The 57,671-nt window shown below is 44.4% G+C and carries 55 protein-coding genes and 2 pseudogenes (2 of these 57 running past the window's edge); 11 read left to right on the top strand and 46 right to left on the bottom strand.

Annotation, left to right across the window (positions count from 1 at the left end; all coding sequences use genetic code 11):
• The 3 genes in view from whiA to murB are tightly spaced (at most 38 nt apart) and all read right to left on the bottom strand, a layout consistent with a single transcriptional unit that may run on beyond the window.
• Positions 1-487, bottom strand: partial view of a DNA-binding protein WhiA gene (gene whiA / locus AC0QUU_RS03940; RefSeq protein WP_474544727.1) — the 5' portion only. The gene continues 473 nt to the left of window position 1, outside the view; only the first 487 of its 960 coding nucleotides appear in the window; it begins with the start codon at positions 485-487; its stop codon lies off the left edge, out of view.
• A gap of 38 nt (positions 488-525) precedes the next feature.
• Entirely contained in the window at positions 526-1,404 is an 879-nt protein-coding gene (rapZ, locus tag AC0QUU_RS03935; protein ID WP_474544726.1) for an RNase adapter RapZ, read from the bottom strand.
• A gap of 3 nt (positions 1,405-1,407) precedes the next feature.
• Positions 1,408-2,313 (bottom strand): UDP-N-acetylmuramate dehydrogenase, encoded by a 906-nt coding sequence (gene murB, locus AC0QUU_RS03930; protein WP_474544724.1) that lies wholly within the window; start codon positions 2,311-2,313, stop codon positions 1,408-1,410.
• Positions 2,314-2,562: 249 nt separating this feature from the next.
• On the opposite strand from murB, the gene AC0QUU_RS03925 reads away from it, so the two are divergent.
• Positions 2,563-3,918 (top strand): HlyC/CorC family transporter, encoded by a 1,356-nt coding sequence (locus AC0QUU_RS03925; protein ID WP_474545515.1) that lies wholly within the window; start codon positions 2,563-2,565, stop codon positions 3,916-3,918.
• Positions 3,919-4,088: 170 nt separating this feature from the next.
• Positions 4,089-4,877 carry an N-acetylmuramoyl-L-alanine amidase gene (locus AC0QUU_RS03920; protein ID WP_474544722.1) on the top strand — a complete coding sequence of 263 codons (789 nt, stop codon included), beginning with the start codon at positions 4,089-4,091 and terminating at the stop codon, positions 4,875-4,877.
• Between the two features lie 979 nt (positions 4,878-5,856).
• Here AC0QUU_RS03920 and AC0QUU_RS03915 read toward each other — a convergent pair.
• The 4 genes from AC0QUU_RS03915 to AC0QUU_RS03900 all read right to left on the bottom strand — a co-directional run bounded on the left by AC0QUU_RS03915 (position 5,857) and on the right by AC0QUU_RS03900 (position 9,820).
• Entirely contained in the window at positions 5,857-7,008 is a 1,152-nt protein-coding gene (locus AC0QUU_RS03915) for an IS91 family transposase (protein WP_474544721.1), read from the bottom strand.
• Positions 7,001-7,852, bottom strand: coding sequence for a tyrosine-type recombinase/integrase (locus tag AC0QUU_RS03910; protein WP_474544720.1), 852 nt, complete (start codon positions 7,850-7,852; stop codon positions 7,001-7,003). Before AC0QUU_RS03910 ends, AC0QUU_RS03915 begins: the two co-directional genes overlap by 8 nt.
• A gap of 267 nt (positions 7,853-8,119) precedes the next feature.
• Entirely contained in the window at positions 8,120-9,463 is a 1,344-nt protein-coding gene (gene glmM, locus AC0QUU_RS03905; protein WP_474544719.1) for a phosphoglucosamine mutase, read from the bottom strand.
• Positions 9,464-9,553: 90 nt separating this feature from the next.
• Positions 9,554-9,820, bottom strand: a complete 267-nt coding sequence (locus AC0QUU_RS03900) for a hypothetical protein (RefSeq protein ID WP_474544717.1) — start codon at positions 9,818-9,820, stop codon at positions 9,554-9,556.
• Here AC0QUU_RS03900 and AC0QUU_RS03895 point away from each other — a divergent pair.
• Positions 9,807-10,601: an HAD family hydrolase gene (locus AC0QUU_RS03895; RefSeq protein ID WP_474544716.1), complete on the top strand. Its 795-nt coding sequence runs from the start codon at positions 9,807-9,809 to the stop codon at positions 10,599-10,601. The two genes, AC0QUU_RS03900 and AC0QUU_RS03895, sit on opposite strands and share 14 nt — an antisense overlap.
• A 71-nt stretch (positions 10,602-10,672) precedes the next feature.
• On the opposite strand, the gene AC0QUU_RS03890 is transcribed toward AC0QUU_RS03895, so the two are convergent.
• From AC0QUU_RS03890 to AC0QUU_RS03860, 7 genes are all read right to left on the bottom strand, one after another.
• On the bottom strand, positions 10,673-11,395 hold the full coding sequence (locus AC0QUU_RS03890; RefSeq protein WP_474544715.1) for an acyl-[acyl-carrier-protein] thioesterase: 723 nt from the start codon (positions 11,393-11,395) through the stop codon (positions 10,673-10,675).
• Positions 11,396-11,402: 7 nt separating this feature from the next.
• Positions 11,403-12,587, bottom strand: coding sequence for a cation diffusion facilitator family transporter (locus AC0QUU_RS03885; RefSeq protein WP_474544713.1), 1,185 nt, complete (start codon positions 12,585-12,587; stop codon positions 11,403-11,405).
• Between the two features lie 38 nt (positions 12,588-12,625).
• On the bottom strand, positions 12,626-13,270 hold the full coding sequence (gene spoIIR / locus AC0QUU_RS03880; protein ID WP_474544712.1) for a stage II sporulation protein R: 645 nt from the start codon (positions 13,268-13,270) through the stop codon (positions 12,626-12,628).
• 146 nt (positions 13,271-13,416) lie between these two features.
• Positions 13,417-14,100, bottom strand: a complete 684-nt coding sequence (locus AC0QUU_RS03875; protein WP_474544711.1) for a GntR family transcriptional regulator — start codon at positions 14,098-14,100, stop codon at positions 13,417-13,419.
• A gap of 1 nt (position 14,101) precedes the next feature.
• On the bottom strand, positions 14,102-14,977 hold the full coding sequence (gene ispE, locus AC0QUU_RS03870) for a 4-(cytidine 5'-diphospho)-2-C-methyl-D-erythritol kinase (RefSeq protein ID WP_474544710.1): 876 nt from the start codon (positions 14,975-14,977) through the stop codon (positions 14,102-14,104).
• Between the two features lie 148 nt (positions 14,978-15,125).
• Positions 15,126-16,685: a DUF3794 and LysM peptidoglycan-binding domain-containing protein gene (locus tag AC0QUU_RS03865; protein ID WP_474544709.1), complete on the bottom strand. Its 1,560-nt coding sequence runs from the start codon at positions 16,683-16,685 to the stop codon at positions 15,126-15,128.
• 29 nt (positions 16,686-16,714) lie between these two features.
• Positions 16,715-17,209, bottom strand: coding sequence for a protease complex subunit PrcB family protein (locus AC0QUU_RS03860; protein ID WP_474544707.1), 495 nt, complete (start codon positions 17,207-17,209; stop codon positions 16,715-16,717).
• A gap of 267 nt (positions 17,210-17,476) precedes the next feature.
• Here AC0QUU_RS03860 and AC0QUU_RS03855 point away from each other — a divergent pair, with 267 nt between their 5' ends.
• Positions 17,477-18,211: a lysophospholipid acyltransferase family protein gene (locus AC0QUU_RS03855; RefSeq protein WP_474544706.1), complete on the top strand. Its 735-nt coding sequence runs from the start codon at positions 17,477-17,479 to the stop codon at positions 18,209-18,211.
• A 41-nt stretch (positions 18,212-18,252) separates the two neighbouring features.
• Here the strand turns inward: AC0QUU_RS03855 and AC0QUU_RS03850 are convergent, their stop codons facing one another.
• The 4 genes from AC0QUU_RS03850 to AC0QUU_RS03835 all read right to left on the bottom strand — a co-directional run bounded on the left by AC0QUU_RS03850 (position 18,253) and on the right by AC0QUU_RS03835 (position 23,725).
• Positions 18,253-19,044 carry a nitroreductase family protein gene (locus AC0QUU_RS03850; RefSeq protein ID WP_474544705.1) on the bottom strand — a complete coding sequence of 264 codons (792 nt, stop codon included), beginning with the start codon at positions 19,042-19,044 and terminating at the stop codon, positions 18,253-18,255.
• A 908-nt stretch (positions 19,045-19,952) separates the two neighbouring features.
• Positions 19,953-21,299 (bottom strand): radical SAM/SPASM domain-containing protein, encoded by a 1,347-nt coding sequence (locus AC0QUU_RS03845; protein WP_474544704.1) that lies wholly within the window; start codon positions 21,297-21,299, stop codon positions 19,953-19,955.
• Between the two features lie 114 nt (positions 21,300-21,413).
• Complete coding sequence (ftsH, locus tag AC0QUU_RS03840; RefSeq protein WP_474544702.1) at positions 21,414-23,231, bottom strand: ATP-dependent zinc metalloprotease FtsH; 1,818 nt, start codon at positions 23,229-23,231, stop codon at positions 21,414-21,416.
• Positions 23,219-23,725, bottom strand: coding sequence for a hypothetical protein (locus AC0QUU_RS03835; RefSeq protein WP_474544701.1), 507 nt, complete (start codon positions 23,723-23,725; stop codon positions 23,219-23,221). The genes ftsH and AC0QUU_RS03835 overlap by 13 nt, the downstream gene beginning before the upstream one ends.
• Positions 23,726-24,023: 298 nt before the next feature.
• On the opposite strand from AC0QUU_RS03835, the gene AC0QUU_RS03830 reads away from it, so the two are divergent.
• Positions 24,024-24,614 (top strand): HdeD family acid-resistance protein, encoded by a 591-nt coding sequence (locus AC0QUU_RS03830; RefSeq protein ID WP_474544699.1) that lies wholly within the window; start codon positions 24,024-24,026, stop codon positions 24,612-24,614.
• Between the two features lie 162 nt (positions 24,615-24,776).
• Here AC0QUU_RS03830 and AC0QUU_RS03825 read toward each other — a convergent pair whose 3' ends face one another.
• The 3 genes from AC0QUU_RS03825 to AC0QUU_RS03815 all read right to left on the bottom strand — a co-directional run bounded on the left by AC0QUU_RS03825 (position 24,777) and on the right by AC0QUU_RS03815 (position 27,574).
• Positions 24,777-25,319: a hypothetical protein gene (locus tag AC0QUU_RS03825; protein ID WP_474544697.1), complete on the bottom strand. Its 543-nt coding sequence runs from the start codon at positions 25,317-25,319 to the stop codon at positions 24,777-24,779.
• Positions 25,320-25,540: 221 nt separating this feature from the next.
• Positions 25,541-25,993 (bottom strand): Hsp20/alpha crystallin family protein, encoded by a 453-nt coding sequence (locus AC0QUU_RS03820; protein WP_474544696.1) that lies wholly within the window; start codon positions 25,991-25,993, stop codon positions 25,541-25,543.
• 231 nt (positions 25,994-26,224) lie between these two features.
• On the bottom strand, positions 26,225-27,574 hold the full coding sequence (locus tag AC0QUU_RS03815) for an MATE family efflux transporter (RefSeq protein WP_474544695.1): 1,350 nt from the start codon (positions 27,572-27,574) through the stop codon (positions 26,225-26,227).
• 153 nt (positions 27,575-27,727) lie between these two features.
• Between AC0QUU_RS03815 and AC0QUU_RS03810 the strand changes: the two genes are divergently transcribed.
• Positions 27,728-28,159: a hypothetical protein gene (locus AC0QUU_RS03810; RefSeq protein ID WP_474544694.1), complete on the top strand. Its 432-nt coding sequence runs from the start codon at positions 27,728-27,730 to the stop codon at positions 28,157-28,159.
• Between the two features lie 370 nt (positions 28,160-28,529).
• Here the strand turns inward: AC0QUU_RS03810 and AC0QUU_RS03805 are convergent, their stop codons facing one another.
• The 9 genes and pseudogenes from AC0QUU_RS03805 to AC0QUU_RS03765 all read right to left on the bottom strand — a co-directional run bounded on the left by AC0QUU_RS03805 (position 28,530) and on the right by AC0QUU_RS03765 (position 35,915).
• Positions 28,530-28,868: a hypothetical protein gene (locus AC0QUU_RS03805; protein ID WP_474544693.1), complete on the bottom strand. Its 339-nt coding sequence runs from the start codon at positions 28,866-28,868 to the stop codon at positions 28,530-28,532.
• Positions 28,865-29,698 carry an AlbA family DNA-binding domain-containing protein gene (locus AC0QUU_RS03800; RefSeq protein WP_474545514.1) on the bottom strand — a complete coding sequence of 278 codons (834 nt, stop codon included), beginning with the start codon at positions 29,696-29,698 and terminating at the stop codon, positions 28,865-28,867. Before AC0QUU_RS03800 ends, AC0QUU_RS03805 begins: the two co-directional genes overlap by 4 nt.
• 297 nt (positions 29,699-29,995) lie before the next feature.
• The gene (locus tag AC0QUU_RS03795; RefSeq protein ID WP_474544692.1) at positions 29,996-30,448 is read right to left on the bottom strand and encodes an Hsp20/alpha crystallin family protein; all 453 of its coding nucleotides are present in this window, start codon (positions 30,446-30,448) and stop codon (positions 29,996-29,998) included.
• A 397-nt stretch (positions 30,449-30,845) separates the two neighbouring features.
• Positions 30,846-32,057: a site-specific integrase gene (locus AC0QUU_RS03790; protein ID WP_009248767.1), complete on the bottom strand. Its 1,212-nt coding sequence runs from the start codon at positions 32,055-32,057 to the stop codon at positions 30,846-30,848.
• 277 nt (positions 32,058-32,334) lie between these two features.
• Positions 32,335-32,529: a DUF6462 family protein gene (locus AC0QUU_RS03785; RefSeq protein ID WP_004605493.1), complete on the bottom strand. Its 195-nt coding sequence runs from the start codon at positions 32,527-32,529 to the stop codon at positions 32,335-32,337.
• Positions 32,530-33,384: an ATP-binding protein gene (locus AC0QUU_RS03780; RefSeq protein WP_474544691.1), complete on the bottom strand. Its 855-nt coding sequence runs from the start codon at positions 33,382-33,384 to the stop codon at positions 32,530-32,532.
• Positions 33,381-34,175, bottom strand: coding sequence for a replication initiator protein A (locus tag AC0QUU_RS03775; RefSeq protein WP_474544689.1), 795 nt, complete (start codon positions 34,173-34,175; stop codon positions 33,381-33,383). Before AC0QUU_RS03775 ends, AC0QUU_RS03780 begins: the two co-directional genes overlap by 4 nt.
• A 355-nt stretch (positions 34,176-34,530) precedes the next feature.
• Positions 34,531-34,918: pseudogene (locus tag AC0QUU_RS03770) on the bottom strand (plasmid mobilization protein).
• A 643-nt stretch (positions 34,919-35,561) separates the two neighbouring features.
• A complete protein-coding gene (locus tag AC0QUU_RS03765) occupies positions 35,562-35,915 on the bottom strand; it encodes a hypothetical protein (RefSeq protein ID WP_474544687.1) in 354 nt (117 codons plus the stop codon).
• Positions 35,916-36,032: 117 nt separating this feature from the next.
• Here AC0QUU_RS03765 and AC0QUU_RS03760 point away from each other — a divergent pair, with 117 nt between their 5' ends.
• Entirely contained in the window at positions 36,033-36,230 is a 198-nt protein-coding gene (locus AC0QUU_RS03760; RefSeq protein ID WP_474544685.1) for a helix-turn-helix domain-containing protein, read from the top strand.
• 123 nt (positions 36,231-36,353) lie between these two features.
• On the opposite strand, the gene AC0QUU_RS03755 is transcribed toward AC0QUU_RS03760, so the two are convergent.
• The 12 genes and pseudogenes from AC0QUU_RS03755 to AC0QUU_RS03700 all read right to left on the bottom strand — a co-directional run bounded on the left by AC0QUU_RS03755 (position 36,354) and on the right by AC0QUU_RS03700 (position 50,943).
• Positions 36,354-36,932: a hypothetical protein gene (locus AC0QUU_RS03755; protein ID WP_474544683.1), complete on the bottom strand. Its 579-nt coding sequence runs from the start codon at positions 36,930-36,932 to the stop codon at positions 36,354-36,356.
• Positions 36,933-36,936: 4 nt separating this feature from the next.
• Complete coding sequence (locus AC0QUU_RS03750) at positions 36,937-37,158, bottom strand: hypothetical protein (protein WP_474544681.1); 222 nt, start codon at positions 37,156-37,158, stop codon at positions 36,937-36,939.
• Positions 37,155-37,934, bottom strand: a complete 780-nt coding sequence (locus AC0QUU_RS03745) for a TIGR04255 family protein (protein ID WP_474544679.1) — start codon at positions 37,932-37,934, stop codon at positions 37,155-37,157. The genes AC0QUU_RS03750 and AC0QUU_RS03745 overlap by 4 nt, the downstream gene beginning before the upstream one ends.
• 62 nt (positions 37,935-37,996) lie before the next feature.
• Positions 37,997-40,999 carry a type I restriction endonuclease subunit R gene (locus tag AC0QUU_RS03740; protein WP_474544678.1) on the bottom strand — a complete coding sequence of 1,001 codons (3,003 nt, stop codon included), beginning with the start codon at positions 40,997-40,999 and terminating at the stop codon, positions 37,997-37,999.
• 1 nt (position 41,000) lies between these two features.
• Positions 41,001-42,287 carry a restriction endonuclease subunit S gene (locus tag AC0QUU_RS03735; protein WP_474544676.1) on the bottom strand — a complete coding sequence of 429 codons (1,287 nt, stop codon included), beginning with the start codon at positions 42,285-42,287 and terminating at the stop codon, positions 41,001-41,003.
• Positions 42,287-44,419, bottom strand: coding sequence for a type I restriction-modification system subunit M (locus tag AC0QUU_RS03730; RefSeq protein ID WP_474544675.1), 2,133 nt, complete (start codon positions 44,417-44,419; stop codon positions 42,287-42,289). The genes AC0QUU_RS03735 and AC0QUU_RS03730 overlap by 1 nt, the downstream gene beginning before the upstream one ends.
• Positions 44,416-44,835 (bottom strand): hypothetical protein, encoded by a 420-nt coding sequence (locus tag AC0QUU_RS03725; protein ID WP_474544674.1) that lies wholly within the window; start codon positions 44,833-44,835, stop codon positions 44,416-44,418. The genes AC0QUU_RS03730 and AC0QUU_RS03725 overlap by 4 nt, the downstream gene beginning before the upstream one ends.
• A 550-nt stretch (positions 44,836-45,385) precedes the next feature.
• Positions 45,386-46,345 carry a DUF2971 domain-containing protein gene (locus AC0QUU_RS03720; RefSeq protein ID WP_474544673.1) on the bottom strand — a complete coding sequence of 320 codons (960 nt, stop codon included), beginning with the start codon at positions 46,343-46,345 and terminating at the stop codon, positions 45,386-45,388.
• A 330-nt stretch (positions 46,346-46,675) separates the two neighbouring features.
• Positions 46,676-47,062 (bottom strand): (deoxy)nucleoside triphosphate pyrophosphohydrolase, encoded by a 387-nt coding sequence (locus tag AC0QUU_RS03715; protein WP_474544672.1) that lies wholly within the window; start codon positions 47,060-47,062, stop codon positions 46,676-46,678.
• A gap of 47 nt (positions 47,063-47,109) precedes the next feature.
• Positions 47,110-48,728: pseudogene (locus AC0QUU_RS03710) on the bottom strand (DUF3427 domain-containing protein).
• Positions 48,729-49,180: 452 nt separating this feature from the next.
• The gene (locus AC0QUU_RS03705) at positions 49,181-50,191 is read right to left on the bottom strand and encodes an Rpn family recombination-promoting nuclease/putative transposase (RefSeq protein ID WP_474544670.1); all 1,011 of its coding nucleotides are present in this window, start codon (positions 50,189-50,191) and stop codon (positions 49,181-49,183) included.
• Positions 50,192-50,511: 320 nt separating this feature from the next.
• Positions 50,512-50,943: a hypothetical protein gene (locus AC0QUU_RS03700; RefSeq protein ID WP_474544668.1), complete on the bottom strand. Its 432-nt coding sequence runs from the start codon at positions 50,941-50,943 to the stop codon at positions 50,512-50,514.
• Between the two features lie 323 nt (positions 50,944-51,266).
• Here AC0QUU_RS03700 and AC0QUU_RS03695 point away from each other — a divergent pair, with 323 nt between their 5' ends.
• Positions 51,267-51,719: an AbiH family protein gene (locus tag AC0QUU_RS03695; protein ID WP_474544667.1), complete on the top strand. Its 453-nt coding sequence runs from the start codon at positions 51,267-51,269 to the stop codon at positions 51,717-51,719.
• Between the two features lie 20 nt (positions 51,720-51,739).
• Here the strand turns inward: AC0QUU_RS03695 and AC0QUU_RS03690 are convergent, their stop codons facing one another.
• Positions 51,740-52,234 (bottom strand): DUF6548 family protein, encoded by a 495-nt coding sequence (locus AC0QUU_RS03690; protein WP_474544665.1) that lies wholly within the window; start codon positions 52,232-52,234, stop codon positions 51,740-51,742.
• Positions 52,235-52,504: 270 nt separating this feature from the next.
• On the opposite strand from AC0QUU_RS03690, the gene AC0QUU_RS03685 reads away from it, so the two are divergent.
• Positions 52,505-53,032: a VanZ family protein gene (locus AC0QUU_RS03685; RefSeq protein ID WP_474544663.1), complete on the top strand. Its 528-nt coding sequence runs from the start codon at positions 52,505-52,507 to the stop codon at positions 53,030-53,032.
• Positions 53,033-53,074: 42 nt separating this feature from the next.
• Here AC0QUU_RS03685 and AC0QUU_RS03680 read toward each other — a convergent pair whose 3' ends face one another.
• Both AC0QUU_RS03680 and AC0QUU_RS03675 read right to left on the bottom strand, forming a co-directional pair.
• Complete coding sequence (locus AC0QUU_RS03680; RefSeq protein ID WP_474544662.1) at positions 53,075-53,749, bottom strand: YczE/YyaS/YitT family protein; 675 nt, start codon at positions 53,747-53,749, stop codon at positions 53,075-53,077.
• Positions 53,750-53,973: 224 nt separating this feature from the next.
• Complete coding sequence (locus AC0QUU_RS03675) at positions 53,974-55,044, bottom strand: DnaJ C-terminal domain-containing protein (protein ID WP_474544660.1); 1,071 nt, start codon at positions 55,042-55,044, stop codon at positions 53,974-53,976.
• Between the two features lie 383 nt (positions 55,045-55,427).
• On the opposite strand from AC0QUU_RS03675, the gene AC0QUU_RS03670 reads away from it, so the two are divergent.
• Both AC0QUU_RS03670 and AC0QUU_RS03665 read left to right on the top strand, forming a co-directional pair.
• The gene (locus tag AC0QUU_RS03670) at positions 55,428-56,003 is read left to right on the top strand and encodes a CDP-alcohol phosphatidyltransferase family protein (protein WP_474544658.1); all 576 of its coding nucleotides are present in this window, start codon (positions 55,428-55,430) and stop codon (positions 56,001-56,003) included.
• Positions 56,004-56,126: 123 nt separating this feature from the next.
• Entirely contained in the window at positions 56,127-56,714 is a 588-nt protein-coding gene (locus AC0QUU_RS03665) for a 50S ribosomal protein L25 (RefSeq protein ID WP_474544657.1), read from the top strand.
• A gap of 210 nt (positions 56,715-56,924) precedes the next feature.
• Here AC0QUU_RS03665 and AC0QUU_RS03660 read toward each other — a convergent pair whose 3' ends face one another.
• Positions 56,925-57,671: the 3' portion of a YfcC family protein gene (locus AC0QUU_RS03660; protein WP_474544655.1), read on the bottom strand. Its footprint extends 651 nt past the window's final position; 747 of the gene's 1,398 nt are visible here — the last part of the coding sequence; the start codon falls outside the window, past its right edge; its stop codon occupies positions 56,925-56,927.

The following is a 57,671-nucleotide window of genomic DNA, read 5'->3' as shown; positions in this document are numbered from 1 at the left end:
CCATTTCTTTTGAGCTGCACACAATCTCGAAATGATACGACTTGTTTGGATCGCTCATGGAGCCTGACGCCTGAAACGCGCCTTTAAGGAATGCTCTCCGGCAGCAGATCTGCTGCACGATCAGAGGATTCACGGCATGTGCGTCATCGGCAGAAGATGAATTTTCTCCGATCATTTTCGTTGCCTGGAGAATCCGCAGCGCGTCTTCATGCCGCCTGACGACAACCGCATAAGATACGCTCTTTTTCGCCACATTTCTCCTGACAGAGATATCAGTCTTTATATTAAATGTTTTTTCTATCAATGTAAAGACTTTTCTTGCAACAAGAACATTTTCCATATGGATTTTTATCCCGCAGCGGTCAAACCGGTTAATCACAACCGTTCCGCACAGTCCGATAAAAGCTGCAAGCTCCGCGATCCTGCAGTGCCTGGCCGGACTGATATTTTTTGCCAGTTCTTCCCTCACATTTCCAGAAAATGACATATCCATCACCTTTCTGTACCCGGCCCGGCAGCCGGCTGTTATTTTCGTTTTGTAACAGCGTCCTTCCCAATATCCCGGTGTTCGATACGCACGCCGTAATTTTCCTGTTTTTCCAGCATCTGATACAATGCATTGGCAATCGTTACTGACCGGTGCTTGCCGCCGGTGCATCCGATGGAAATCACCAGCTGATTTTTCCCTTCCAGGATATAGTTCGGAATCAGAAATTCTACCATATCTTTCAGCTTATTCAGAAACAGCCTGGCTTTTTCATTCTCCATTACATAATCCTGCACTTCCGGATCATTTCCGGTCTTTGCCCGAAGTCCGTCAATATAGTAGGGATTCGGCAGAAATCTTACGTCAAATACCAGATCTGAATCCTGCGGTATGCCGTACTTAAAGCCAAAGGACATAACCGTAATATACAGATTGCAGAAATGCTGGCCCTTTACAAAGATTTTATCCAGCTCAATCTTCAGCTCTCTCGTCAGCATTTTGCTTGTATCCAGAATATAGGTTGCTTTCAGCTTCAGGAACATAATCCGTTCCCGCTCTTTCGCAATACCTGTATCCACCCGCCCGGATCCGCTTAAGGGATGCTGGCGCCGGGTCTCTTTGTACCGCTTTATCAGCACGTCATCGCTGGCGTCCAGGAAAAGAATTTCATAGGCAATTTCTTTTTTATCCATTTCCCGCAGCACGTCCTGAAGGCCTGAGAAATCCTGACCGCCCCGCACGTCAAGTCCCAGAGCCGCCTTGTCCACGTCTCCCTCCTGCCCGCCAAACAGCTCCACAAACCGCATCAGCAGCGGAATTGGCAGGTTATCCACACAGAAATAGCCCATATCTTCCAGCATCTTCAGAGCAGTCGACTTTCCTGCTCCTGACATTCCTGTAACAATTACCAAACGCATTTTCTAAAATTCTCCTATTCTCTTCACTTCCGGTTCAAGATCCACGCCGAATTTTTCCTTTACACGCGCTCTTACCTGATCCATCAGCTGTATTACGTCCGAAGCGGTTGCGCTGCCCCGGTTAATCACAAATCCGCAATGCTTTTCAGATACCTGGGCATCTCCCACACGAAATCCTCTCAGTCCTGCATCCTGAATCAGCTTTCCTGCGAAATATCCTTCCGGCCTTTTAAATGTACTTCCTGCACTGCCGTATTCCAGAGGCTGTTTTGACACCCTCTTTTCTTTCAGCTCATCCATACGCGCGCGGATATCCTCCTTCCGCCCTCTGTTCAGTTTCAGGACAGCCTCCAGCACAACATAATCGTTTCTGGCGATCACACTGGTCCGGTAGCTCATTCCCAGTTCCGATACGGGAATATCCAGTGTCTCTCCTGCAGGAGTAAGCACACGCGCGCTCTCCACAACCTGTTTCATCTCACCGCCGTAAGCCCCGGCATTCATCCTGAGAGCCCCGCCCAGTGTTCCCGGAATGCCGGAAGCGAATTCCAGCCCTGTAAGCGATGCCTCCAGGGCTGCGGAAGCTGTTTTTGAAAGCAGAGCGCCCGCCTGTGCATACACTCTTTCACCTTCCGTGCGCACTTTATTCATCTTTTTAAAAATCTGGATAATTACCCCCCGGTATCCCTTATCGCCTACAAGAAGATTGCTTCCATTTCCAATAATATAATAGGGAACATTTTCCTCCCGGCATAACTTTATAATCCGGCCGACTTGTTCTGCCTGATCCGCAGTAACAAAATAATCTGCCGGGCCCCCGATCCGGAATGTAGTATGCCTGTTCATAGGTTCGTCTATAAAAACATTTTCCTGTCCCGCGGTTTCACATAATGCTTTAAATAAATCCATAAAAATCTCCGTTTTCTCTTAATTTTCTCCGGCTTTTCTCCCCTGAAAAGCGCTTTTTCAGAGTCGGAACAACACGCCTTCCTTCCCCCGAAAGGTATGTAGACATTATAGTGCAACTGGTCCGCAAAGTAAAGAAGCCTGCCGAAATCTTGCAAAACACGTACAGACAGTGTATAATAGCCAGGTATCTGTATTTTTTTATCAGTGCCGTAAACGGCATTCCACTATGCAAAAGGAGTGAACAAAACAGTGGATTCTGGTGACAGTTTTCTATTTATTATATTGATTATTCTTTTAATGTTATCTGCATTTTTCTCATCTTCTGAGACAGCGCTGACAACCGTAAATAAAATCCGTCTCCGTTCCCTTGCAGAGGAAGGAAACAAAAGGGCAGCTATGGTTCTTGATATTACGGAAAACCATACGTCCAAAATGCTCAGCGCCATTCTGATCGGCAACAATATTGTCAATATTTCCGCATCATCTCTTTCTGCTACACTTGCATACGCCTTCGGCGGATATATGGTCAGCATCGCGACAGCGGTTCTTACTGTGGCGATCCTTGTTTTCGGCGAAATAACGCCAAAAAACTATGCCACCGTAAAAGCGGAAAAACTTTCGCTGAGATATATTCCTGCTATCCGCTTTTTTATGACTATTATGACTCCGGTCATATTTATTATTAATTTGTTCTCCCGCGTAATCATGTTTCTGCTCCGTGTGGATCCTGCTGCCGCCGATAAGGCAATGACAGAGGAAGATCTGCGTACAATTGTTGATGTAAGCCATGAAGATGGGATCATCGAGTCGGATGAAAAGGAGATGATCTACAATGTATTCGACCTGGGAGATGCCAATGCCAAGGATATTATGGTACCCAGAGTACATGTAACATTTGCCAATGTAGACAACACCTACGATGAGCTGATTGAGATTTTCCGGGAAGATAAGTTTACCCGTCTTCCCGTTTACGAGGAAAACCCGGATAATATTGTCGGAATCATTAATATGAAGGACCTCCTTCTGTACGACAGAAGCGAGTCCTTTAATATAAGAGATATTATGCGCCAGCCGCATTTTACTTATGAATATAAAAATATTTCCGAACTTCTTGTGGAAATGAGAGATTCTACGTTCAATATTGCCATTGTCCTGGATGAATACGGGGAAATGGCCGGACTGATCACACTTGAAGATATTCTGGAGGAAATCGTCGGAGAAATCCATGACGAATATGACGAGCAGGAAGATGACAGGATCCGGCAGATTTCGGACAATGAATATATCATAGAAGGTTCCCTTAACCTGGATGATGTAAACGACCGGCTGGGCACTTCTTTCGAATCAGAAGATTATGATTCGCTGGGCGGATTTATTATCGAACAGCTTGACGACCGGCTTCCGGAGGTAAACGATGAAGTCACCACAGAGGGCGGAGCCCGCCTTGTTGTGGAAAAGCTGGATAAAAACCGGGTGGAAAGCGTACATGTGTATCTGCCCGAACCAGAAGACACAGAAAACAGGGAATCAAAATCCGGAGAGGAGTCTTCTGCTGACGCAGCCGCTGAAAATAAAGCGGAAAATACAGCGTCCGAAAATGAATAAACTATATTATCAAAGGCTTTGACCGGACATAAAAAGCAGGCTGACCGCCATGATATATTTATTCAATGGCAGTCAGCCGTTTTTTTGCATGTTTCTTGCCGTCCTGCATGCACGTTTTGCAGTATTTCGCATATTCTATTACAGAATAATCAGGAAAAGGAGCATGATCTATGCCCTATTCTATTATGCTCGATGCAGGTCACGGGGGACGGGACCCGGGTGCAGTATACAACGGAAGACAGGAAAAGGATGATACGCTGGCCCTCACTCTGGCCATCGGCGAAATTCTTCAGAACCGGGGAGTTGATGTAGAATATACCCGGACAACAGACGTATATGAAACACCGTACCAGAAAGCAATGGAAGCCAATGAGGCAGGAGCGGACTTCTTCATTTCCATTCACCGCAACTCTTATCCCACTGACAACGCGGTTTCCGGTGTGGAATCTCTCGTATATGATCTGTCCGGAATTAAACTTCAGATGGCAGAAAACATAAACTCCCAGCTGGAATCAGTGGGATTTGTAAATCTGGGGGTCAAAGCGCGCCCCGGGCTGGTCGTCCTGCGCCGGACAAAAATGCCGGCCGTACTTGTGGAGGTCGGATTTATTAATTCAGACACTGACAACTACCTGTTTGACAACAATTTCGATGACATTGCTCTGGCAATCGCGGATGCAATCCTGGATACACTGGGCGTTGACGCGGAACCCGGTTTTCCCGTTGACCAGGGTACATCTTCCCGGGGATATACCGTTCAGGCCGGAGCTTTCCGAAACGGCACATATGCAGACCGCCTTCAGAATGAACTGGTCGCCCAGGATTTCCCTGCCGCCGTATCCCAGGGAGGCGGACTGTACCGCGTTACTGTAGGTACATTTCCCACACTGGATGAGGCCGCACAGATGGAGCAAAGACTCAGAAGAGCCGGGTATCAGACAGTAATTATAAGTGAATAGATTCGGATTTGTCGAAATGAACTTGAAATAAGAAATACCGGAAAAAATTCAGAATTTCCTGGATAGGACGGGACGGAGATACGGGATGCGGGATCCCGTATCTCCTGTGTATTCTATCCGCAAGAAGTTCCTGAATATTTCTGCTTTTTCCCAATGCAGAAGTACCTTTCGCAATTTCTCATAAAGGGAAGAATCAGGGGAACTTTACTGGTAAAGATTGCACTGTGCTGATATTCGGAAGTGATGGCTGTTCCGACTGCAGTTGCCCGGATCTAAAGCATCACTACTGCCTGGATCACCTGCCGTCTCCGCCGTTAAAGCTCCCCGCTGTTTTTGTCTTATGAGGATCTGCGAAGGGAATTTCCGGACTGAGGAACAGAAAAACGGAAGTCCGGAGAGTTTTTGGATGCACCTTTCAGAAGAGGGGGACAGGGAATTCTGATGACTTTGGAATGAGTTTAGAAAAATAGGAACCTGAGAATCAGCGTCAGGATTTACAGCGGGCTCTGTCCGAGCGCATGCGAGTTAGCCCGCTGTAAATCCTGTTTTTAGCTGATTTCCAGGTTCCGTTATTTTTCTTAACTCATGGAACGGAAACAGAATTCCCTGTCCCCCTCTTCTGAATCCGTCTGCTAAAAACTTTTTTCCTTCCGAATTCTGCGTTTTTCTCCGGAGATTCCCTTCGACAAATTCGTTAGGTTAGAATCGATGATGGTGTAAACGAAAAAGCAGTTTATAAACTTTACAGTAAACTGCCCCTTCGTTTGCACCATTTTCGATTTGACCTAATTGAACAAAGTAAGCGGCCGGGTAACCAGTCTCTATGGATTTTTAATCTTTTGCTTCTGACGCTGATTATACCAGGGCGCTAGAAAAGATTCCTTTTCTGAATCTACAGTAATTAGCCATTTTCTGATTAATGGGCACAACAACAAAACCTCAAACGTTGAGGCTGAAAAAATATGAAAGAATGATATACTTAACACCTTTGAGGAATTTTAAGCTGTGGTTTCCCCATGCGTCCACCGCAGACTTTACATACGCAGATATTTATGCCATAAAGCAGCTCCAATACCTCTGGCATCTCTTTATTCTTTAGTCTGGAAAGATATTTCTTGCATCCGAGGAGATTTCGGCACAAAGTAAGCTTTTTACCTTTGCTGCGGGAGCAGAGCAGTCCATAATGCCGGATCCGGACAAATCCCTTTGGGGGAACATGCATCAAAAAGCGCCGGACAAACTCAACTCCTGGAAGAGTCAGCTCTTTCCACCGCCCTTCGTTCCTGTAATCTTTCACGGAAAACGTTACGGTTTCTTCGTCCATGCGGATGATCCGATGGTTGCTGATCGCAATGCGGTGGGTATATTTTCCGAGATATTTGATCACGGATCGGGCGTCATGGAATGTCTTTTTGCAGTAAGGGACCCACTCTGTGCCATAGCAGGCATCCAGCAGTTCCTTAAAGGCATAATGGTTACGGAACTTTTCAGCAGTGCCATGAAAGACCAGCTTATCCTCTTCCCACAGCTTTTTTAGTTCCTCCAGATATTTTCCGCGGAATACTTTGGAAATGACCTGGATGGGGAGAAAGAAGTTTTCCCCGTTGTCTTTCCAGTGATTGTCAGGGGTCAGGCCGCCACCCAGAAGAATGGCATGGATGTGAGGATGGAAGTTCATCTCGGATCCCCATGTGTGGAGGATGAAAATATATCCGACCTTTGCGCCAAGATGTTCTGAGTCTTCCGTCAGTTCACGGATCGTTGCGGACGCTGCATGGTATAAGGTGTCATAAAGAAGTTTCTGGTTACTGCAGATGACCGGGTTTAAAAGATCAGGAACGGTAAAAACCAGATGGAAATAGGGAGCATCAAGGACATCTTCCCTGCGGGCATCCATCCACTTTTCTTTCGGAACTGCCTGGCACATGGGACAGCAGCGGTTACGGCAGGAATTATAATGGATGTGGACGGCTCCGCAGTCTTCACAGATGCTGACATTTGCGCCATATGCCCCGGTTTTACAGTTTATGATGTTCCGGGCAGCTTTTGCCTGTTCAGGAGAAGGGGAGTATCTTTCAAGATATGCCGGATAAAAGCGCTGAAAGATATCCTGTACCGTCGGTTTATTCATGGCCAGCACCTTCTTTCCTGTCAAACGGGCTCTGGATCCCCAGCAGGGATTTATTGCTGACATGAAGATATATTTCTGTGGATTTGGGGTCACGGTGCCCAAGCAGAGCCTGGATGTACTGGCGTTCTACCCCTTGTTCCATCAAGTGGGTCGCAAAGCTGTGACGCAGGCTGTGGGGAGTCGCTTTTGCCGGCAGCCCGGCATCTGACACAGCCTGGCGCATCACCTTTTCCAGTGCACTTGCGGTCAGATAGCTTCCGGTCCATTGATTAGGGAACAGGATGCCGCGGGGTCTGCCCTTTGCAAACCAGTATTCTGTAAGGAGATCCAGGCACCGTTCGGATAAGACTGTATAACGGTCCATCCGGTTCTTCGTATTCCTCACATGGATCTGCATATTTGTGCGTGAAATGTCGTCATAATGCAGATGGATCACTTCGGAAACCCGCATCCCGGAAGAATACATAGTTGCAAACATAGCCCTGTATTTGATGTCATCAACGGCATCCAGCAGACGGTCGATCTCATCGGCAGTAAGGACAGTCGGGAGTTTCCGCTCCATGATCATGCGTGGAACTATAGTGTCATCCCAAAGGATGTGCAGGACATTCCGGTAAAAAAAGTGGATTGCGGAATTGTAAAGATTCAGCGTTGTCGCTTTGAGTCCGCTGTCTTTTTTGGCAAGCAGGAAATCCCTGACATCCTGGCAGGTGAGCTCTTCCGGGCACTTACTGGTATCATTCAGGAAATAGGAAACGTAGTTTTTATAACAGTGAATGGAACGATCTTTGAGGTTGCGGATTTTTCCGGCTTCTTCAAGCTGTTCTATATATTTTTCATACATAATGAATCCTCCATATAAAATCAGTAGTAAATCAGGTACGCTGCTTTATATGGAAGTGCATTTGTGCCATAAAACCGCTTGCCAACCAGGCGGAGGGATGGTATTCTTTTCATAGGCAGTGGGGAGGCTCCTGTTTGATTGTTTGGTGTGGTAACTTAACAATACTACTATCAGGACTTACTTTCCACTGTTTTTGGTATAGAAAACAAAAAATCGCTATGCAACAGCTTTCCCAAGCCATCGCGTAGCGATTTTGTTCAATCCGAATTATTCTGTCAGTCCCTCTGCTTTGATGACGTCGATTACCCCATCCACATATTTCTCGCAGATTTCGTCTGTAGCGGCTTCTACCATAACACGGATTACCGGCTCTGTGCCGCTTTCTCTCACGAGGATACGCCCTTCGCCGCCAAGTTCATCGGCTGCTTTCCGGACTGCCGCCGTGACTGCCGGGTTTTCTCTTGCGGTCTTTTTATCTTTTACCCGGACATTCTTCAGAATCTGAGGATAAATCTTTACCTCATCGGCAAGTTTGCCCAGAGACTGTTTTTTCTCAAGGATTACTTCCATAAGCATCAGTGAAGTAAGGATTCCGTCTCCGGTTTTAGCATGTTTGCTGAAAATGATATGTCCGGACTGCTCGCCGCCCAGTACAAATCCGTTTTTCATCATATTTTCATATACATATTTATCGCCCACTGCTGTCTGTTCATATTTCATGCCGATCTTATCGCAGGCTTTGTACAGACCCAGATTGGACATAACCGTTGTAACAATTGTGTTATCCTCCAGACGGCCCTGCTCCATCAGATATTTTCCGCAGACATACATGATCCGGTCGCCGTCCACTACATTTCCATTTTCATCTACGGCAATACACCGGTCCGCGTCTCCGTCATAAGCGAAGCCTACGTCCAGGTTGTTTTCTTTCACAAACTGCTGGAGTACATTGATATGAGTCGAACCGCAGTTCGTATTGATATTTGTTCCGTCCGGTTCATTGTTGATCACATATGTTCTCGCGCCAAGGGCATCAAACACACTTTTCGCGATGGAGAATGAACTTCCGTTGGCGCAGTCCAGTCCCACCTTCATATCTTTGAAAGAGCGGGTTGCCAGAGAAATAAGATGGCCGATATATCTGTTCCGCCCGGCAGAATAATCTACTGTGCGTCCGATATTTTCCTTTACCGCCAGAGGAAGGTCCCCGGTTTCTCCGTCAATGTATGCCTCGATCTTCTCCTCGACTTCTGCCTCCATCTTGTGTCCGGCGCTGTTGATGATCTTGATTCCATTGTCGTAAAACGGATTATGGCTTGCGGAAATCATAATACCGCAGTCGAAATTTTCTGTTCTTACCACATAAGATACGCTGGGAGTTGTAGTTACGTGGAGAAGGTATGCGTCTGCTCCGGAAGCAGTCAGGCCTGCCGCCAGCGCATACTCAAACATATAGCTGCTTCTTCTCGTATCCTTGCCGATTACAACCCTGGCTTTATGATCCTGTCCGAAATACCAGCCGAGATATCTGCCTACTTTAAATGCATGTTCTACCGTCAGGACTACATTCGCTTCGCCGCGAAAGCCATCGGTTCCAAAATATTTACCCATAACTTTATCCTCTTAATCTCTTCGTTTTATTTGTATGCCTTAAATCAGATGAAAATATCTGTTTTTCACACAGTCTATATTATATTACTATTACAAAGAAGTTACAACTATTTCTTGTTTGTTACATAAGGATATGACTTCTTCTTTACTTTCCTTTACTTTCTTTTTACCTTTAACGGAAATATCTCCCCACAGAGAAAGACCGCTTCTCTTTTCGCCTTGCCGGGCAGCAATACAGACTGATAATATCTGCCCGTTTACGCTCAAAAGAGCGTTTACGAACCGGGCTTTTTCCGATATACTGTTTATGGAAAATAAATCTGTTATTTGGAGGATATTTAATATGATAAAACTCATAGCCAGTGATCTGGACGGCACTCTTCTCCACAACGGAGAACAGAGCCTGTCTCCCAGAGTGCTGGAACTTGTACACAGACTGACAGAAAAAGGAATCCGGTTTATCGCCGCCAGCGGCCGGCAATATGACAATGAACAGCGCCTTTTTAAGGGAATTGCCGACAACATTTCCTATATAGCCGAAAACGGCGCTCTGTGCGTTCATGAAGGAAAGATAATCTTCCGTTCTCTGCTCAGCGATGATCTGATTCAGCGCATTATCGCAGAGATCAGAAAAACGCCGAATTTTGACATTCTTCTTTCCAGAGAGGATACTTCCGTAATCGAAAACCGTAATCCGGCATTTGTAAACCATATTTGTAATGTAATGGGAAATACAACTGAAATTGTAGATGATATTTCAAAGACGAAAGGGCCTTTTATTAAAATCGCGGTCTGCAATCTGGTTGACAGCCACCAGGTCATCCTGGACTATCTGAACCACCTGACTGACCTGTTTGCCCCGGAAATCCGAGCTGTTACTTCCGGGAATATATGGATTGATTTCATCCCGCCTAATGTAAATAAAGGGACCGCTCTTCAGACATTTCTTGCTTATTTTCATATCAGCGCGGAGGAATGTATTTCTATGGGCGATCAGTACAATGATATAGAGATGCTGGAAGCAGCGGGGACAAGCTATGCTGTCCCCGGCTCGGCTCCCGGCGTATCGGATCACTCCACACATGCCGGGATATTTGCTGAAGATGTGCTGGAAGAAGTTCTGAGGGGAATGCAATGAATGAAATCAGGCACAGAACGGAATTCCGGATTCCGCTCTGCGCCTTTTTCTTTTCTGAAAATATACTCATTTTATTTTAATTCTATTACTGCATAGGGTTTATTATCCCCGTCACAGAGCTCAACCACTGTCCTGTCATTTTCCTGAGACAGACGGGGAAAGATCATGTCACCCAGCACGGCTGATTTTTTGTAATCCACTCTTACCTGACGGATCTGTACGTCTCCCGGAAGCATTTCCAGAGCCATCTGCACATACTGGCAGTTGTTTACATGCTCATTTGTATCGATATGATACTTCCGCACCGGGAAAGGTTCCCGCTCCCCGCTTTCTGACGGAAGCTCAATTTTTCTCCCCTCATAGGGCATGTCCAGAGGAGCTTCTGTTCCGTATGGTTCGATATGCTCCGGAGTCGGACGGGCGGGCCGTCCTTTTTCCAGATCCATAAATACCCAGATGGAATTGGCGCAGGCAATCTGTTTTCCGGCTTCAGCTTTCATATAGAAGTTACGATTTCCGTAAAGGCCTTTGAACTCCGTAGCAAATGTACCTGTGGTAATTTTTTCGCACAGTCCGGGATAACGGTTTACTATGATCTGCCAGTAGGAAAGCACCCATGCTTTCCTTTCCTGTTTCAGCCGGTTCATTCCCAGCCCTATCGCTTCTGAATGAAATGTGCTGCAGTCCTGGAAATAATTAATCAGCGCCGGCAGCGTCATGGTTCCTCTGTGGTCAATCTCACTGTAGCGGACTCTTGCGTCAAATTCAAATCTGTTATTCTTCACGCCTGTCATACAAGTATCACTCCTTATTTTTTGCAACATAATCGTACTCGGCAGTTATTACGCACTCATATCTGGGATCTGCTTTCTTCAGCCGTTCCGCCAGCTTCTGAGGGAGTTCTGCCCTCATCTTTTCATCATATTCAATAGGAATAACCATATCAAAGATAAGGTTAATCTGCTTTTCTCCGTGGACCACGCGAAAATCATGAATCGAGCATGCCGGATCCAGTTCCCGAAGAATCTGAACCGCCCTGTCCCGGATCTGAAGCACCCTCTGATCCTTCATTTCTACCGGATCCATATGAATAACCAGGAAAATTCCCAGCTTCTTCGCTGTATCCCGCTCAATCCGGTCAATGATCTCATGGGACTGTTCAATATCCACATCATTTGGCACCTCGGCATGGATAGAAGCCATACTCCGGCCCGGCCCGTAATTATGTACAATCAGATCGTGAGTTCCTTCGATGCCGTCATAGCTCTCTACAAAACTTTTGATTTCTTCATAAACTTCCGGATCAATTGCTTCACCGATCAATGGTTCCAGCGTATCTCTGGCAATTCCCACGCCGGCCCACATAACAACCAGCGCAACACCGACGCCCACAATTCCGTCGATATTAATTCCTGTCAGACGGAAGAATATGAGGGAGAGAATGGTCGCTCCCGTTGTGATTACATCTCCCATGGAATCGGCAAAGACCGCCATCATCACTTTAGAGTTGATCTTCTCACCCAATTTCCGGTTAAACAAGCCCAGCCACAGTTTAACAGCTATGGAGAGTATCAGAATCACTACGGAAACTGTCTGAAAATTCAGCGTCTCCGGTGTCTGGATTTTTCCGATGGAATCTTTCAGAAAAGTGAAACCGACCTCCAGCACAAGGAAGGAGACGACAAGAGCCGCAATGTACTCGATTCTTCCATGTCCAAAGGGATGGTCCCGGTCGGCCGGTTTTTCCGCCATCTTTACTCCCACAAAACTGATAATGGAAGAACCGGCATCCGAAAGGTTATTGAAGGCATCTGCCGTAACAGATACACTGTGCAGGATAAATCCGACCACAAATTTTACCACAAATAAAAAAACATTGCAGAAGATGCCCACAATGCTTGCCAGCACACCATATGCCGTCCGCACGGACATCTTCTCCACTTCCTTATAATCCTTTATAAAATGTTTTATCAGAAATTCTGTCATTTTATATCATTTTATCTCCTGTTATTTATTTCTATCTTCTACCAGAAAAACCAGCTTATTTTAAATCCGGATGTGGCAGTAATACCGGAATACTCTTCTTCTGTCAGCACATTTTTCAGCTTCTGCCTGCCCTCGTCCGGCAAAACTGCATTGGTGGAATCCAGAAAACACAGATTCGGATAAAGCACGCACCACCAGTTATGCCCTTCTGCCGCGCCGATTTCTACCCTCAGAGCTTCATAGTTTCCCGCCGGAAATGTAACGTCTCCATATGTTCTGTCCGGGAAAAAACAGGTAGTCACTGCCGCATTAACCGTTTTGTCCGAACCTGCCTTTGCAAGCGTCGCTCTGCCTATCTCTTCAATTTCATCTGTATGTTCCCGCGCCCATGCGGCTGCCTGGGAAGCGTCCCCGCTTTCCGGCATCTCGTCGGCAAAATAATCCAGCACTGCATCCCGCACCTGCAGTTTCAGCTCCTGATCCTCATCACTGTCGCTGTTTGCCACCACATGAAACCGCAGAACCTCACCGGCCAGATGCTGCTGCAGTTTCAGCCGCTGCGCAGCCTCCACATGCCGGCAGGCAATTCCGGTCACAAGAGAAGCCGTCAGCACTGCAAAAAGAAAAATCAGTTTCTCCGCATTTCTTTTGATAAACAATCTATCTGAAAACTTGCTGCACATTATGTAAAACCTCCATATTTGTTTTAAATATACAGAAAGTATGGACAAATATGGAAATTTTATTCAAAGGGGACAGACCCTTTTGAAAAAGGGTCTGTCCCCTTTCGCCAAAGTTTTCAGAATTGTTTCTGAAACAATCTGCGCCCTTATTCTTTTTCTTCTTTATGTCTCAGAGTACCCACTACTGTGTCTACCTGATTATTGATATGACGGCCGGTGATTTCTGTAGCCTTCTGCTTGTCCTTCGCAGCTATGGAATCAATCACAGCCTGGTGCTCCTCTATCAGCTGAGGATAGCACTCTTTCTTTTTGAGATATTCAATCCGGTACCGGTACATCTGTTCCCGCAGATTGTTCAAGAGCTGAATCAGTCGTTTATTGTCTGTTGCAGTATATATAACATCATGAAAGAGCACATCCGCCTGAGCAATCTGGGTAATATCATCACTGTCCAGCACTTCCCGGAATTTTTCCGCTGCTTCTTTCAGCCGGACAAGTCCTTCTGCATCCATGCGGTCGCAGGCCAGCTGCACTGCCAGTTCTTCCAGCGCGCAGCGGACTTCCAGCACATCTCTGAGATTTTTTTCTGTGATCTCCGCCACTTCCGCACCTCTTCTGGGGATCATGAGAACCAGTCCTTCCAGCTCCAGCTTGCGTATGGCTTCCCGGATCGGAGTACGGCTCACACCCAGTTTATTTGCCAGCTGAATCTCCATCAGTCTTTCTCCTGGTTTCAGCTCTCCCCGCAGTATAGCCCTCCTTAATGTGTTAAACACAACATCTCTTAATGGAAGATATTCATCCATCGTCACTTCAAAATCTGTTCCCATTCTAACTCCTCCTAACACTGTGTATGCCTGTCACATACACCTGTTTTGTCAGTGCCTTGTCCCGGATTCTTCTCTGGGCATTCTTTGCGTCAATCCGGCTTTCGAACAGCCCGAATACCGTAGGACCGCTTCCGCTCATCATTGCATTGAGAGCCCCTGCCGCCTTCATCTCGTTTTTGATTTCTTTAATTACCGGATGCATGGGGATCGTCACATTTTCCAGTACATTTCCCATGGCATCTGTAATTGCTCTTAAATCTCCGCTTTCCAGCCCCCGGATTATTCCGTCAATGTCCGGATGAACCGCTATTTCTTGTGCGTCAAGCGCCTCATAAACCGTTCGGGTGGACACGCTGACCGGCGGCTTGGCAATAAGCACCGTACATTTCGGCATAGAAGGAAGAACGCTCAGCCGCTCTCCGATCCCTTCTGCCAGGACGGTTCCCCGCATAATACAATACGGCACATCCGCTCCCAGCTTTACCCCCCGCTCCATCAGCCCGTCCATGCTCAGTCCCAGTCCGAACATGCGGTTCATCCCAAATAAAACCGCCGCCGCGTTGGAGCTGCCTCCCGCCAGACCGGCCGCTACCGGAATATGTTTTTTTAATGATATCCTTACTCCTTCCTTTATAGCAAATTCATCCTGAAGAAGTTTTGCAGCCTTGTACGCAATATTGCCTTCACCTGTAGGCAGATACGGGAGATTTGTAACAAGCTCAACTCCCGGTTCCTTTTTTCTGTTCAATCTCACCTCATCGTAAAGATAAATAGTCTGCATAACCATCCGCACCGTGTGATAGCCGTTTTCCTGCTTTCCAAGCACATCCAGCCCAAGATTAATCTTTGCCAGAGCCTTCAAATCCATCTGGTTCATCCTGTGTCCTCCATATAGGATCAGACCTCTTTTTATAAAGAAGTCTGACAATTCTCCCCAAAGGGGTCCGTCCCCTTTGAGCGGAAATATCAGAATTGTTTCCACAAAGGGGGGACGTGTCCTTTTTTGTATCTTGTATACATTATTCTTATAGTATACTCATATTTTCTTTAAAAATCAATAATTTATCCCCCGATTTGATTTTTTCGCTTTCCAGACCATTTACTTCCATAATTCCGTCTACTGTAGTCATATATTTTTTTGCCAGCCCCCAGAGATCTTCGCCGTCCTGTACAATATGCCCTACAATTCCCGGCCTTTTTTCCTGCTTTTCCAAATCTGCCGGCCGCAGTTCCACATTTGTGATTACTTCCGCGGATACAGGGTTCCGCAGGAATGCGTCAAATGCCAGTACCGCCTTAACTTCTACGGCTTCGCTTCCGGCCAGGGTTACAAGCAGCTGCTCTACATGGCAGGACAGACTGCTCCTTACGTTCTCCGGCATTTCCGGACACTCTGTCAGATAACTGAAGGGTACCATTCCCTGCCAGCTTCCGAACGGTTCTGTGTCATCTGCCCTTACATACAGGAAGGAAACATGCAGAATACCTTCCACCCGGATCCCCTCCGGAGTATTCTGCGTGCCTTCCACCTGAATACTTCCGGAGGAATGGATAATCTGCAGTACGTCGTCTTTCAGCTCTGGAAGGGAAAGGCGCTCCGTTATCTTGCACTTTGACTGATTCTGCATAAGCAGCTCTTCATATTCTGCCTGCCGTGTATCGAATACGCACTCTTTTTCCAGAGAATATAGATCGCTGAGCAGTTCTGTTTCCTCTTCTCCATACAGATTAATCCGCAGAGCCAGTGAAGCCTCAATACCGAGAATACGCATTTCCCCGTCCTCATCCATACGGATGTCAATCAGAGAATCCTCAAGTGAATGCTGAATATGGTAGTACATGCCGTCGGCAGCGCCTTCACAGGGAATCCGTCCTTCATAGGGGACAGTCTGAGAAATCCAGTCCGTCTTCTCCTCACCGGACAGATACATACAGAATACAAGCAGTTCCCCGCGTATCTGAAGTTCATCTCCCGCCGGCCGGATGTCCATTTTTCTGCTGCTGATATCAGTAAGCAGAAGCTGTCCGATGCTCTCTTTTGTCCCGGGAAGTATAACTGCTTCTTTGATCCGGTATGTATCTTTTTTTGCAACTGCCAGCGTAAGCAGATTAATTTTCTGCTTTTTGCGGTAAACAGGGATTTCGCTTTCAATATCCACCGTTGTCTCTTCATCCTTCAGAGTTTCCCTGTCTACCTCCATTTCCACCATTACTCTGAGGTTCAGTTTTCTTGAATGAACCACTGACACTGTAAATTCCGTCCTGACATTCTGGATATAATAAGACTCTCCTTCCGTCCCCTCTGCGTAAACCATCTCTTCAAACGGTATCTTCCCATCCAGCACTGCCGGCCGCGGATCTGCAGACGCAGTTACGTAAAGGATCTGAAAATATACTTTTCCCGTAACTCTCACATAATTTTCCACAGGCCGTATATCCTCTGTCCTGACCTCTGCTGTGCCCTGGATAACTCTTCGCACATCATCTTTCGTCTCCGGGACATTGTAATCCTCATCCAGATAAAACTGGTCAAAGATTCTCTTTCCCTCCTGTGTATAATGAACCGGTTTTCTGATCAGCTCCATCATTCTCCTCCTCGACAAATTCTAATCTTTTAATTAAATATGACATCTTTTTCAATATATTCCAGCTGTACTACCACATATGGATATGTAACAGTTTCTTCTGTTTCTTCCCCCTTTTCCGGTCCCATCAGACTGGTGTGAATGCAGACCGCACTCCCGGTCTCATACAGAGAGTTCACCTCCACACTGTAGCCTGATGTAGGCTGGCCTCCATATCCCTCCGCAATATAAAGAACTCCCTGATCTCCATAGGAAAGCTGAAACGGTTCCTCCTTTTTTTCTTCAATCACCTGGCTCAGCTCAGACGGCACGGATTCCTTATCCAGCACTGTAAATTCCAGATCTCTCAGCTTTTCTGATGTATCTGTCTGCCTGACGCACCCTGAAATGCAGCCTGAAAGCGCCAGAACTGCCATGCTCCATGCAAGGCAGACAGAACGCTTCTTCCGGGCTGCTGTCTTTGCTTTCCTGATTTGATTCAACTCCTTATCCACAGTCTGCCTTTTACTTCCGTCCTGTTTCATATTTTCCGGATCTTTGTCCGCGGCACCGAAACCGGACCCGCTGTATTTCCCTATATCATATGCACGGTACAGCCCGGCTATTCTGTTAAAATGGCTGTTACAGAAAATATAAATATTCGTTAAATCAAACTACAATCTTGCAAAGCGGCTTGTTTTTTCCTATTTACCGCTGTATAATGATTTTACGCTTTTTCAGAGCAGGAAAACGCGGCCTGTTTTCCTGCTCTGTACTTTCGTTTTACTACACAGAAAAAGAGGTTTTTAACTATGCTTCGCTTTATATGTATCGTAATATTTCTGATCGCATATCTTATTCTTACAATTCCGGTTCTCATTGTGGAATGGATTATCGGAAAATTTAACCTTTATGCCCGGGATATCAGTTCTCTGCGTATTGTCCAATGGGGATTCAAAGTTATTCTGAAAATAACCGGTGTCAGGACAACAGTCATAGGAGAGGAAAATATTCCGGATGAAGCGGTGCTTTTTGTCGGCAATCACCGCAGCTATTTTGATATTCTGCTGACATACAGCAGATGCAGAAGACTGACCGGCTATATTGCCAAAAAAGAAATGGAGCGATATCTTACCCTGACCAGCTGGATGAGACGTGTATACTGCCTGTTCCTGGACAGAAAGGATCCGAAAGAAGGATTAAAAACCATTCTGCAGGCTATCGACTATATTAAAAATGGAATTTCCATCTGCGTTTTTCCGGAAGGCACGCGCAATGAAGGCGAAGAGCTGAGCATGCTGCCGTTTAAAGACGGCGCTTTTAAAATATCTACAAAGACCGGATGCCCCATTGTTCCGATTTCCCTGAACAACACAGCAGAAATCTTTGAAAAACATATGCCCAGAATAAAGAAAACCCACGTAGTAATTGAGTACGGAAAACCTATCTATCCGGATCAGCTGGATAAAGATACCAAACGTCATATCGGCGATTATATTGAAAATATTATCCGTGAGACCATACACAAAAATGCGGACCTGGTTTAAGCCGGATCCGCATTTTATATTTTCCGTCTGAAGTTTTTTCTCTATCTCCACACAATATCCGCCTCTTTCCTGGGGGCGGTTCTTTTGTATGTAACTGCCGGATATCCTGCCAGCATACAACATACAAGAGGTGTATCCGGTATACCCAGCCATTCTTTCAGAACGGGACAGGCCTCTATAATCCGGGCCAGATACCCGCTGTAAAGTACGCCGGCACCTTCTGCCACCGCCATATTCTCTATATTGGCTGCCGCCAGCCCACCGTCCAGAGGATTGTCCGCGGCGATCAGAACGCAGGCCGGCGTATTGAAAAACAGCCCGTCATCCTTCGGATCTTTCTTTCTCCTTCGATAGAGAAACTTGAACATCATAGCATAATGAGGCATCTTTTCTTTCATCTCATCCGCGAGTTCCGGCACCTGCCGCCAGAGCAGATCCTTAAACTCCTCCAGATCCTCCTGAAGAACGATAAAATGGCATGCCTGCTGATTTTTTGCCGTAGGTGTATACCGTCCGGCCTGCAGAATCCGCTCAAAACATTTTTTCTCCAGTTTTCTGTCCTGAAAATTCCTTACACTTCTTCTGAACTTTACTGCATGGAGAAAATTCTCAGGCTGCACTTTAAAAGTTTCCGGATCATATTCTTCCACATCATCCATATCATACTCCGGAATACTCACAGCTTTCCCGGGACAGACCGCCACACAGTGGCCGCACTGAATACATTCCCCGGACCAGACCGCTTTTCCCGCTTGAATCCTGATTCTGGATGCCGGACAGTCCTTCGCGCAGAGACCGCAGCCGATACACTTCTCTTCATTAATTATAACCATAGTATTTTTCTCCTTTATCTCAATACAGAAATTATACCTGCTCCAGTACATTTTTTCAAATAAAGACGAATTCGGATTTGCCGGGGAACTGTGAGTGGAGCGGCGTCCGAAAACACCTGGATACCGGGAGATTGGATAATCGGATCTGGAAATGAGGGATGTGTGCTTTTGTTTCCGTTCCGCAGATAAAGAAAAACTAAAAAACCTGACGACAGGCTAAGAGCAAAATTTACAGCAGAAAACTCGCATTCGCTCAGACAATTCTGCTGTAAATTTTAACGCCTGCCGCCAGGTTTTCTGTTTTTCTAATATCTGCTCCAAAGTCACCAAAAGCACACAGCCCTCATTTCCAAAAGTCGCATCCAATCGGCGGTATCCCGCTGTTTTCTGCGCACATCCAGTCAGCAGTATCCCCGACAATTCCGAATTTCAGAAAACAGGAAAAAACCGGAGCTGTTCCGACTGCAGCTGGTTGGATCTAAAGCATCACTACTGCCTGGATCACCTGCCGTCTCCGCCGTTAAAGCACCCCTTTCTTTTTTGGTTTATGAGGATCTGCGAAGGGAATTTCCGGACTGAGGAACAGAAAAACGGAAGTCCGGAGAGTTTTTGGATGCGCCTTTCAGAAGAGGGGGACAGGAAATTCTGATGACTCTGAAATGAGTTTAGATAAATAGAAGACCGGGAATCAGCGTCAGGATCTGCGGCGGGCTTTGTCCGAGCGCATGCGAGTTAGCCCGCCGCAAATCCTGCTTTTAGCTGATCCCCGGTCTTCGTGATTTATCTTAACTCATGGAACGGAATCAGAATTTCCTGTCCCCCTCTTCTGAATCCGTCTTATAAAAACTTCCTTCCCTTCCGGTTTGTGTCTGCTGTCCGGAAATTCCCTTCGACAAATCCGAATCTGTTTAGTTCTGCGGATGACTTTCTCCCCACAGTTTATCTGCCGTCGGTTTCCAGTTTTCTGCGTAAGGCCGACATCTGTCGCACAGATCGTCTACGCTTTCCGGATCCTGATAATCTGTATTTACAGCTCCGGTATCTTTGACCAGTTTTCTCAGGCGTTCCGGATTCTCCAGCATGGGGCAGGGGCGCAGATGGTTATTGTTAAAGGGCTGATTGTCGTGGTATGCCTGGAAGATGGGGCTTCTCAGCGCATCCAGCAGTGAACAGTCGTGAATGTTTACATTGGAGTAGTGGATAAATACACATGGCTCCACATCCCCCTTTGCGTTGATGTGCAGATATCTTCTGCCGCCGGCAATACATCCGCCTACATACTCTCCGTCGTTCTGGAAGTCCATGCCGAAGATCGCCTTGGTCCCGCGGAAATGACGGATGCGGTGGTACATTTCTTCTCTCTGTTCCGGTGTGGGAAGCAGGTCTGTCACTGCGCCGTGTCCTACCGGCATGTAATGGAAGTACCATACAAACAGAGCGCCGCTCTCGATCATCATATCGTAGAACGCTTCACTGCTGACATCCTCAAAATTCTGGCTTGTGTAGCAGACGGAGATTCCGAAGGGCAGTCTGTGCTCTTTCATCAGCTCCATTGCATGGCGTACTTTATGGTATACACCGTCTCCTCTGCGGCCGTCGTTGGCTTTCTCGAATCCTTCCAGGCTGATGGCCGGCACAAAGTTCTTTACCCGCAGCATTTCCTGGCAGAATTCCTCGTCAATCATTGTACCATTGGTAAATGCAAGGAACTCACAGTCCGGATGCATCTCGCAGATCCTGAATATGTCTTTCTTACGTACCGTAGGCTCGCCGCCGGTGTAAATATACATATAAGTTCCCAGCTCCTTGCCCTGACGGACGATAGAATCAATATCCTCCAGACTTAAGTTGAACTGATGTCCATATTCGGCAGCCCAGCATCCTGTACAGTTCAGATTGCATGCCGTAGTAGGATCAAGCAGGATCGCCCAGGGAATATTGCAGTTATATTTCTTTGCCATCTCATCCTGCACGGCGCTTCCTTTCAGACTGGCATTTGTAATGAAGTTCTGGAAAAATGCCCGGCGCACGCCCGGATCCAGCTCATAGAGCCTTAAGATCAGCTGATACCAGTTATTCTTCTGCTCAATGGCTCCTCTGATCGCGTTCCGCTGGCTCGTATACCAGTCGTTCGGCATAAACCGGTCCACAAATGCCATCAGCTTCGGAATGTTTTCCTCCGGATTGCCTTCCAGATATTTGAGCGCCTGGTTTACTGTAAATTCCTGCATTGTTTCTTTAATTGACTTTCCCATTTGTATTTCCACCTTTCTTTTCTTCTGTACAAATACTATTTTGGATTTATATGATTTATCACAGGGCAGAATACTTACGTATCCCGTCCCATGTACTTAATAGAAAATTTCCGGTCACGCATTTAATATCCGCATGAACTCCTCGCCTGTGATGGTTTCTTTTTCATAGAGATAATCCGCCAGCTCGTTCAGCTTCGTCCGGTTTTCTTCCAGAATCTTCGCGGCCTTCTCATGCTGCTTTTTCACAAGCTCCACCACCTGACGGTCAATCTCGGTCTGGGTTTCCATAGAGCAGCTTAAGGATGAGTCTCCGCCCAGATACTGGTTGGTCACCGTCTCCATGGCCACCATATCGAAATCTTTGCTCATACCGTACCGGGTAATCATGGAACGGGCAAGTTTCGTTGCCTGTTCAATATCATTGGATGCTCCGGTAGACGCGGAGTGGAACACAAGCTCCTCTGCCGCTCTTCCTCCGGTCAGAGTGGCGATCTTATTCTCCAGCTCTTCCTGGCTCATCAGATAGTGATTGCCTTCCTCAACCTGCATGGTGTAGCCCAGAGCGCCGGATGTGCGGGGTACAATCGTAATTTTCTGAACCGGAGCGGAATTGCTCTGTTTCGCCGCCACAAGAGCATGGCCGATTTCATGGCAGGCGACAACTTTCTTCTCCTGATCGGTAAGAATCGCGTTTTTCTTCTGATAACCAGCGATAACAACTTCAATACTCTCTTCCAGATCCGCCTGTGTCACGAAACGCCGTTTCTCTCTTACCGCCCGCAGCGCTGCCTCGTTGACAATGTTTGCCAGCTCCGCGCCGGACGCGCCGGACGCCATACGCGCGATCTTGTTGAAATCTACGGTCTCGTCAAGCTTTACCTTCTTTGCGTGAACCTTCAGAATCTCTTCACGGCCTTTCAGATCCGGAAGTTCCACCGGAACTCTCCGGTCAAACCGGCCCGGTCTGGTAAGCGCCGGATCCAGAGACTCGGGGCGGTTTGTCGCCGCCAGGATAATTACACCGTTGTTTGTCTCAAATCCGTCCATCTCGGTAAGCAGCTGGTTCAGTGTCTGCTCCCGCTCATCATTGCCGCCCACACGGCCGTCACGCTTCTGGCCGATGGCGTCGATCTCGTCGATAAATACGATACACGGCGCTTTTTCCTTGGCCTGCCTGAACAGATCCCGGACTTTGGAGGCGCCCATGCCGACGAACATTTCCACGAACTCAGATCCTGACATGGAGAAGAACGGCACATTGGCTTCTCCGGCCACAGCCTTTGCCAGCATGGTTTTACCGGTTCCCGGAGGGCCTACAAGAAGGATGCCTTTGGGCACCGCCGCGCCGACTTCCCTGTATTTGCCCGGATTGTGCAGATAATCCACGATTTCCGCGAGATTTTCCTTCGCCTCGTCTTCTCCTGCCACATCAGAAAACCTGATGCCTTCCGAAGACTTGACATAAACTTTCGCATTGCTCTTTCCGTTTCCGAATATCATGGAATTGGGACCGCCTGCCTTTTTCATCAGCTTTCTGGACATATACTGTCCGATCGCGATAAAGATCACAACCGGAAGGATCCAGGAAAGAAGAATGGAAAGAATGGGCGACATCTGTTCTACGATCTGTCCTGAAAATTTCGCGCCCGAGTCATACAGCCTCCGGGTCAGATCCGGGTCCTCCACCATTCCGGTTTTGTATATGGCGCTTCCATCTTTATCAGTAAAGACAATCTCATTGTCCTCCTGATTGATTTCCACCTGACCCACATCTTCTTCCTCTGTCATCTCAATAAACCGGTCATATCCGACTTCTGTAACACGCCGTTCCGCCGCCCACGGCATAAGCAGAAAATTAAATATCAGCAGGACGGCAAGCACGATTATATAATAATAAATCAATGGCTTTCTCGGTTTTTTTACTTCCTGCATTCCGCATCCTCTCCTTTCCTCTGTGCTGATTCTGTGTCTGCACTTCCTGTCTCCTGTTCCGTATCAGTATTTTCTGATGATTTCTGGCGGTCCAGTGCTTTCAGAGCAGAGATCAGCGCCTGCTGCATGGCGAGAGTGGCAAAATCCATCGCGAACTCCGCATAAAGCATGTCTGCCTCTTCCTCATCTTCCCGGGAACTGCTGTCCGAGGTGTGCAGATCCCTGACAATCTGTTTCCTCATGGACTCTCCGATCTTCTTTCTGTAGTCCAGCTGCGCCTGTGTCAGTCTGGTCACAGCCTGAGAACGGCAGGTTTTTGCTTTTTCCTCCAGCAGCAGTGTGTTTTCTTTATACTCTTCCCGGGCTTTCTGAAGCTCGGAATGAATCTTATCTCTGCCGCCCTGTTCACAGATCCGGATCCTGCACTGCAGTTTTCCGTACTGCTCTTCCATCTCATATAATTTAATTGCGAATACACTATCATCAATATTCATGGAAAGCCTTCCTCCTTTCCGGCTCTGAATAAAACCTACATTTTTTATATAGCAGAATTTAATTTCTGATGCGACTCTCAATTTTGCGGATCTGTCCTGACAAATCCTCAGATCTGTAAAAAAAACTGACAGATCCCGGATATTGTAAAGACAGACCGCAGAAATTATAAGTGGCAGGGAAAACATTCTTCAGCTATATTGAAATTACCGGAAAACATCGGCGAAACTCATGCAGAGAAGCCGGACCGATACAGAAGATTGAAACAGATTATGCAATTCAGGAAAGGAGCAATGACATATGAGATGGTTTGACTCAGACTTTGACTATGTACAGGAAATGATTGACGCCTGGAACAGAGGGCGGAAAAGGATGCGTACAGTATACTTTATTCTGGGAGCGCTGCTGCTTATTGCCGGCATCCTGACCGCTGTATTCCCCATCGGAATTTTTGCCGTTATCCAGTATCTGGCTGCAGCCGCTGTAATCGGGATCGGGATTTATCATTTTATTACATTTGCGTCTATGACCTACTATTTCAGAGATTATATGCTGATCATATCAGGTATACTGAATGTACTGATTGGTATTATGCTGCTTATTATGCCGATCCAGCTGACCGTACAGGTTGTTACATTCATGCTGGCCTTTCTGCTGATCTTTAACGGAGCAGAAAAACTTTCCTTCGCGTCACGGCTCAGATACTACCGCATCCCTCATGCGGGGGCTCTGACATTCAGCGGCGTCCTTAATATTATCCTCGCGGCAGTATTTCTGCTGCTGCCCTTCGTCTCGGCGCTGGCGCTGAACTATATTCTGTGCGCCTACCTGGTAATCATGGGAATCGCTCTCCTGATTGAAGCGGCGGGAATGCGGAAAATTGAGCTGTAAAAACGCCGGAAAATTATTAGAAAAGAGGGCGCCGCTCCATCATCCGGTGATGGGTCGGTACCCTCTTTCTGTGCTTGGACATAAAAGAAGGACTCCTGCTCCACAGATAACTCGCATCTGTTTTGCAGCGTCCCTTCTGTCCGGATTATTATTCTTAAACCTTTATGACTGTTCACCAGGAAATATCTTTCCGGTAATAATTTTCTCCATCTGAATAACCAGTTTTTCTTCATCCAGATGAGGTTTTCCGACATACTGAAGCAAAACCCCCACCATTCCGCTGGCATAAAATCTCAGCATTACTTCCATATCATCAACACTGACACGAATGTCCTTTCCCTGTCCCCGGGCCATTTCCGCCAGATAGATCATGACAGACTCTGTCAGCATGGCTTCGATCTGGACCCACCTGCGGGAATAAAGCAGTTTTTCCAGCTTTATCCTGTTCTGTCTGACGAAAATCACATATGCCGTAAGCGCCCCTACCCGGTCTTCCGCCTCCAGGCTCCGACGGGCGAGTGCCTGCGTTGACCGGCGGAACGTCCAGTCCAGTACATCCATAATATCCCGGAAATGATAATAAAAGGTCTGCCGGGAAATATGGCACTCACCGATCAGTTTTGTCACTGTGATCTTATCTATGTCTTCCTTTTCAAGCATCTGGGAAAAGGTATCTGCAATCATTGATTTCATGTCTTCTCTCATAAGGACTCCTTTTCACGAACACAGTATGATTTACTCCAAAAACATATTGCTATTTTATTACATCTTTTTTTCAAAAACAAGTCACTTTTTTGTGTTTTAAATAGCAATCTTTTATCTGTTCTGCTCAGAATTTTCAGTTGTTCCGTCTGAAAGTTCTCACAAAAAAAGGGCCCGGCACTTTGTGCCGAACCCTCTTTTTATTTCTTAATTCTTTTCGACAATCAGCCCTCAATTGCAATGGTCTTCTTTGTCTCAACCGCTTTTGCGTCCTTTTTCGGAATGCTCAATTTCAGAATACCATCCTCAAATTTCGCCTTAATGTCTTCCTGGGTCACTGCATCGCCCACATAGAAGCTTCTCTGCATTGCTCCTGCATAACGCTCTCTGCGGATATATTTTCCTTTCTTATCCTGCTCGTCCTTATCCAGTCCCTTTGCCGCTGAAATGGTCAGATAACCATTTTCAAGATCTACGTTGATTTCATCTTTTTTAAATCCCGGAAGATCTACGTCAAGCTCATAGCCTGTATCATGCTCCCTGATATCTGTCTTCATCATATTTTTTGCATGTTTGCCATACAGCGGATTCTTTCTTCCCCAGAAATCTCTGTCAAACGGGAAATCCATCCAATCATCATCAAATAAGTTTTCTCCAAAAATACTCGGCATTAACATAAGTCATTTCTCCTTCCTGAATGAAACAATGAATTAAGTTTTATATGAGCCGTTTTCACGGCTGCCATCAGCACTCTTGAAGTTGTCTCAAGTGTTGTGAGCTGATTCAACGCGGGAATCAGAAGCTTATCCGGAACCTTCGGCATGCCGCCTTATCTGTTTCTTTTGTTCCTCTTCCTTTGTTCTAGTTGTAATATAGCACCCACTGTCAGCACTGTCAAGCCTTGAGTGCTATTTTTTATTTTTTTCCGGAACTTCCTTCCGCCATCTGATCAGTATCATCGGAACCTGAAACGCGAGCATGGCGATCCAGCCCGCAAAATTGGCCCATGCAAGACATTCAAACCCTCCGCCCAGCATATGGATCATGATCCACGCAGCCAGAAATCTGACCGCCATATTCAGCACTGTACTGAACAGGGTCACTTTCAGATCTCCCAGTCCCCGGAAGAATCCCTGGATCACATTTGTCGCCGACGGCATAAAATACATAAACGCAATCAGCTGAAGATAGGACACGCCCAGACTGATGACCTCCTCAGATCCGTCACTGACAAAAAGCTGCATGATCTGACGCGCAAATACAAACACGGCAATCGCGATCGCTGTCGTATAAATTACCTGAAGGATAATGGAACTTAAAAACCCTTTCTTCATTCTGCGGATTTTTCCCGCGCCTCTGTTCTGAGCCATGAACGTAGTCGCCGCATGGGCGATATTTCCCTGGGGCGTCATAGCGAAATCATCCACCCGGTTAATAGCGGTAAATGCCGCGATAAATTCAACGCCCTGCACATTTACCACAGTCTGCACACAGATCTTTCCCAGCTGAATGCACATCTGCTGCAGCGCACTTGTTATTCCGTATGTAAACGTTCTCCACAGTATGGAAACATCAAAAATTCTCCATTTCTTTCCGAGACAGAGAAGGGGCACTTTCTTCTTAATATAAATCATACAGAACAGGCAGCACAGCCCTTCGCTCAGAACTGTAGCCGCCGCGCTGCCCGGCACACCGCATTTCAGGACGACCACGAAAAACAGATCCAGCACAATGTTAAGAAAGGCACTGATAATCAGAAAATACAGCGGCACTCTGCTGTCCCCCAGTGCCCGCAGTGTATTGGAGAAAAAGTTGTAAACAAAGGTAAAGATCAGACCCATGAACACAATCCGCAGATACATTCCCGCAGAATCCATAATATCCGAAGGAACCTGCAGAAGATTCAGCAGCGGACGGGCGAAGAGAATCAGCAGCAGGGAAACGGCAGCTGAAAATGCCAGCCCGCCCAGCAGGGTTGTACTGATCTGGCGTTCCAGATGTCCGTACTTCTTCGCGCCGTACTGGGTGCTCATGAGAATTCCCGCGCCCATGCACATTCCGCTGATAAAAAGGATCACCATATTCATAACCGGTCCGGCGGTCCCCACCGCGGCAAGCGCGTCATCCCCCACAAATTTTCCTACAATTACCGAATCCGCCGCATTGTATGTAAGCTGAAACAGATTGCCCAGCACTAGAGGTATTGTAAATTCCGTTAACTGAGGGATAATCCTTCCCTCTGTCATATCCGTCGTCATTGTCAATCATTCCTTTCAGACGAACATTATACCACTATCCCGGAAAACGGGAACCACAGAAAAGAAAAAATTATGCTGATGCCGGATTTTTGTTTTTCTTTTGGAATAAATGGACATAATAATGCTGTCAAAAAGAAAAAGGAGGTTTCCGGAATGGATGAACAGACAAGGAAACTGCTGGAAGAATGCAGTATCGGATGTAAAATGGCAGTAAACAGCCTGGAGCAGATCACCGGATATATCAAAGACAGTGATCTGAAAAAGCTTGTGGAAAACTATATTTCCCGCCACAAAGACCTGGAAGCTGAAGCAGTAAAAGCGCTCCAGAATTCGGGAAATGACGCGAAAGATCCCGGCGCTCTCTCCAGCGCCTTCGCCTGGTTTACTACAGAAATGAAACTTACATTCAACGACGATAACACACAGATCGCCAAACTGCTTATGGACGGCTGCAACATGGGCATCCAGACTCTTGGAGAACGGATGAATACGCTGAATCAGGCGGACAGCGGCGCTCAGGCGCTGGCCCGGAAAATCATAAAGGCTGAGCAGGATCTGATGAAAGAACTGCAGGCATATCTGTAAAAGGAAGCTGAAAAATAAGAGGATATCGCTCCATCACCACATTTGATGATTTTTCGGTATCCTCTTTTCCTCCTGTCCTGCAGCAGCTTCCTCTATATTAATTATTATGTTACTTACATATCAACACCAGAATAACAACATACAAAACTTTTGCACCAGCATTCTTATCCTGTGCTATTTGGCAAATTTTCACGAGATAATCACGAGATAAACTCATGGATTCATCTCCCACAAATCCTTGGTTTTATCGCTCATTTTTCAATCTTTCCCTGATTTTCACGAGATAACCACGAGATAAACTCATGTTACTCTTTTTTTCAATACATCCATCATTATCTGCAGCTGGGTCAGAAGCTCTACACTTTCTATTTCAACAATATACTTTGTTGATGGACCGTTTCCTATCTTTCTTATTCATAATAATCTCATTACGCGGTCTTGAATCCCCACCCATCAGAAACTGCTGTGGAGACACAAGCATCTTGCCTGGATTTATAAAACTGAACCAGCCATCATATACATCAATTTTTACAGAAGGATAACCTTGAACATAATCAGCATGTGCCAAACAATTAACGAGTCCCTCCCTGATCGTCTCATCAAATTCTGATAAGGGTATTCTTAATTGACCGGAATCTAAAGCAAAAGATTCCTGCAGCAAATTTTTTATCTTTTCATACACTATATTATAAAAATTATAGATATTCATCTCATAATCACTTGGCTCATCATCAGAAACCCGATCAGACCATCTCGGATTATTTCCCCTTCGATTAAAAAATCCAAATGATAATGTGGGAATAACTCTTTAATGGAATTACATTTTCCCAAAAACAATAATATTCCCCGTCTGATTTTCAATTCTCCGGTATGACGATCTTTATAGCATGCTCCTATTTCAGTAAGAAACTCAGAATTTTCCATCTCTATGAATTTTCTCTTAGGGAAACGTTTACTAACCCGCTCTTTGAACGTAATGATGGAATCCAGATCCAAATCGTCTATTGTAAAATTATCCGCTGACAGACTATCTTGATTTGGCTGTGCGTTTCTTATAAATGCAGACAATTCATCACGAGTTGTTTTTCGATCGCCATCTCCCGTTCTAATCCAGGAATTTTCTAATTTACCACCTATAAAAACCGGCTTCATACTTTCGGCTGCCTCTTTCACATATACTATAATGACAGTTTTCCCATCAATAATATATGTATTCACATCCTGATTATCTACATTTTTATAGCTTACTTTATTACTATTTGAAAGTTGATCCCACAGGCTGGTTAATGTTTTTTCCGGATTTCCAACACCCACTATTTCATTTTGAGGATAGGTCTCACGAACCCCTAAAATAATCCAGCCTCCTGACGTATTACAGAATGATGAATAACTCTCCCAAAACGCATTTGGCAATTCAGAGGCTGTTTTAAGTTCAATATAATATTTTTCATGTACATTTATTAACCAGATATCGAGGAACTGCGCAAAAAATACATAGAGAATCCCCCCGAAGGAATGACATCCGAGGACATTCGCCATATGAGCGAGGATGACCTTCTGGATATGGATTATTTTCTGAATGAAGACGACCCTTTTGACGATTTGTTTGGAGAAGAAGGTTTTTATATCTTCTAAATCTAACCATCGTCCTATTGTCATGTCCATTCCCCTGTTGATCTAACATATGTTCGATCAGCAGGGCTTCTTTTCCCCCTTATCCAAAATCGGAATTTCCTATAAAGTAAAAAAACCGCCGCACTGATTCCTCGCTCAGTGCGGCAGCCTTCTTACGTTATATAATATATCAATGCCTGAAAACCGGGATTATTCTTCAGATTATCCTTCTATCGCGATGGTCTTCTTCGTCTCCACAGTCTGGGCGTCCTTTTTCGGAATGCTCAGTTTCAGGATACCATCCTCAAATTTCGCCTTGATGTCTTCCTGTGTTACATCCTCGCCTACATAGAAGCTTCTCTGCATTGTGCCTGCATAACGCTCCCTGCGGATGTATTTGCCTTTCTTGTCCTGCTCGTCGTTACTCGTTCCCTTTGTAGCGGAAATGGTAAGATATCCGTTCTCCAGTTCAGCTTTGATCTCGTCTTTCTTAAATCCCGGGAGATCAATATCAAGTTCATATCCTGCGTCATGCTCGCGGATGTCTGTCTTCATCAGATTCTTCGTGTTCTTCGTGTATGCGGGATTCTGCCTTCCCCAAAACTCTCTCTCAAACGGGAAATCCATCCAGTCATCATCAAATAAATTCTCTCCAAAAATACTCGGCATTAACATAAGTCATATCTCCTTTCATAAAAGGAACAATCGGAATAACACTTTGTTTTTCTGGTTCCTTTCCTTTGTTCTAGTTGTAATATAGCACTTGTTATTAGCAGAGTCAAGAGGTGAGTGCTAATTTTTTAAATATTTTTTTTGGAAAACCTCAAAAAAGCTTGATTTTGCGGGCTTTTTCGGGCTTTCCAATTTTTTGATTTTTTCAAAAAATGGCTTACTACACCATTTTTACACCATTTCTACACCATTTTCAGAATCGGGGACCTCCAAAATCCCCTGTAAATTCAAGGAAATCTGAGTTAATTTACTACACCATCAAAAGCAGAAAAATCTGATTTTTTTGCGATTTTCACTCCAAGGCAATCAAAAATCTCTGATTTGAAGACTGAAAATCCAGTCACATGATTTGAACCAGATCCATCTTCGCAATCTCTTTTTCAATCCTGGACCGGTCTGTAATATGGTTATAAACTTCCATGGTGACACTGATATTCGCATGTCCCATCACGTACTGAACGACCTTCATATCCAGATCTGTCTCTGCCATCCGGGTACAGGCTGTATGTCTGAGAATGTGGGCGGAGATATGAGGCAGCTCTTCCGGCTTTCTCCTCTCCCGCTTTGCCCGCTCATTTTCTTCCTCGTTATACGCCTTCACAATATCCCGGAGAATAAAGTTCACGGTCGTCGGCATCATAGGACGTCCGCTCCTGCTCATGAATACGAAATTCGAAAGCCCTTCGATCTTCACATCCCTGGGAATCCCCATCTGAAAATTCAGCCGTCTCTGAGTCTCAAAGGCTTTTGCCACCATTTTGCTCATGGGAATCTCCCGGATCCCGGCTTCTGTCTTCGGCATGGTCACATGAAAATCACACCCGTCTCCATAGTTCTTATAAATCAGCTGATGATTCACGTATACAGTCCGGGTCTTCAGATCCACGTCCTTCCAGGTGAGTCCGATCAGCTCCCCACAGCGGAGTCCGGTTCCAATCATCACCTGCAAAAGTGGCAGATAGATATGGAATACCTCGCTGTTCTTTACATAGTTCAGCAGATTTTTCTGCTGGTCAAAGGACAGGGCGGTGCGTTTCTTTTCCGGTTCTCCATAGTCTCCCAGCGTTCTCTTGGCCGGATTCTTCCGGATGATATCGTCATCTACAGCCACCTCAAAGCTCGGTAAGATCATATTATGGAGAAACTTGATGGTACTGTGGGAATATTTCTGTTTGCTCAGCCGGGAATAAAACAGGCGTACATGAGATGGTCTTACCTGTACCACTTTCATCTGTCCGAGTTCATTCCTCACAAGACTGTTCCACATCCTTCTATAATTGGCTTGTGTACTCTCTGCCAGCTTTCTGGTATCCATGTGGATCTCAAACAGGTCATTGAGAGTCATGTTCTTGCATTGGGTATCGGTCAGAATTCCTTCGCTCTGGTCTTTCTCAATCTCTTTTTCTTTTTTCCTGAGTTCAGCCAGATCCGGAGAATAAACGGCCAGACGTCTGCCAGTCCGTTCATCTTTGTACCGATACATATAGAGTCCATCCTTGCGCTGGGATTCCCCGGTCCTCAGATTTCTTCCTCTATTGTCTTTTCTTGCCACAAAACCATTCCTTTCTAGAACAGTTCAGCCATCTGGTGCCAGGAGACGGATTTATGCTTGCATAAAAATCCGGTGACTGACATCCAGATGTGATGAGCGCCCGTGAATGAGCAAAACAATGGCGGCAGCCATCATTAGCACGTAAGTGCGGTTTTGCGAATGGCGCGTGCTGAACTGTTACTTCTGTAATACCCACACCTCCCTGTTGTGGGGAATGGTCTTGTCCTGTCTATGAAAAGTATAGCACAAAACCATCCCCACGCACATCCGTGTTCCTCTATTCGGCTATTGCTTCCAGATATTTCTCCACCTTTTGTACGGAGTACAATACACGGCGACCGATGGTGATCCGGGCTCCCGCATCTTCCGCAATCTTCCTTGCAGTCATCTGTCCGCAGGAAAGCATAGCGGCCAGACCTTCAATATCCACTGCCAGACGGCAGTTGCTCTCTCTTTCTTTTGTCTGTCTCATTTACCTCATCTCCTCCTTTACTCTTTTCTGCATCCGCCCCAGCTTTTCCTGAGCCGTACGTTTTCGAAAACTCTCCCCTTTAAACTGAACCGGCACGCACATCTCCAGCAACCGGTCATAAATCCTGGCATGCGCTGTATCCTGCGGATTCTTTAACTCCTGCAGTGTCAGATTGGTTGTCGCGATCAGGGGCTTCCCGCTCCGATATCTGCCGTCAATCACCGCATAGATCTGTTCCAGTCCGTACTCTGTCCCCCGCTCCATTCCAAAATCATCCAGAATCAGCAGCGGAACTCTGCACAGATTTTTTATGTATGTGTTCTTCTCTGAAAAATTAGCAGACAGATCATTCAGCACTTCCGCAAAATTGTTCATACGCACTTCTATCTCTTGTTCCAACAGTGCATTGGCAATACAGCCCGCCAGAAAACTTTTCCCGGTTCCCACTGCTCCCCAGAAGAGATAGCCTGTATTCTCCGCCTTCATTGTTTCCCAGTCTTTCACATACAGCTTTGCAAGCACGGTATTTTCGGAAAGCCCTTTATCATTCTCAAATGTCCATTCCTGCATGGATTTATTTAAAAAACAAACTTCCTTAAATTCTCTGACCACAGCTTCATGACGTTGCTGTTCCTGATACTGTTCCTCCTCTTTTCTCTTTTGTCTCCGGCACTCACATTCACGCGGATGTTTTTTTATTCCCAAAACTCCGACTTTCTCCTGATCGAAATAAGCCTCCTTCGGTTCATGGCATTGTCCACAATACAGGAGCCCGTCTTCTCCGATGTAATCCTCCCTGGTTCTTTCTCCCGGTTGCATCATGTTCTTTACTGTTTCTTCTACCACCTTGTTCATAGACTTTCCTCCTCACTGCAGGTATAATCCGGAATGTTTTTTACCGGGGCTGACCGTTCTGCCCATCTTCTCAAGGTAACGGCATGATCAGCATATTGCTTTCCACTGGAACGCATATAACTGGACAGCTCCTCGATCAGCCTGTCTATTTCCCGGATCTCCTGTTTCAATTCTCCATATTCTGTTTCGGAGAGAAACACATTGTGATATTTGCCATAGGCAGAGCGCGTTTCTCTCTCTTTATTTGTTTGACTATATATCAAGTAACTATTATTTAAGTAATTAGGGGATACTTTTCTATCCATCACAGGGACAGGTTTCTTTCCCTCATAAGTATCATTTTCTTTCCCTTTGAGGGACACTTTTCTTTCCTTCACAGGGAAACTTTTCTTTCCCTCTGACGGGATTTTGACATACAGCAGATTCGGTTTTGAAAATCCCTGCTTTTTTCTTACCAGAAGTCCAGCTTCTTCCAGTTCATTCAATGCCTTTTTTACAGTCATGTGACTCTTTCCAAGATCGTCAGCCAGATAAACAATGGGATAAACCACAAAAATGTGTCCATCCTCATCCTTCCACCCTGTCTTTCTGGAAAGGCTCGCCCGATCCAGCAACAGAGCATACAGAACCTTGGCTGTCTGAGTCAGTTTCATATTCAACAGAAACCGTGGGTAAGGAAGATACACCGGAATCTGGGTCTGATCCGTCATGTATATCATCTGATCTTTATTCTTCACATCCATCCTTTTGTTTCTGTCTGATCTTCCGCCGGCGGCTTCGCTTGGATTCATAACAGGGGCAACAGACAATCACAGTCCGGAAACTCTGCTTGCAGTCTCCGACGCATTTCCGGCAGATGTCATTGTGGGCGATGCGCCCTCTTTCATTGAGAAAAAAGGCCAATTCCTGTTTTCTTTTCTTGCTCATTCTCGGCACAGACATTCCTCCTTCCAGCCATCCTGCCAGTACCTGGTACAGGACAGCGAAATATGGTCGCGTTTCGGTATCATTTTTTGCATTTTTTGCCCTTTACGACAGGCTTTTTTGACCTCAAATATATTTGCCTGGGGTTTATCCTATCTGACGGCAGAAAACGCTGTTTGGTCATGTTTCGGTATCGTTTTGGAACAATTCATCTGGACTACTTTAACTGCCCCGGTAATCCCGTTCAAAATCCCCTGCCATCTTCAACACTTCTTCCCTGAGTGCAAATAATTCTGCGATGCAGTGACGGATTTCATCCTCCATAGCCAGCGAACGTTCCCCGCCCGTATTGAAGTACCGTGCAATCTGATTCAGGTTCACACCGATCTTTCCATATGCCCCCACCAGACTTCGCAGTTCTTCCATATCGGCAACCACTTCTACTCGATGCACGATCTCCTTTTCCACCAGCAATTTCCGCAGGCATTCGGATTCTGGACACCCCCAGAATCTCCGCCTTCCTGTCCAGAAGTTCCAGCTCAATATCCGAAAGCCGGACTCCGACAAAATGCGGATGGTTCAGTTCCCGTTCTAATCTCTTTTTTCTCATGGCTCCTCCTTTCTTCTCTTTTCTGTTACTTCAGTAACATCACAAATGGGAGAACCGGCAGTCCTGCCGAAATCTTCCCTTTGTGCTGCGTCCCACTTTCCAGTGGACGCCAATATCTGCCAGATTGGCAGATCATCGAGGGTATGGGGAATCGAAATCCCAAGCAAGAGCCCTACACAGGAAAACACGATAGTGTATTACGGGGTGGATCTTGCTCTGAGAAAATCCCCATCAAGAGCTCAACCTGTAAGTTAGGGGGGCTGCCAGAAATGGCATAACCGCTTAACACGGGTGGATCTTGCCCTATAATATCTACCCCCTCACTTAACGTAACCGGGAGCAGCTATTATACAGGGGCAAAAAGAAATAATTTTATTTTTATCAACCAGATCCGCTCTTATCTTTTTTATTCTTCAAAGATCCCCTCACTTAACCCAATTGTCAGAGGCAGAAATACAAGGAGATTCGAAAAATCTTTTAATTTTCTGCTTCAAAAAATATTTCCCCTCACTTATAGAAAGGAAATCCGAGGATTATACAGTGTTTGGAGACAAGTTTCTAAAAATATGCATAAAAAAACGCACCCAGTTTCAAACTGAATGCGTATCGTCCATATTCAACTTATGATTGAAAATGCATTTTATTATATTGCATCTTCGCCATATTTTTCTCGAATCCTTCGACATAGATCTTCCCAGCCAGCATCTAATTCTTCTGGGGAAGATTCTGGTATATCTATATCTGCATATTTCTCGTTTACTTCCTCTTCTATCTTTTTGGCATAAACGGACATTAAGTCTGGATATTCAAGTAGCATCCGATTAAACAAATCATCTGCAGCCGTTCCCAGTTCCATGCAACGATCCAGGACAGAATCATAAATCTCTTGTGTCATGGGAACTTGATAATCTATCGCTGCTAATTGTTCATCCGTAAATTCAAATATCTCAATAAAAAATTTACAAAGTCTCTTATTTATTTTTTCCCCTTCATGCATAATAGGAGCCTCCCGTTCACATATCTATTATACAGCATTGTGGGTATCTCCACAATATTGTTTTTCAACGGTAGCTCCTATAATTGAATTATCTTTAATCGGAAAGGGGTGTTCAATATGATAGATTTTAGTCCACTATGGGAAACCATGGAACAAAAAGGGATCACTCAGTACCAGCTTTTAAAAAGCGGTATCGATAATAAAACCTTGGATTCTCTGAAAAAGAATAAGAACATTACACTGAACACCCTAGAGAAACTTTCAAGAATATTAGAATGTGACGATTTGAATAAGATAGTAAGATTTGATAATTAAGGCTACTGCAACAAGAGGTTACAGTAGCCTTAATTATCTTTTACTTCACTAACATATCCCTGTTATCAATTCTTATTATACTTTTAGAGTCATTAAAAATTCAGAATTCTATATTCAAGTCTTTTATGGAATTGCTACTCTAGTTAAATATGTTGAGAACTTTAAAGTTATTTGTTCTGCAAACAAATCATCCAAATGAAAAATTCGATTACTTTTGTGAGTGATAAGATATGTTATTGGAACTGTAAAATAGTGTTTAAAATCAATAACTGCATTTTCTATTACAACATCTTTATTGGTTTCAACTGTTAACGCATGAATTCTATAGTGCCAATCCCTCTTTGCAACCTTATAGTCATCCCCTTGATAGGTATTCTCACTTTCAAAATTTAATGATAGTTGCTCAAAAGCGTCCTTAATATGTTGTCCCGATTTAGCTGCATTATGTTCATAGATTGGACACATTAATATTGATGGCATAAATTTTGCTGGTTTTCCAGCTCCATTCTGTACAAGTTCTTCCATCGCTATAACATCGCATGCCTGACTAATAATAATAGCCAAAGGGAATTCATACTCAATAATATTTACACCTTCATCGTCTTCAGAAACTATATAATTATACTTTACATTTTCAAATATATCTCCTTGACAAATTTGATCTGTCAGTTTACTTCTAAATGCTTTGGATTTAGTTGCCATGTTCTTACTTCCTTAATCTATATGTTCGTACTATCACCTTCTTCGGCGCAGTATATGAGACAGTGTCCTGGTTTATCTCATCACCATCCCCCGGCTGTTCTGCATAAGTCATCGAAGGAATATCTGTACTCACATTTAATATAACTGTACTTTCAGGTACTTTTTGCTTATAAAGTCCTGTTTCAGCATCTTCCATAGATTCCATAGATTCAAGATACTTACTCACTGTCCCATCACCTCACGTAAAGAATCTGTAATAGACTGCTCAAACAAGACTTGGATTTCGCAATGCCCCTTATCAATTACTTGAAGAATTTCATCAACCGAATCAATAATTTCATTGGAAAAGAAATCAATATCTAAAGCAAAATCATTTTTTTTCAAAGGATTGGGATATTCTGGATTAAACATCCCGTATCTAAAATTCATAGTCATTCCATCAACACGATACTCATCCATATGCATAGACCGTATCAGACAAGGTGTTTGCTCTTCATTAATTCTTACATACAAAGAAGATGCAATTTCAGAAACAAAATAGTTTTTTTGAAGTTTGATTTTAGATGAATCAAAGATATTAATATAACGAACTCCCGTTCGATTTGCGGAAACTTTATTTTTCTGGAAGAGTGCAAACAAGATTGACTGAAACCATTTCATATGGTCTTCAAAACAAGTATACTGGTTAATTTCAAATACGATAAACTTGTTTGATAAAATCAACTTATTTCTATAATCATTAGTAAAGTACTCTCTCTGTATTCCCTCCATAATTTCACCGTTAGCATTAGGCAAACCATTGTTTTTCTGATCAAATACGACATTGATAGAATTAAAGCGGATAATTTGGTCTTTACCTCGTCGAGGAAATATTTTGAGTATTTCTTTTTCAATACTCTCATCAAACACCATATTGGTCTGAATAAATTGAACAAAATCAATCCGAACAATAACCTGATTAAGAAAACTATTTCTATAGCATATAGAAGAATAATCTAACATAAATAGTACCTCCATTTGGTTATATTTTATCATATACTTTACGCATAGTATATGTTCTATTATTACTTTCTTAGTCGTTTATAAATATCCTCCAAAAATACCTGCATCAGTTCACGTTTCTTATCGTCGTTATCAAGCAGGAGTGCAAAAAAATCCTGATTCTGCTCATACCCGGCAATCAGAGCATCCTGTACGGCATCAAAATAGGCGAAACGGAAATCTTTCAGTGAGTTATTTCGTGCACTGTCCCGCAGATGTCCGTTCTTCAACAGAATATCTCTCATTTGCAGAGCGGACTTGGAGGCCACGTCAACATCGAAGTTTTTGTTATACGCTGCATTGATCTCATCGATGATCTCGGAAAGCTTCTTTTTCACGGCCTCATCCATAAAGACCTCATTGGGTGTCGGCAAGCTGACCTCCGGCCTGGATTCAATCTCGTGTGTGTTTTCCCCGGTCTTTTTCTGACGGAAGTTCGAGGCCGTGATTTTGTCCGCAATATCAAAATCATTTCCACCGCTGCCCACTTCAATTTCCTTAACGAGGTACGAAAGGAAATTGTATTTCTTGTGCAGATCCACGCTTTCAAAGCAGGTTGCCTGAATCAGAAAACTGTAAAACCGCAAGAAACGCTTGATAGTTGCACGAATTTCCAACTTTTCCAGTTCCGGCTGGCGATTGATGATTTGCAGGGATTTATCCAGCAGCGCCCACATCCGAGCCTTTTCTTTAGAGGTTCGTTTATCCTGATACAGGTATCCGTTAAATTCCTCAATCTCGTCAATATCCAGGAAATTATACTGATCCACCTGAGCTTCCACCGTTCGGATATCCGAAGGGGTGATCGTCTCGTTTAAAATTGTCTCGGTATAGAACGGAGCAAAGGATGCTTGAATATCCTCATATTCATTTTTGAAATCCAACACAAAGGTTTTCTTATCATAGGGCGCACAAATACGGTTCAGGCGAGAAAGGGTCTGCACAGCATTGACTCCACACAGGCGCTTGTCCACATACATGGCGCAGAGCTTTGGCTGGTCAAATCCGGTCTGATACTTATTCGCCACCAACAGCACCTGATAGCTGTTGCTATCAAACACTTCTGGCAAATCTTCTTCCTTAATGCCGTTCATCACCGCTTCGGTGTATTCGTGGCCATCCAGAGAGACCTTGCCCGAAAATGCAACTAGTGCACGAATACCCGTGTACCCATGCTTGGAAATATAGGTCTCAAACTCGTTCCGGTATTTGACTGCTGCCTGCCGTGACGAAGTAATGACCATGGCTTTTGCCTTGCCGCCCAATTCCTGCATGATTCTGTTTTTGAAGTGCTCAATAATGATCTCCACTTTCTGAGCAATGTTGGTATCATGCAGTTCAATATACTTGGCAATCTTGCGCTTTGCGGCAATCGTTTCCAACTCAGGATCGTCCTCAATGGCCTTATTGAGTTCAAAATAGGTCTTATAGGTCACATAGTTTTGCAGCACATCCAGAATAAAACCTTCCTCAATCGCTTGCTTCATGGAATATAGGTCAAAGGCAACCTTTTTTCCCTCTTCATTCAGACAGCCGAACAACTGCAAAGTAGTCGGTTTCGGAGTTGCGGTAAAGGCAATCATGGAAACATTGGGCTGCTTTCCACTGCGGGCAATTTCGTCCTCGATAATATCGCCCATGGATTTTTCCTCTTCCGATACATCAACAGGGGTAGCCTCGCTCAGTTTGCGGCTCTCCGAAAGAGCATACGTCACCGCTTCCATGGCAGTTCCGGCGGTCGAAGAATGCGCCTCGTCGATGATCACGGCAAAGGTCTTGCTTTTCAGCTCCTGTACCAGTTCCTGAATGTACATGAACTTGTGTATCGTTGTCACAATAATTTTGGTATTGCCGTTGAGGGCATCCGCCAGATCTTTGGAAGTGCATTTTTCATCCATGACCTTGATAAGCCCTGCTTTGTGCTCCAATGACAGTACGGCGTTCTGAAGCTGACGATCTACCACGATACGGTCAGTAATGATGCAGACCGTATCAAAGATGACTTTGTTTTCCCTGTCGTGCAAAGAGGCAAGACGGTGTGCCAGCCATGCAATGGTATTGGTTTTGCCGCTGCCTGCCGAGTGCTCAATCAGATAATTTTTCTCGCTATGGTGTTCTACGACATCTGCCACCAGCTTGCGCACGGCATTGAATTGGTGATACCGGGGGAAAATCAGCGTTTCCTTGGTGACACGCTTGCCGGTATCCGGGTCTTTCTTGGTCTCCTTTTGCAGGAAAATGATTTTATCAATCAGATACAGCACCGTGTCTTTTTTGAGAATGTCTTCCCACATATAGGAAACATTGATGCCGTTTTCATTGTGCGGGTTGCCCTTGCCGGAGTGAATACCAACGCCGCAGCCTTTATTGAACGGCAGAAAAAAGGAAGATTTTCCTTTCAGATTGGTGCACATATAGACTTCGTTCAAGTCCATGGCGAAGTGAGCCAGGCAGCCCGCCTTGAATTTCAGCAGACGGGTCTTGTAATCCCTCTCAAACTTATACTGACGGATCGCATCCTCATAGTTCTGTCCGCTGGTGTTGCATTTCAGCTCAAAGGTAAAAATGGCAATGCCGTTGAGGAAAATCACAAGGTCAATGCGCTCACCCTCTTTGTGCCAGACTTCCTCCATCACTGAAAGGACATTCTGCTGATACAGCGCCTCCGCCTTTGGGTTGAAGGTGGTGGCAGGTTTGCGGTACATAAGGGTCAGAGATACACCGTTATCAAACTCCACGCCGTGCTTCAGTACGTCCAGCAAACTGCGGCTTTTCTTGTTGACCTCATTGTTGATATAGTTGAGGATGGTCTGGTGGGTCTTGTCGCCATAGAGTTTTTCCAGCCGTGCCAATGCATCCGGTTGGGTGGCTTTCAGAAAGGAAAACAGCAGTTTCACATCCATGCCGTAGCCGGGATCGTAAGCAGTAGAGGGGCGCACCTGATAGCCGTTTTCCTCCCGCAGCATTTCCAGTATGTACGCCTGATAATCTGCCCGTTCTTTTAACTGTCCTGCTTTAATAGCCATCTTACCGCACCTCCTTTACTCGTTTTTTGCCGGTGACATATTCGTAGATGAGGGATTTTTTGTGTTGTTGAATAGTAGAGAGCTGTTCTAGTTTCTTTCCTATAATCTCATCTACAGAACTTGTTGCATAATCAAGATATTTTGTAATGGTTTCTTGTTCGTTTATTGGAGGAAAAGAAATTTTGATATTTCCTAAATAAGCATTATTAACTATGGGTACGGTGGTATATAACGCATTATCTTTTATACTATCCATACCTGCCAACAAACTGTATGCAATGTATTTGCCATTTTTATTATTATTAGGTTTAATACCTGTAATCTGTTGATTACTATAGCAAGTGTTAGGACTAAATCCAATTTTCCCAATTGATGCTATTCCTACAAAAAGAACCGTATTTGCAGGATATACCTTTATATTCTCTCTATGTATTGTGTCAAAATCGATACTTTTTTCAGCCAAACCTAATTTAATTGAACCATCGTTGAAATCGGCTGGTGTAAACCATTGAATACCATCATTATCAAAATTAACTCCTTCATTTCCAGGCGGAGTTGTTCCGGTTTGTAATTTAGAGATATCTTTAACTCGCAGTACTTTCCAATGTTCGGGAACTTTCCCGATCCACTCGACTCCACTGTCCTTCATCGGCACAGACTTATCCAGTCCCTTGGTTACCGTTTCGGTAATCAGGGATTTTTTATATTGCTGCAAAAGTTCAATCTGCTTTTCTAAATCTGCGGCAATGCTGTCAATTTGGGCACATTCTTCGTCGAGAAAATCTGCGATGGCTTGTTGTTCCTTTGACGACGGTAACAAAATAAGCATCTTTTTTAATTCTTCAAAAGTTAAACTTTGTCTAACGCCTTGCCCAAAGGCATAAATTTGTTTACTTGTATCGAATGCATATAGATACCAATGATAATAGGAAGGAGAACCACATTTCAAACGTATCGTGACATACGCTGATGTAATAATTCCTTTTTCTTCCTTGACTAATCCTGTTCGCAAACTTACCTGATCATTTTGCATATCAGTTAATCGAAGTACAATATCATTTTTTTTAATAATATTGTATGTATCAAAGCTTTCAGGAATTAGTCCAAAGACACCTTCTATGTCCTTTTTCACTATTTTACCATAACTAAGAGATAACAGATTTTTTTCCTTTGTACCTGAGTTTTTTTCTTTGACCTGATCAAAAAGAGTTTGTAACCGTGTGACTTTCCAGCTTTCTGGAATATCCCCAATCCACTCAATCCCACTGGGTTTCATCTGCTCAGCCATTACACTCCCTCGCTTTCCTGCAAGGCTGCAATTTTTTCGGAAAGGGATTTTTCCAGTTCCATAAACTGTGCCAGCAAATCATCTGCCTTTTCTGGCTCCTTGTACTCATAGAAGAATCGGGTAAACGGGAACTCTGCGCCCAGTTTTTCCTTGTTGGTGGCGCTTTCCTTTTTCTCTGGGTCATATTCATAGGCCCAGATAGCATCCGGTACATGGGGATATACTTCCGCCTCAAAATAGTTTTCTGGGTTCTGGGTGAGCTTGATAATCTCGGTGTCCTTAGTGGTGGTATCCTTGATAATTTCGCCCTTTCGATCTTTCTGAACCACAGCGGTTTTATCCATCACCGCCAGCACCATGGCAATGCCCGTCAAACGACTGGTAGACATCCCCTCCACCTTTCCCAACAAGGATTTCAGATGCTTTTCAAACTCGCTGTAATCCATAAATACACGGTCAGAACAGTTGGCTTCCAGAATGGCCAACACATTCTCCACAAACTGCTGCCCCGCCAGATATTTCTGGTATTTCTTCTCGTCGGCAGCACTGCGCGGATTCATCTCTTGCAACTGTTCAAAATCCGTCTCGTTGAAAATGCTGGAGTTTCTGGTAAAGTAGCTGCTGGTTCGCAGCCGCTCAATACTTTCCGCATTAAGCACGCCCCTGCGCTGCAACGGCTGATAAACCGCATACTCCTTGTACATAAACTCCTCGTTGGGGAAAATCTTGCAATACTGATTTTCCTCAAAGTTGGAGTACAGCTCGGTGATTTTCTTCATGCTTTCCCGGTCAATTTCACGACGTTTTTTGCCCAAAGATTTGCGCAGGGGCTTCCACATATCCATCGCATTGATTAGCTGCACCTTTCCACGACGGTCAGGGCGCTTGTTTCGGGACAAAATGAAGATATAAATGCCGATGTCGGTGTTATAGAAAAGCTGGGTAGGCAGGGCAATGATGGCCTCAACCAAATCTTCCTCCAGCATCCACCGCCGAATCTGGCTCTCACCGCTGGTAGTACCGCCGGAAAATAGCGGAGAACCATTAGTAATGATCGCTGCACGCCCGTTTTTCTCGTCCAGTTTATTGATAGCGTGCTGCATGAACAGCAACTGGGCGTCACCGGTTGCAGGAAGACCGTGTTCAAATCGCCCACCCTTTTTATTTTCCTCACGAACAGCCTTCTCCTGACCTTCCGGTGCATCTTTGCCGCCCCAGGGGGTACCAAATGGAGGATTCATAATCACCAGCCGCATCTTCTGGTCCGGGAAGCAGTCTGTTTTCAGGGTGTTGGCCTCCTCATCACCCATAATGTTCTTAATATCTTGCCCTTTGATCAGCATATCTGCCAAACAAATGGCATAGGATTCCGGATTGATTTCCTGTCCAAACAGGCGCACATCCACATAAGGATTTTTGCGGTGCAGGAAGTCATAGGCAGTGGAAAGCATACCTCCCGAACCACATGCAGCATCCAGTACGGTTGCAATCTTGCCTTCTTCTGTCAACAGGTCATTGCACCCCTCTGCCAGTAGCACATTAACCATCAAGCGAATCACTTCACGGGGAGTATAGTGATCACCAGCCTCGGCGTTTTCAGAAAAACGACGGATAATATCCTCGAAAATGTAGCCCATCTTCATGCTATCCACATGAGCAGGATACAAATCCAAATCAGAGAACTTTTTAACCACACTGTAAAGGCGGTTGCTCTTGTCCATCTTGTCGATCTGGGTACTGAATTTCAGGAGCTTCTCCAGAATCAGCTGGATATTGGCGGAAAAGCCTTCAATATAGGACTTAAGGTTGGATGCAATGTAGTCGCTGTCATCTAGAAGGCGTTTCAGAGTGAATTCACTGGTATTGTAAAAGGGGTATTGGGAAACCTGACAAAGAAGTGCAGCCGGGAGATTCGGATTCTGTTTGTGCTTTGCTACAACTGCATCTTTGGTAGCTTCCAAAGCGCACTCAAACCGGCGAATGATGACCATGGGGATAATAACATCCTTGTATTTATCCGAGGTGTATGCACCACGGAGGGAATTCGCAATGGACCAAACTAATCCAACTTCTTTGCTTACGTCAATGGACGTATCATCAAACATAACTTCGTAAAAATACGTATCTCTCATTTTGTGGGTTCTCCTTCTCTATTCTCTTGAAAAGACGCAAATAGGGCGGCAACACTTTCAATCTGATCGTGAGTCAGATTACAGCCTTCCAGCTTTCGCATTGCATCTACTAGATCCTTGTTTTTTGTGATGGTTCGGCAAACGTCCGGCGGAGGGACTTTTCGAATTGCCATGTACAGACGATCCATGTGACGACGTGTCTGCCAATCCGGCTTTAACTCCTTAATCAGCTTGTCATAGACCTCTGCTGTTGGAGCATTGACACCGTCCTCTATGTATTTCATATTGGAACGAGGCAAACCAACTCTTTTGGCCAATTGAGATTGGCTGGTCATTCCACGACAATCACGAATCAACACGCCGAGTTCTATTATCATATCTTTAGCTTGTTGATCTACAGCCACTATGTTTGGCAATTCGGTACCTCCTTTCACTTTTTGTTCTATGTTCTATAACATAGAACATTTTACCAGCATAAGACTAATAAATCAACAAAATTTCCCAAAAAACTCGCTCTATCTGCACATAGTTACAGCTAGAGCGAGTGTATATATTATTAAAGTTCTCATAATCTTATCCGATTAATTTTCATATTTTAAATATTAATGATTCTTGCAAAAAATCACACTATAAAGCAATAATAATCCTTTACAAGAAATACATATCGGAATCAGAAGATTTTTATACATCCATTTACCATCACTTGTCGTCTTTGTGCATTCAAAACGGCTTCATATGTTTCATCCAAAAGATCAATTTTCTTTATCTCTATGCCAAATTATCTGATACTCTCAGCAATAAACGATTTTCCTTTAAGATATTCTTCTATTTTGTCGTCAAGAATAACAAGCATATGTTTTTTACAATAATAAATCGTTTTTCAATGTATCAATATATTACGCTTTTTCATGTATTAAGTTGATTCTTCGTTTTATAAAACTATATTTTCTCCGGTTTACTTATTTCCTAATTATCTCGATCCAGCTCAATAATCGCTAGCCTGAATCCCGGTTGCCAATAATTAATTTCAGCTTTATAAACCGGTATTCCCTTTTTATCACATATATCCATAATTTGTTCTTGATTATTTTTTTCACACTGCGATCCCAAAATTACAGTTTTCGGTCTTACTCTCATATAACTAAGCCTAGACGGTTTCTCCAAACTAATATGTCTTGGAATCACACGCCATTCCCTTTCATATGACCAGTCCTGTGACTTTTCTAATAAAGTAGTTCGAAGTTTTTCTACAGATAAATGACACTGTGGGGGTTTTACATCGCCTAAAGATTTCATTCGATAAGCTCTAACATATTCTTCTAATTCTTCAGTAAGATCTAATTGTTGATCAACATAATTTACTGGTCGCAATAATGGTTTTTTTGTGATAACTGTATTATCTGCAGTAAAATTATCAGCATTAATAATAATGTCTCTGTCATAAATAATAGCAAATCCTTTATGATTGTCTGCGTAATGCGACCACATCAACATTGATAAATAATCTTCTGAAAAACATATAATTCTAACATTATTTCTAAGGGACTCCTTTAATTCTCTTGCCGCATTATGTATAGACTGAAAAAAATTCTCTAAAAAATCATTTTTTTTATTACCATACCACATAGCAATGCCAAAAGAAGCTAAAAATTTATCTTTTTCATCTAAACGCTTAAGATAATTTTCCATTCCTATATTAAGATTTTCTGCAACATCACCTAATATTCTAAAATAGTTTGCATATAAAAGTGTATCATACGGATCATTAAAATTAGCTGGTGTTGAATAGTAAAGACGATCTTTTTTCAAATTTTCAATATTCTGTAAAGTACAGGATCTATATCTAGTTAACGTGTTTTCCTTTAGCAAAGCGGACATCGTAAAATCATAATTATAAAAATCAGGTGGCATTTGATTATTATTCATAATAAATATTCCTTTCCCCTAAAATCTACTGTTAATGAGAACACCATGTTTTGTATACCGAAAAGGGACTGCGAAATCAACATCTTATTTTTATAATTAATATTACCAAATTCTTCATCTTTCAGCAATTTTACTACACCATTTACTACACCATTTTTTCAAAAAATGACGATTTTTGACGCTCCAAGACAAAAAGTAAGAACCCGCAAAAACCTTGTAAAATAAGGCTTTACGGGCTCTGATACCACAGGACAAAACCACCACAAACGAGCCAAGAGGTAAGTACTAATTTTAAGGACATAGAATATACATCTTGCTCTATTCTACCCTTTACAATTCCTTTTTTATCTTCTCAACCACCCCCACATCCGCCGGCAGCCAGTCCACACTATACAATTCCTCTTTTGACAGCCATCTTGCCGCCTCATGCTCCTTCAATTCCAATCCGCCTTGCATAATCTCACACCAAAAGCAGTCCATAGAAAGGTGAAACTTCGGATAATCATATTCAATCGTATCAATTAATTTCCCCACCTGAATCTCCGTATCCAATTCTTCCTTAATTTCTCTGGCAAGTGCCTGTTCAGGTGCCTCTCCCTCTTCGATCTTACCGCCCGGAAATTCCCATCCATCCTTGAATTCTCCATATCCTCTTTGAGTCGTAAAGATTTTATCGTCTTTTCGAATTACCGCGGCTACCACACGTACAGTTTTCATCACATTTCTCCATTCTGTTTATTCTATATATTCTTTCATTCTTGGTATCAATCGCTCACAATATAATCATAGATATCGCTTCTTACCGGTACATCTAAGCGATAGTCTATCTCAAAGGCATTATCTTTTGTTTTTTCCATATAAATCTGTCTCGGACTTCCCTCTGCAAAGATCTCTCCCAGAAAGTAAAATTCCTTTGCTTCATTATCATCCTTATTTTTTCTGACAAACAGAAAAATCCGATTATCCTTATCCTCTTCGGACTGCTTATAAATATGAACAGCATCACTGGATGTGATTTTTCTCGGATGTTTGGAAAGTGCAATTAAATGACTCTCTGATACAAAACGATCTTCATAAGCAATTGCATCTTCCGTTTTATGATAATTAATAAATACCGGAAGCGTTTTCGTGTCGTTGTCATAATAATAGCCGCCAATATTCTGCGCATTTAAGTTCTTATTCCAGTTAAGCAGACGGCATACATCCTCATATGTATACTTTTGGTATAACGTAAAATTGGTATCCTTATAAATTTCTTTATATTTTTCCTTCCACTGTTCGATACCAAAATCCAATAATTCCAAAACCATTTCCTTAAAATCTTTATTTAAGAGTTCCTGCTGAAATGGTGTGGAAAGAGAATAACTTCCATCTGCATTTTTCTCTATCAGAATACAGTCCTCATATTTCTTTCGCTCTTCTTCTTTCGGAAATTCATTTCTTAAATTGCGGACTACTGATCGTTCCACCTGCTCATCCATATTCACATTATACTTTTCCTTCAGAAGCTCCTGGTATCGTGAAAGACGATTTTTTCGACTGATCAGCATTCTCAGCATTTCCATCTCATGAATTCTTTTGTAAGCTATCAGTTTTTTCGAAAAATATTCAATAATCAGCTCTTCCTGTTTCGTCAGCTGCACATGATAGTCTGTTTCGTATTTTTTCAAAAAGCCGTAATAAGATCCACATTTTTCAAAAATTTTTGTTACGTCTATAGATCCAAATTCCTTAAAATCCCGTATTGTCGGAATTCTTCCCAACTTATATTTCAAAGTTGTATATGACTCTTTTAGCAGCTTCATATCATTTGTTCTGGCTGTATCAATAGAGGCATATATTCTCTTTTTTGAAATTTCATCAAAATGAATGGTGGAACTTCCCGGAATGACTCTTGCTCCTTCCACTCTTTATTCTTTGTAATGGCACTGAGTGTCATATTCGAGCTTCCGATAATGATCCGGTAAATTTCCTCTTTGCGAAAAATATATCCCTTTGTATGGAATCCGCCTGTCTCAGCATTTGTAACATACATTCTCAGTTCAATATTTTTTAATCCCGCCAGCTTCTCCAGGGCCTCCGGCTCACTGAACATAAGATAATTTGTCGTCAAAATTTTCCCGGGAATATTCTTTTGTTCCAACTCCTTTAAAGTCTGAAGAAGCGGGGTAATTCCACTTTCAGTGATAAAAGCTACACTAATACAGAATTCCTCACATCTCTGCAATTCTTCCTCGATTGAAACGAGTACCTTTTTCCCGAGCTTATAATTATTCGAAATAAATTCCGGTCGATAGGCCAGGTTGGAATTTATTGTATGATCCAGATAAGCAGTCTGAATCGCTGTCTGAAGTGTTGTTATTTTATCTTCCTGTAACTGCATCAACAGGAACCTCCCTGAAATATTATATCGGAAACCAGATTTTTCTCTCCAGATTCATAATTCACATTTATCTCAATTCTATCAAATTTTTATACTTTCCGCCATCTCTTATTTACTGCAGCTTGGTCTGCTTTCCTTACGCCATTTCTGCAAAAAACCAAACCATTTGACACTCTCAGACAAAAAAGGAGCCGCGCACCAATTTTTAATCATTGATGCCGAACCCCTTTAATAAATGTTGCTGCTTGTGTTCCTGCTACGGTGCTTTTCCGGGCAATCAGATCCTCCGTTGTTTTTTCATGTAAATTTTCCGGAAGGGTAACCTTAAAATCTTTTGTCAGACCGCTGCATCATAACACTTCATCAGTTCGCTGATGTCTTCATCCATTAACCGTCCCTGGCGGATATCCGCCTCATTTCTCCCGAGTATCTTCCCGGCCTGTCATGCTCTGTTATTCCTCTTCCAAAATCTCATTATCCAGCTCTTCAACTTCTTTCAGAGTCATTTCAAGAAGCTCCGCGATCATCGCAAGGCTCATCCCCTTCTCCTTCTTTTTCCTGATAAGCTTCTGCAGAGCGCTTCGCTCTCCCTGCGCTTTTCCCTGTTTTATTCCCTGCTCTATTCCCTGCTTTACTCCCTGCTCTATTCCCTGCTTTATTCCCTGCTTTATTCCCTGCTCTATTCCCTGCTCTATTCCCTGCTCTATTCCCTGCTCTATTCCTTCTTCCATTCCCTTCTTCAGGCCATACTCTCTTGCACTCTTCATCTGTGAATTATAATCTCTTATTGCTTTTTGGCGGGCCTCATATTCCAGCCTTTTCTGTTCATCCATACTGAGTTTTTTCAGTTCATCATATGCCTCTTCAATATACTCATCTTTCTTCGCCATATCTTCGAACTCCTTTCGGTTCTTCCCGCCGAAAAAGCGCATCCAGCGGATGACTCCCTCTTCATTCTGATCCCCGGGAGGCAGCTTTTTCAATTCAAGGATATGCAGCTCCATCAGGTCCGTATACTGTTCTCCGGTTTCCACATCACAGAAAGCAATCTTCCGGTAACACTTTTTATCCTGAGGAAAATGGATGAAATCCAGGATGCTTACATGAATGCATTTCTTAAGTACATCATAGTCTTCACCCTCTTTGATCTGCCCGCTGTACGTTTTGCTTACATAAAACAGTACCCGGCTGGACCAGTAGCCAAAATAAGCGACCTGCATCTCCATATTGATTTTTGATCCGTCCTCCATCTCCACCATCACATCAAGAATCCCCAGCTTTGCATCTTTTGATTCTTTCTTTGTGACATTCGGAATGAGTGTTGTCTTTCTTATCGCCTTCGGATCTTTTCCCATGATCGCCGCAATAAATCCTTGTCTGACTTTCGGATTCTGCATCAGTTCTTTAAAACAGAAATCCACGGTGGGAAGCATAATAAAATTTTCACTGTTTCTTTTGTCCATATATCTACCTCCTATCTTACCACGTTCTCCATTTGAAAAAAACAGAAACCTTGGAATGTTCGGACAGATCTGTCCGCAAGAACCTGACTGTTCAGATTATCAGAATACGCTCCGTACTTCGGAGCATGGCCGGAAGCTTCGATAAGATAAATTTCCGGACCGCTTAAGATTTTCTCAGATACAAAGACACCCGAACCAGGAACTGTTTCGGATGCCTCTACAATACCATATCAGATTTTCAGATACAACAGCCGGACAGTATAAAATCCGGTTATCAACAAACTTACACAAGTTATAAAAAGTTATCCACAGAGGGTTGCTTACCAGCTGCATCTTCCGCAGTTCGTGCACGGAATACAGCTTCTCTTTTTGATTTCAGCTTTCCAGGGCAGAATTTCCACAGAAGACGCTTCTGATTCGTGAATTATCCATTTCTGATCTCTCACCTGAAAACAGATTTCCCCGCTGTCTATTCGGATCTGTACCGGATCAATATGAATTTTTTCCGGATGCATGCAATTCTGATAAAGAACAGGTGAAATTTCCGTTTCCCCGTTTCTGATCCGGAACACATGAGAAGCAGTGATTATCAGAAGTCCACCGTCTTTTTCTTCCGCGATTCCCGGCGGCGGCACGCATGGATACGGATACTCCATATCTACCCTTATCATTCCCAACGCTGTCCGTCTTTCCACTGCCTGTCTTCCGTGCTCAGTCTTTCCGCTATCTGATAAATTTTCCTTTTCTTTCATTTTCTGAATTTCCTTTCGGCTTTTCATTTCCTTTCCCTATTATATCTCTTTCACAATCTGATGTATAGACGGCGTATACGGTAAAGCGGCTCTCCATATCCGCTCCACTGCAGCGTCTGATCCTTGGCCAAATCTTATTTTCTCTGACTGGACTTATGAAATAATTAAGAGCACTACCATCAAAGTCACTATTTTCTCACCGGCTTGATTTACTTGTTTTGTAGCCTGATCTGTTTCCTTCCAGGTATACTGACATTTACGTATATGCATTATTAAAATAAAGAGGTAAACTAATATCAAACAAAAGAGAAAGTCTGATACATATGAATATATTAGTGTTAGGCAATGGATTTGATTTAGCCCATAAACTACCAACTGCTTATGAAGACTTTTTAAACTTTACTGACGCCTTTATAGAATATAAGAATAAAGGGAACATTTTCGTGGCGGAAGCTTCACCAAAAACGAAAAGTTATCTTAAGGATTTGTTCAACAGAGAGTCAACAGACGCTGAAGCACAGAGCATTATCCACGAAATGGAAAAGTCTATAACTGATAATGTGTGGATTACGCATTTTAAAAACATTAAAATAGGACAGGGCTGGGTAGATTTTGAAAACGAAATTTCCAGTATAGTGCAGGAGTTTGAATCTGTTCGCTCAGAGATAATCGATAATATTAATCTTGTAAAAATAATCGGACAGGATACTTTTATTTCAATGGTACACGGCAGACATCCGCACATAGTTCTGCAGCAGCAACAGGATGCAGTATAGCAGAGGACGTAAACAATTTTTTACCCGGCGCTGAAATACACCTGACTTATAATGAAAAGAAGCACAATAATAATGAAAACTCCAGCGAGAGCATATGCCAGACCCCTTAAAGAATCCCGCCCTCTTTGCGATGTGTCTTCCTGATACGGTACATGATCCCCGAAAACTTCTGCATAATCCTCTTCAGGTCTTTGCTTCGAACGGACATTTGCAGCCTTATAATACAGCGCAAGTGGATCACTCTGATTCATAATACGTGAATAAAAATCATCAAGCCAAAGGGCGTCTTCCGGGCTGCACATATTTTCTTCTGCGCAGCCCGGTTCATGTACAATCTGGTTTCTTACCCAGCGATAGTGTTTCAGCTTTTTCAGGTCCTCATTCCACCCTCTGACAAGACAGACTCCGCGGGGAGTATTTATCATTTCATCAATATAGGCGGAGACCTTCCTTTCATCATTCAGAATTTCGCCGCAAAGTTTTTCCAGATGTTTATATGAATCAATAAATCCCATAATCCTGCCCTCCCAGATTCTTATTTTCCTTAAAGGTACATTTTTCCGCCGGATACTTTCCCGCGTGCTCCCCGGCCGTTTCCCTTATATATTTCATCATACATGTTTATCCGTCCCATTACAAGATTTTTACCCCCGGCAGACGAATCCTTTCAATCTGTTTAATTTTTTCTTAATTAAACATCACGTAAATTGAATCCTCCTGCACTTTCATATATAATCGAAACGAAAAATCAGACTGAACAAGTCGTAATTTAACCGGAGGTTTCCATGAAATACCTGATCGATTTTGCCGTTCTGGCACTTTTATATATTTTTGTATTTTTCAGAAAATGGAAAATAAAAGGAAATGATGTATTGCTTGTCAACACACTGATGTATATATATCTATCTTTCGTGCTGTATTTCACCCTGATGCCCGTCATAACATCTGTCCCGCTTATTCTGAACCATTCCTATGCGCCTGTGAATCTGGTGCCTTTTATAGATGTTTCAGAAGGGAACGGGGACTTTGTAAGGCAGGTAGTCCTGAATATCATTATGACCATCCCATTTGGATTCCTGTTACCTTTAACCCGGAATCGGACTGTTAAGTTTGGCCGGACTGTATTTTCCTGCCTTCTGATGAGTCTGGGCATCGAGCTGCTGCAGCCGATTATCAATGATTTCAGATCTTCAGATATCACGGATCTGATTACTAATGTAACCGGCGGAATCATCGGATATATTTTTTACGTTGTTTTCAGGCCGGTTACGTTCCGAATTCTGGATCATCTGACAAAGAGGGGCTGCGCTTGATACGTCAGGCCCTCGTCCCCCGCAGATATCCTCGGTTCTTTATCATCCTGCGGTTTCCTCCTTTTCCGGCTCTCCTTCCAGTTTCCACCCCATCAGCAGCTTCCCGATCTGTTTCGCAATCAGTCCCACCAGCAGGGCCGCCGCCACAGTTCCTTCCCTCACCCCCTGCAGATGTCCGGTAAATGTAAAGGACAGAATACACGCAATCACAACAAGGGTCACGTCAAACCCGACTTTCATATACCCGAATTTGATTTTCGGAAGCACTTTGCAGATCGCCAGCACAACACCCTCTCCGGCCAGCACAACTACTCCGGCCTTCACTTCCAGGCTGACGCCCGCTGCCACCAGCAGAATTCCGATGAGACAGACAATCCACTGCTGCCAGTAAGTACTGCAGTGAATCCCCCGGACCGCCCACACGCCGAAATCCGTCAGGTAACCGAAGAAAACCGCCACCGGCAGCTGCATCAGCTGGATCGGATGATAATTTCTTCTTAATATCAGAATCTGAAGGAGAATAAACACACAGTGCATAACGATTGTCGCTGTTCCCACCGTCAGCGGCGCGAACAGGCTGACCACATAGGGTACACTTGAAATAGGGGATGTTCCCAGACTTGCTTTAATAGAGAAAGCCACACCAAAGGCCATAATCGAAAGGCCCGCGAGAAGAAGCAGATACCGCTTCGCGATATAAACAGGTAATTTGTCCAATTTTCCTCATTCCTTTCATAAACATGAACATGCCCGGCACCTGAGATGCCGGACATTCGCTGACGCTTTGTAATTTTCAATCCTGTTATCTCTCACCTATGATACCACGATTTTCTGAATTTCTCAAATTTCCCCCTTTGAGCTGTATCGTTTTTGTCAGGCAGATCTTCACAGTCCGCTTTACTGCCTGCCATAACCGGGCAGCCGTTTCCGGCTTTTCCGGTTTACGCGGCGCTTGTGCGGTGGAGCTGCTCTCTCTTCAGAGCCTGCTCATACTCTCTCAATTTCTGCCGTGCTTCCGGTCCCATATTCTGAGGGATCTGGATCTCAATTACTGCGTACTGATCCCCTCTTACGGACGGATTGCTCACAGACGCGGCTCCTTTTCCTCTCAGACGGAGCTTTGTTCCGGGCTGTGTGCCTTCTTTGATTTTACACACTACATCCCCGTAAACCGTGTGTATTCTGGCTTCTCCGCCGAATACAGCCGTCGTATACGGAATCCGTACGGTTGTATAGATATCCATACCTTCTCTGCGGAATCCCGGCTTCTCCTGCACAGTTACCTTCAGAAGCAGATCACCCGGTTCTCCGCCGCCGCTTCCCGGCATGCCTTTTCCTTTCAGACGGATGGATTTGCCGGATTCAATTCCTGCCGGGATTTTAATATCCAGCGACTGTTCCTTTCCGTCAGAGCCTCTCAGATGAATCCGCTTTGTGCCTCCAAGTACTGCTTCATCAAAGGTCACATTGATATCCGCATGGAGGTCTTCTCCCTTCATCCGGAAGCCGCCGGACCCATATCCGCCGAAGCTGCTGCCTCTTGTGCCGCCGCTGTGGAAACCACTGTTCTGAAAACCGCTGCCCCAGAATCCGCCGGAGCTTCTTCCGGAACCGCTTCCATTAAATCCGTCTCCGAATATACTGCGCAGGAAGTCGTCCATATCTTCTCCGCCTTCAAAATGGAATTCCTGATAGCTGCCGCCCGGCCCGTAAGACTGACGGTAAGTTCTTCCGCCCTGTCCGCCGAAGCCGCCGTATCCGCCGCCGGCCTGAGGGCCGCCTTCCTCAAATGCAGCATGGCCGAACTGGTCATATAGTTTTCTCTTTTTATCATCACTTAATACATTATAAGCTTCTGTAATCTCTTTAAATCTTTCTTCCGCCTGCGGATTGCCTGTATTACTGTCCGGATGGTACTTTTTGGCCAGTTTTCTGTAAGCTTTTTTTATGGCAGCGCCATCCGCTCCCCTGCTGACGCCCAGCACATCATAATAATCTCTTTTTGCGCTCATTTCATTCACCCTCCTTCACAGTCTCTGCCGAAGAAAAACGAGAAACCTTTCCGCGGCCTCTCGTTCCCTTCCCTTTTATATCTGAATCAACCTGAATCCCTCAGTGTTCTATCTGTAATATAGCACTTGTTTTCCGTTCTGTCAAGGTGCCCTCACAGACAAGATTTCTTTATTTTGTTTCAATTCCATTAAATTTTCTTTTTCTTTTCTCTGACTCATTGACAGAAAAACCTAACTTCTATATACTTTTTTCTATCGGCTTTCTGAAGGATGCCGGAATGTACTCTGCAGCACCGGAAGAAGGTTTTCAGAAGACGCCGGGCCGTCTTATCAGAGCCGTAACGCACATCTGTCAACTATGTTTATGAAAAAGGAAGATACCAATGAATTCAGAAAACAAAACAGAAAATAAAATTTTAACGATTCCCAATCTGCTCTCGCTGTTCCGGCTGATCCTCATCCCGGTTATCATCTGGCTGTACTGGTTCCGGAAAGATTACTTTCCGGCCGGAGTTCTGCTGATTATCTCCGGGCTTACTGATCTTGCCGACGGATATATCGCGCGGCACTTCAATGCGGTAAGCAATGTAGGGAAAATCCTGGATCCCATAGCAGACAAGCTGACACAGGCGGCCATGCTCTTCTGTCTTGTCACCCGTTTTCCGCTTATGGCGGCGCCCTTTGGATTTCTTGTGATTAAAGAAGTCTTTATCGGCACAACCGGTCTGCTGATGATCCGGAAAACAGGAAAAGTTGTGGGAGCGGACTTTCACGGCAAAGTTGCCACGACTCTGCTCTATGCCATGATGATCCTTCACATTTTCTGGATCGATATTCCGTCCGCCGTTTCTGCCGTGTCAATTCTTATCTGTCTCGTATCTATGGCTTTTACTCTGCTTACATACGGGTCAAGAAATATGCGGGTGCTTCAGGGCCAGGAAAAACTGGATGAAAAATAATTCTGCCTCTTGACAACGGTGCTATACTATAGGTGTAACAAAGAAATACACTTAACAAGACCTATTTGTTCGTACAAAGTGGAAGGCTGCTAAGCGTGATTCAGTGATTGGAGGAAAAGATAAATGAATACTTTAAAAGCTGAAAAAAGAGACATGACAATCAAAGCCAAGAAACTTAGACGTGAAGGATTTGTTACGGGATGTATATTCGGCCGTGAACTGACAGAATCAATTCCGCTGCAGATGGAAAAATCTTCCGTTGAGCGTCTTCTCAAAACAGAAGGCAAGGGCGGACAGGTTATGCTGGAAGTAGACGGCAGAACATACGACGCACTGATCAAAGAGATCGATTTCAACCCGCTGAAAGGAACCATTGACGAAGTGGATTTTCAGGCGCTGGTAAGCGGAGAGAAAGTACACTCCACCGCGGAGATCCATCTGATCAACCACGAAAAACTGGAAGCCGGAGTAGCACAGCAGATGCTCCATGAAGTATCCTTCAAGGCTCTTCCGTCCGCGCTGGTTGATAAAATCCAGATTGATATCGGCGATATGAAGCCCGGCGACACCCTGAAAGTAAAGGATCTTGATATCGCGAAGAACAAAGACGTAGACCTGATGACAGATCCGGAAGATGTTGTCGTAACTATTACAGAGGTCCACACAGCTGCCGCAGAAGACACCGATACAGAAGAGACAGCAGAAGAATAAGGAACAGATTCCTTTCACCCCGGAATTCTGAGCGTTCAGTTTTCCGGAGTGTATTCCACATACAATATAAGGGTTCAGAACCTGAAGAGGTTCTGAACCCTTATATTGTATGTTTTATATTACAGATGCCGGGCGGCCGCCTTCCGACCGGATCCCCGGATTCATTTGCCGCCCTCATAAGGAAATATCTCCTGTAAAGACACGCTCCTGCTAGAACGGTCCGTATCCGATCCCGTATGCGATCATTACCAGCACAAACGCGCTGACTATAAATCCCAGATAAATCTTCCAGCAGAACTTCAGCCAGGATCCGTAATCGACTCCGCACATGGACAGCTGAATCACCGCGCTGCCGGGCCAGAAGCTGTTCGTGATGCCGTCGCCGTACTGATACGTCAGCACCAGTACCTGCTGGTTGATATTGAGGATCTTTCCCAGAGGCTGCAGGATCGGCATGACAATAACAGCCTTGCCGCTTCCCGATACTACCAGGAAATTAAAGAGCGTCACAAATACAAATATAATCAGAAGCGCAAGGATCGCGCTCTTGTTCTGCAGAAGCTGAGCCATTCCGTGTACGATGGTATCCATAATGCATGCCTGATTCATCAGCACGACTACCGACTGGGCAAGTCCCACCGCGAATGCCGCGGCAAATACCCGGACCGCGCCTTTACAGAAGAGCTGGCACGCCTCGCTGGGCCCGAACCGGAAAATGATCGACAGCAGGATTCCCATGATTACATAGATCGCCGCGATCTGGGGGAAGGACCATCCCAGTCTGATGCAGCCGTATCCCTGGGCAATAATAATTCCCAGAAAGACAAGGAGTCCCAGTACTTTTCTCGGCGTCATTTCTTCCGTGTCCGTCACCTGATTCTCCGCCTTCATATTCAGATATTCATCCTTCATCAGGCTCAGTTCCGGATTTTTCTTGATTTTCCGGCAGTATGCGTA

It is taken from the genome of Mediterraneibacter sp. HA8405 (assembly GCF_056148955.1).
The sequence above is the reverse complement of the archived record's forward strand: the minus strand, read 5'-3'. Positions and strand labels throughout refer to the sequence as shown.

Bases quoted from the DNA above. Each gene is read 5' to 3' on its own strand.
- rapZ (WP_474544726.1), bottom strand. From the start codon at position 1,404: ATGCGTTTGGTAATTGTTACAGGAATGTCAGGAGCAGGAAAGTCGACT.
- murB (WP_474544724.1), bottom strand. From the start codon at position 2,313: ATGGATTTATTTAAAGCATTATGTGAAACCGCGGGACAGGAAAATGTT.
- AC0QUU_RS03920 (WP_474544722.1), top strand. From the start codon at position 4,089: ATGCCCTATTCTATTATGCTCGATGCAGGTCACGGGGGACGGGACCCG.
- AC0QUU_RS03915 (WP_474544721.1), bottom strand. From the start codon at position 7,008: ATGAATAAACCGACGGTACAGGATATCTTTCAGCGCTTTTATCCGGCA.
- AC0QUU_RS03910 (WP_474544720.1), bottom strand. From the start codon at position 7,852: ATGTATGAAAAATATATAGAACAGCTTGAAGAAGCCGGAAAAATCCGC.
- glmM (WP_474544719.1), bottom strand. From the start codon at position 9,463: ATGGGTAAATATTTTGGAACCGATGGCTTTCGCGGCGAAGCGAATGTA.
- AC0QUU_RS03895 (WP_474544716.1), top strand. From the start codon at position 9,807: ATGATAAAACTCATAGCCAGTGATCTGGACGGCACTCTTCTCCACAAC.
- AC0QUU_RS03900 (WP_474544717.1), bottom strand. From the start codon at position 9,820: ATGAGTTTTATCATATTAAATATCCTCCAAATAACAGATTTATTTTCC.
- AC0QUU_RS03890 (WP_474544715.1), bottom strand. From the start codon at position 11,395: ATGACAGGCGTGAAGAATAACAGATTTGAATTTGACGCAAGAGTCCGC.
- AC0QUU_RS03885 (WP_474544713.1), bottom strand. From the start codon at position 12,587: ATGACAGAATTTCTGATAAAACATTTTATAAAGGATTATAAGGAAGTG.
- spoIIR (WP_474544712.1), bottom strand. From the start codon at position 13,270: ATGTGCAGCAAGTTTTCAGATAGATTGTTTATCAAAAGAAATGCGGAG.
- AC0QUU_RS03875 (WP_474544711.1), bottom strand. From the start codon at position 14,100: ATGGGAACAGATTTTGAAGTGACGATGGATGAATATCTTCCATTAAGA.
- ispE (WP_474544710.1), bottom strand. From the start codon at position 14,977: ATGAACCAGATGGATTTGAAGGCTCTGGCAAAGATTAATCTTGGGCTG.
- AC0QUU_RS03865 (WP_474544709.1), bottom strand. From the start codon at position 16,685: ATGGAGCTGATCAGAAAACCGGTTCATTATACACAGGAGGGAAAGAGA.
- AC0QUU_RS03860 (WP_474544707.1), bottom strand. From the start codon at position 17,209: ATGAAACAGGACGGAAGTAAAAGGCAGACTGTGGATAAGGAGTTGAAT.
- AC0QUU_RS03855 (WP_474544706.1), top strand. From the start codon at position 17,477: ATGCTTCGCTTTATATGTATCGTAATATTTCTGATCGCATATCTTATT.
- AC0QUU_RS03850 (WP_474544705.1), bottom strand. From the start codon at position 19,044: ATGGTTATAATTAATGAAGAGAAGTGTATCGGCTGCGGTCTCTGCGCG.
- AC0QUU_RS03845 (WP_474544704.1), bottom strand. From the start codon at position 21,299: ATGGGAAAGTCAATTAAAGAAACAATGCAGGAATTTACAGTAAACCAG.
- ftsH (WP_474544702.1), bottom strand. From the start codon at position 23,231: ATGCAGGAAGTAAAAAAACCGAGAAAGCCATTGATTTATTATTATATA.
- AC0QUU_RS03835 (WP_474544701.1), bottom strand. From the start codon at position 23,725: ATGAATATTGATGATAGTGTATTCGCAATTAAATTATATGAGATGGAA.
- AC0QUU_RS03830 (WP_474544699.1), top strand. From the start codon at position 24,024: ATGAGATGGTTTGACTCAGACTTTGACTATGTACAGGAAATGATTGAC.
- AC0QUU_RS03825 (WP_474544697.1), bottom strand. From the start codon at position 25,319: ATGAGAGAAGACATGAAATCAATGATTGCAGATACCTTTTCCCAGATG.
- AC0QUU_RS03820 (WP_474544696.1), bottom strand. From the start codon at position 25,993: ATGTTAATGCCGAGTATTTTTGGAGAAAACTTATTTGATGATGATTGG.
- AC0QUU_RS03815 (WP_474544695.1), bottom strand. From the start codon at position 27,574: ATGACGACGGATATGACAGAGGGAAGGATTATCCCTCAGTTAACGGAA.
- AC0QUU_RS03810 (WP_474544694.1), top strand. From the start codon at position 27,728: ATGGATGAACAGACAAGGAAACTGCTGGAAGAATGCAGTATCGGATGT.
- AC0QUU_RS03805 (WP_474544693.1), bottom strand. From the start codon at position 28,868: ATGAATATCTATAATTTTTATAATATAGTGTATGAAAAGATAAAAAAT.
- AC0QUU_RS03800 (WP_474545514.1), bottom strand. From the start codon at position 29,698: ATGGCGAATGTCCTCGGATGTCATTCCTTCGGGGGGATTCTCTATGTA.
- AC0QUU_RS03795 (WP_474544692.1), bottom strand. From the start codon at position 30,448: ATGTTAATGCCGAGTATTTTTGGAGAGAATTTATTTGATGATGACTGG.
- AC0QUU_RS03785 (WP_004605493.1), bottom strand. From the start codon at position 32,529: ATGAGACAGACAAAAGAAAGAGAGAGCAACTGCCGTCTGGCAGTGGAT.
- AC0QUU_RS03780 (WP_474544691.1), bottom strand. From the start codon at position 33,384: ATGAACAAGGTGGTAGAAGAAACAGTAAAGAACATGATGCAACCGGGA.
- AC0QUU_RS03775 (WP_474544689.1), bottom strand. From the start codon at position 34,175: ATGAATCCAAGCGAAGCCGCCGGCGGAAGATCAGACAGAAACAAAAGG.
- AC0QUU_RS03765 (WP_474544687.1), bottom strand. From the start codon at position 35,915: ATGCATGAAGGGGAAAAAATAAATAAGAGACTTTGTAAATTTTTTATT.
- AC0QUU_RS03760 (WP_474544685.1), top strand. From the start codon at position 36,033: ATGATAGATTTTAGTCCACTATGGGAAACCATGGAACAAAAAGGGATC.
- AC0QUU_RS03755 (WP_474544683.1), bottom strand. From the start codon at position 36,932: ATGGCAACTAAATCCAAAGCATTTAGAAGTAAACTGACAGATCAAATT.
- AC0QUU_RS03745 (WP_474544679.1), bottom strand. From the start codon at position 37,934: ATGTTAGATTATTCTTCTATATGCTATAGAAATAGTTTTCTTAATCAG.
- AC0QUU_RS03740 (WP_474544678.1), bottom strand. From the start codon at position 40,999: ATGGCTATTAAAGCAGGACAGTTAAAAGAACGGGCAGATTATCAGGCG.
- AC0QUU_RS03735 (WP_474544676.1), bottom strand. From the start codon at position 42,287: ATGGCTGAGCAGATGAAACCCAGTGGGATTGAGTGGATTGGGGATATT.
- AC0QUU_RS03730 (WP_474544675.1), bottom strand. From the start codon at position 44,419: ATGAGAGATACGTATTTTTACGAAGTTATGTTTGATGATACGTCCATT.
- AC0QUU_RS03720 (WP_474544673.1), bottom strand. From the start codon at position 46,345: ATGAATAATAATCAAATGCCACCTGATTTTTATAATTATGATTTTACG.
- AC0QUU_RS03715 (WP_474544672.1), bottom strand. From the start codon at position 47,062: ATGAAAACTGTACGTGTGGTAGCCGCGGTAATTCGAAAAGACGATAAA.
- AC0QUU_RS03705 (WP_474544670.1), bottom strand. From the start codon at position 50,191: ATGGACAAAAGAAACAGTGAAAATTTTATTATGCTTCCCACCGTGGAT.
- AC0QUU_RS03700 (WP_474544668.1), bottom strand. From the start codon at position 50,943: ATGAAAGAAAAGGAAAATTTATCAGATAGCGGAAAGACTGAGCACGGA.
- AC0QUU_RS03695 (WP_474544667.1), top strand. From the start codon at position 51,267: ATGAATATATTAGTGTTAGGCAATGGATTTGATTTAGCCCATAAACTA.
- AC0QUU_RS03690 (WP_474544665.1), bottom strand. From the start codon at position 52,234: ATGGGATTTATTGATTCATATAAACATCTGGAAAAACTTTGCGGCGAA.
- AC0QUU_RS03685 (WP_474544663.1), top strand. From the start codon at position 52,505: ATGAAATACCTGATCGATTTTGCCGTTCTGGCACTTTTATATATTTTT.
- AC0QUU_RS03675 (WP_474544660.1), bottom strand. From the start codon at position 55,044: ATGAGCGCAAAAAGAGATTATTATGATGTGCTGGGCGTCAGCAGGGGA.
- AC0QUU_RS03670 (WP_474544658.1), top strand. From the start codon at position 55,428: ATGAATTCAGAAAACAAAACAGAAAATAAAATTTTAACGATTCCCAAT.
- AC0QUU_RS03665 (WP_474544657.1), top strand. From the start codon at position 56,127: ATGAATACTTTAAAAGCTGAAAAAAGAGACATGACAATCAAAGCCAAG.